The following is a 57671-nucleotide window of genomic DNA, read 5'->3' on the forward strand; positions in this document are numbered from 1 at the left end:
GTGTCTGAGGGACAGGTCAACCTCGCAGTGGTGTGGTCGAGCGTGCTGGACAGCCTCGACAACAACAGCCTGCCTCCCCAGCAGCGGGCATGGCTGCCGCAGACCAGGCCGCTGGGTCTGATCGAGGACACCGCACTGCTGGCTGCCCCCAACGAATTCGCCAAAGAGATTCTGGAGACCCGACTCCGCCAGGCCATCAGTCAGGCGCTCTCCGCGCAGCTGGGCAGGGAGATCCGGGTTGCCGTCACCGTCAACCCGACAGCGGTCCAACCCCCGCCTCCCCCCGGTGCACTGCCGCTGCCCCCGACGCCCTCGACCTACAACTCCGCAGCCTCCGATCAGGCCGGTCGTCCCCGCGAGGAGCAACAGCCGGAGTGGGATTCCCCTGCCGAGCAGCCTTTTCGGGGGTTCGGCCACGACACTGCGCAGGCCGGGGCCTGGCAGCAGCAACCGATGCTGCTGCCCGACGCCCCGTCCCCCGGCCAGACCTCCTCCCCCGCGATGGAACCGCCCCAGGAGCAGTCCGGCCAGGGGTACCAGCAACGCGACCGGGAGTACGTGAACCCTTCTCCCCGCCCCCCTCACGGGCAGGACCTGCTCGCCGACGGCTGGAACGCGGAGCCCCAGAGCCGGGGGCGCTTCGCTCCCTCTTCTCCGAGCCGCGGGGCCGATCCCGGACCGGAGTCCCGCTATCGGAGCTGGGACGACTCTCCCCGTTGGGATTCCCCCAACCGATGGGAGACCGCTTCCTGGGATACTCCCCAGACCGGGGGAGCGCCACGTCCCACCGAACAGCCCGGTCCTCCCGAGCAGGGCGAGAAGGCCGGGCAGGCACCGCCCGGCGGGCCGGAACAGGCGGACGGCGACCAGTCCCCCAAGCCCGTAGGCCCCGGACGGCTGAACCCGAAGTACACCTTCGACACCTTTGTCATCGGTTCGAGCAACCGTTTCGCCCACGCTGCCGCGGTGGCCGTCGCCGAAGCCCCGGCCAAGGCGTACAACCCCCTGTTCATCTATGGGGGCTCCGGTCTGGGCAAGACGCACCTTCTGCACGCGATCGGCCACTACACCCAGCGGCTCTACGACGGCGCCCGGGTGCGCTACGTCAGCTCCGAGGAGTTCACGAACGAGTTCATCAACTCGATCCGGGACGGCAAGGCCGACGGGTTCCGGCGCCGCTACCGCGACATCGACGTGCTCCTGGTGGACGACATCCAGTTCCTGGAGAACAAGGAGCAGACGCAGGAGGAGTTCTTCCACACCTTCAATACCCTGCACAACTCCAACAAACAGATCGTGATCTCCTCGGACCGACCGCCCAAACAGCTGGTCACGCTGGAGGACCGGCTGCGCAACCGCTTCGAATGGGGTCTGATCACCGACGTCCAGCCGCCCGAGCTGGAGACGCGGATCGCCATTCTGCGCAAGAAGGCCGCTCAGGAAGGGTTGGCCGCGCCGCCCGAGGTTCTGGAGTTCATCGCCAGCAAGATCTCCACCAACATCCGGGAGTTGGAGGGGGCCCTGATCAGGGTCACCGCATTCGCCAGTCTGAACCGGCAGTCGGTGGACCTGCACCTGACCGGCATCGTGCTGCGGGACTTGATCCCCAGCGACGAACTGCCGGAGATCACCGCCTCGGCGATCATGGCCCAGACCGCGTCCTATTTCGGCCTGACCGCCGACGACCTGTGCGGAACCTCGCGATCACGGGTCCTGGTCACCGCGCGCCAGATCGCGATGTACCTGTGCCGGGAGCTGACCGAACTCTCCCTTCCCAAGATCGGTCAGCAGTTCGGAGGACGTGACCACACCACGGTCATGCATGCCGACCGCAAGATCCGGTCGCTGATGGCTGAACGACGGTCGATCTACAACCAGGTCACCGAGCTCACCAACCGGATCAAACAGCAGTCGCACAACATCTGACGACGAGCGAAGGGCCTTCCCCCGGGGGAAGGCCCTTCGCTCGTCTCCAGGGAGGAGCCGGCCCGTGCCGGATTTTCCTTTCGGGGCTTTACCACACACATCCCTGTGGATAACCCGTGGACAACCCTGGGGACAACCTGCTGATTCCTGTGGACGGGCTGTGGACTTCCTGTGCGTAACAGAGTTGGACAGCCCATCATCCGATCATCGGAACTGTGGGTAAAGCGGTGGATAACCTGTGGATGGGGTGTGGATTACCTGTGGAGCACCTCTGGGCGTCCACAGGACGCCGAGTTTTCCCCACCCGCCATCCACAAGTCCTGTGGATGAAAATTCGCGGGGTGAGCTGCGAAAACAGTGGTTATCCACATTATCCACAGCCCCTACTACTACTACGCCACCTATAGAGAGTTGATGGCTTCGAAAACAGGCTCGCCCATTTTCTGTGGACAACTTTGCCGGACAGAGGTTCCGCCTTCGAAGGCGCCTGGAACAGACTTGGCAGCGAGGTGCTCAGGGGCATGCCGCTTCGCAGGTCTGGTGGACGCCATCCTGTGGCACCCTTTGTCGCAATCACATCCCGGGGGCAGCGGAGCGCTCCGAATCCAGGTACCGTTGGGTCCCACCCCCTGAAGAAGACTCCCGGACGCCGAGCGCGCGCAGCTCTCGACGGTGCGTGGCACACAGCCGTTCCGGGAAATATCCGGGACCACCGTGTCCAGGGCCGGGGCCAGGGCTTTTCGAGGAAAGAGAGACCGATAGTGAAGTTCCGGGTCGAACGCGACGTGCTCGCGGACGCCGTCGCCTGGACCGCTCGCACGCTGCCGGTCCGGCCGTCGGTCCCCGTTCTGGCGGGGATGCTGCTGGACGCCGGTGAGCACGAGGGGCAGCAGCGGCTGAAGCTGTCCAGCTTCGACTACGAGGTCTCCGCGCAGGTCTCGGTGGAGAGCGATGTTGACGAGCCGGGCAAGACCCTCGTCTCCGGTCGTCTCCTCGCCGAGATCGTGCGCAACCTTCCTCCACAGACTGTGGAGATCAGCACCGAAGGCGCCAAGGTCGTGGTGTCCTGTGGAAGCGCGAAGTTCACCCTCCTGACCCTGCCGGTCGAGGACTACCCCACCCTCCCGGAGATGCCGCAGCTGACCGGTTCCGTGCTCAGCGACGCCTTCGCGGCAGCGGTCAGCCAGGTCGCGGTTGCGGCCGGGCGCGACGACACCCTGCCCATGCTCACCGGCGTGCGGATCGAGATCGAGGGCGAGACCGTGACCCTCGCCTCCACCGACCGCTATCGCCTTGCCGTGCGCGAGCTCACCTGGACCCCGGAGAACCCCGAACTGTCCGCGGTCGCCCTCGTGCCCGCAAAGACGCTCGCCGACACCGCCAAGTCGCTGACCGGTGGTGCCCAGGTCTCCATCGCGCTGTCGGCCACGGGCAAGGGCGAAGGCATGATCGGGTTCGAGGGCGGCGGCCGCCGCACCACCACCCGGCTGCTCGACGGCGACTTCCCCAAGTACCGCGCACTGCTCCCCGAGACCTTCAACTCGGTCGCCGAGGTGCAGAAATCGGAGTTCATCGAGGCGGTCAAGCGCGTTTCCCTGGTCGCCGAGCGCAACACCCCGTTGCGCCTGGCCTTCAGCGAGGGGCGTCTGGTGCTGGAGGCCGGGACCGGTGACGAGGCCCAGGCCGTCGAGGTGCTGGACGCCTCGCTGGAGGGCGACGAAGTCCAGATCGCCTTCAACTCGACCTTCCTGGTCAACGGCCTCAACGCCATCGAGTCCGACATCGCGCGGTTGCAGTTCACCACCTCGACCAAACCCGCGATCATTACGGGCAAGCCAGCCGCCGAGGACGGTGCCTCGGACTACCGTTACCTGATCATGCCCGTTCGGCTGTCGAGCTGACCTGCCCCAGCCGCATCGGCGGGCCCGCCGGCTCGTCCACATATCCACGGCCTGACATCCTTGGCGACGAATAAGGGGATTACGAGCATGCAGATCGGGCTCATCGGCCTCGGCAAGATGGGCGGCAACATGGCCGCCCGGCTCCGCGAGAAGGGGCACGAAGTCGTCGGTTTCGACTTCGACCCCGATGTCCGCGACGTGGCCACGGTCGCCGAACTCGTGGACCGCCTCGCGGCGCCTCGTATCGTGTGGCTGATGGTCCCCGCCGGCGAGGCCACCGGCAACAGCATCAACGAGCTCGGTGAGCTCCTGGAGCCGGGCGACCTCATCATCGAGGGCGGCAACTCCCACTACGTGGACGACCGCAAGCGTGCCGACCAGCTCAAGGAACGCGGCATCAATTACGTGGACGCCGGGGTGAGCGGCGGTGTCTGGGGCCGTCAAAACGGCTACGGAATCATGGTCGGCGGTTCCGCGGAGAACGTCGAGCAGGCAAAACCCATCTTCGACTCCTTGACTCCCGACGGTGGCGGCGGCTACGTGCATGCTGGAGGGGTCGGCGCCGGCCATTTCGTCAAAATGGTCCACAACGGCATCGAGTACGGGATGATGCAGGCCTTCGCCGAAGGCTACGAGCTCATGACGGCCGCCGACATCGTCAACGACGTCCCCGGAACCTTCGACAGCTGGCGTGAGGGCACCGTCGTGCGCTCCTGGCTCCTGGACCTGCTGGTCCGTTCCCTGGACGAGGACCCGCACCTGGACGGACTCCGCGGTTACGCCCAGGACTCAGGGGAAGGCCGCTGGACCGTCCAGGCGGCAGTGGACCATGCCGTCCCCGCCCCGGTCATCACCGCGGCGCTCTTCGCCCGGTTCGCCTCCCGTCAGGAGGACAGCCCGGCGATGAAGGTAGTCGCCGCGCTGCGTAACCAGTTCGGCGGACACGCGGTCACCAAGGCCACCGACGACCCCGCGCAGACCCCGCGGAGCTAGACCCGCATCACGCCGTCCGCCACGTTGACCACGTGGACGGCACAGCTGATTCGCACCCCCCGGACCCGAGGCGCCTGCGCCCGGGTCCGGTCCGCGTATAGGAGCAGCCAGATGTACGTATCCCACCTGCAACTGGCCGACTACCGGTCCTATGAGTCGGCTCATCTGGAGCTCGAACCAGGGATCAGTACCTTTGTCGGCTCCAACGGCCAGGGCAAGACCAACCTGGTCGAGGCGATCGGGTACGTGGCCACACACGGCAGTCACCGCGTCGCCACCGACGCCCCGCTGGTGCGCAAAGGGGCTGAGCGGGCCATCGTGCGCGTTGCCGTCGTCAAGGGCGAGCGTCGCGCCGTCATCGAACTGGAGATCAACCCCGGCAAGGCCAACCGGGCCCGGCTGAACCGTTCAGCGGGGACCCGTCCTCGCGACGTCCTCGGCATCCTGCGCACGGTCTTGTTCGCACCTGAGGACCTCGCGCTGGTCAAGGGCGACCCAGGCGAACGGCGCCGTTTCCTGGACGACCTGCTGATCGCACGCACCCCCCGTTTCGCAGGGGTGCGCTCCGACTACGAACGGGTGCTCAAACAACGCAACGCGCTGCTCAAGTCGGCCTCCGCCCGTTACTTCAAACAGCGGACCGAACCCGACCTGTCCACCCTTGAGGTATGGAACGAGCATCTGGCGACCGCCGGTGCCGAACTACTGGCCGCCCGCCTGGCGTTGGTGGCCGAGCTCCAGCCGCTGGTGGCCAAGGCATACGGCGAGCTCACTTCCGCGGGAGGTCCGCCGAGCCTGCACTACCGGAGTTCCGCCGTCGCAGATGACGCTCCCCTGCCGGCCGGCAGGGGTCAACTCGCGGACGTCCTGCGCGGGGCCCTTGAACAGTCCCGGCAGCAGGAACTCCAGCGTGGGGTCAGCCTCGTCGGCCCGCATCGCGACGATCTCCAGCTCCGGCTGGACGATCTTCCGGCCAAGGGCTACGCCAGCCAGGGGGAGGCATGGTCCTATGCCTTGTCGTTGCGACTGTCGGGGTTCGAGCTCCTGCGCGCGGACGGGGACGATCCGGTACTCATTCTCGACGACGTGTTCGCCGAGCTTGACGCAGAGCGTCGCCGCAAGCTCGCAGAGCATGTTCGCACGGCTGAGCAGGTGCTGGTCAGCGCTGCTGTTCCCGACGACATTCCGGAAGAGTTGATGGGCGCCCGTTTCCTGGTCCGCGCAGGGATGGTCGAACGTGAGCAGTGACACTCCCCGTCCACAGCCTGTGGACGGAGGGGGCGAGGATCCCCCCGCGAACGGTCCCAGCGGTGTCGAACTGGCTCGCCAGGCACTGGCAAAGGCGCGGGCCGAGGCGAAGGAGCGCGGCGGGTCCACCGCTGCCGCTCCACGACGGGTACGACGGCGTTCGCCGGGGGCCCGTGGTGAACCCCAACTCTTCGGGGAGGCGGTGCGTTCCTGGTTGATCGAGCACGGCTGGCAGGAGCAGGTCGCCATCGGCGGCGTCTTCGGCCGGTGGTCGCAGATCGTCGGAGAGCGGCTCGCCCAACACGTGCGCCCCGAGACCTACGCCGAGGGTGAACTCGTCGTCACGGCGGACTCCGCGGCCTGGGCGACCCAGGTTCGCGCACTCACCCCGCAGCTGATGCGCAGACTCAACGAGGAGCTCGGGCACGGCAGCGTGCGCTCCATCAAGGTCCGCGGGCCCAGCAGCGGCCGCAACACCCGAGGTCAGTGGCGGGTTCGGTGACCGTTTCGCGCGTATTGCACGCAGAGTCGGGTGCGGTCTGGATGATCCTGTCGCGTTGATTCTGCGCCGCGAGCACTGAATGGCGCGCGGCGTTGCTTCCAGGGTGGGGCGCGTGGGGAGCCTCACCTCCCCATCTGTTCGTTCGTTGTAGGCCGCCACAGCGCCGCGAATGCCACTTTCCCGTCTCGCGCGCGGTATCATGAATATGGTTCTTCGGACGCCTCCACCGGCAAAGCCCGCACCAAGAGCGGCCTACCGGAAAACGGGGTAGCAGCAGTGCTTTGGGCGGAGGCGCTATGGCGCGTTTGTCCTGGGCCCGCGCCTGCTCGCCGGTTGTCTCGCGGCTGGATGGCGTCCCCAGAGGAGGGTGTTTCCACTTGGCCTACGACGCGCGATCAATCACGATTCTTGAGGGCCTTGAAGCAGTACGCAAACGCCCCGGGATGTACATCGGCTCCACCGGTGAACGGGGTCTGCACCACCTGGTCTACGAGATCGTCAACAACTCCGTGGACGAGGCCCTGGCCGGCCATGCCACTGCGATCGAAGTGACCATGCTGGCCGACGGCGGCGTTCGGGTGGCCGACAACGGGCGCGGTATCCCGGTCAACATGCACCCGGTCGAGAACCGTCCGGCAGTCGAACTGATCCTCACCACGCTGCACGCGGGTGGAAAGTTCGACGGCGAGTCCTACGCGGTCTCCGGCGGCCTGCACGGCGTCGGCGCCTCGGTGGTCAACGCGCTCTCCACGCGAATGGACGTGGAGATCCGGCGCGACGGGTACCTGTGGACCCAGACCTACGAGATGACCAGACCCACGGAGCTGGTGCGGGGCGAGCCCACCGACAAGACCGGTACCCAGATCACCTTCTGGGCCGACGATTCCATCTTTGAAACAACCACCTACAACTTCGAGACGCTCACGCGGCGGCTCCAGGAGATGGCCTTCCTCAACAAGGGGTTGTCCATCACCATCAGCGACGAGCGGCCCGAGTACGTCAACGACTCCCCTGTCGTCCACACCTACCACTACGAGGGCGGCCTCTCCGACTTCGTCCGCCACCTCAACGCCACCAAGGAGCCCGTGCACAGCACGGTCGTCGGGTTCGAGGAGGAGGGCACCGGCATCGCGGTCGAGGTCGCGATGCAGTGGAACCAGTCCTACACCTCTTCGGTGCACACCTTCGCCAACACCATCAACACGGCTGAGGGCGGCACCCACGAAGAGGGCTTCCGGGCGGCGCTGACCTCGATCGTCAACCGCTACGCCCGCGACCAGAAGCTGCTGCGGGAGAAGGACGACAACCTCACCGGTGATGACGTCCGAGAGGGCCTGACCGCGATCATCTCGGTCAAGCTCGCCGATCCCCAGTTCGAGGGGCAGACCAAGACCAAGCTCGGCAACACCGAGGCCAAGTCCTTCGTGCAGCGGGTGTGCAACGAGCACCTGCGCGACTGGTTCGACCGCAATCCCGGCGAGGCCAAGGACATCATCACCAAGGCGAGCCAGGCCGCGCGCGCCCGGGTCGCCGCTCGCCAGGCGCGCGACCTGACCCGGCGGAAGACGCTGCTGGAGTCCACCTCCCTGCCGGGCAAGCTGTCCGACTGCCAGTCGGCCGAGCCGGAGAAGTGCGAGGTCTACATCGTCGAGGGCGACTCGGCGGGCGGCTCGGCCAAGGGTGGCCGCGACCCCGAGTACCAGGCGATCCTCCCGATCCGGGGCAAGATCCTCAACGTCGAGAAGTCGCGGATCGACCGCATCCTCAAGAACAACGAGGTCCAGGCGATCATCACCGCACTGGGCACCGGCGTGCACGAGGACTTCGACGTCGAGAAGCTCCGCTATCACAAGATCATCCTGATGGCCGACGCCGACGTGGACGGGCAGCACATCCGGACCCTGTTGCTGACGTTGCTGTTCCGCTTCATGAAGCCGTTGATCGAGGCCGGATACGTCTACCTCGCCCAGCCTCCGCTGTACAAGATCAAGTGGGACACGCGCGGCAGCGACGCCGACTACGTCTACTCCGACCGCGAGCGTGACGCGATCATCAACGCCGGTATCGCGGCGGGCAAGCGTGACCCGCGACCCCGTGACTTCGTGCAGCGCTTCAAGGGTCTGGGCGAGATGAACGCCGCCGAACTGTGGGACACCACCATGGACCCGGACCGCCGGGTGCTGCTCCAGGTCACCCTCGACGACGCGGCCCAGGCCGACGAGATGTTCAGCGTCCTCATGGGCGAGGACGTCGAGTCGCGCCGCTCCTTCATCCAGCGCAACGCGCGCGACGTTCGTTTCCTGGACGTCTAGCACCAACGGAAGAAGGGGGACGCGCGCCCCACCCCGGGCGCCGCGACAGCCGCGAACGACTGACGAGAAAAGGATCGACATCCAGTGACGGATGGGAACACTACTCCCGAGGGCCCCGCCCTTGAGGAAATCGCGCACCTCGGCGGGCGGGTAGAACCGGTTGACATCCAGGTCGAGATGCAGCGCAGCTACCTCGACTACGCGATGTCGGTCATCGTCGGCCGTGCGCTGCCCGACGCCCGGGACGGGCTCAAGCCCGTTCACCGGCGCATCCTCTACGCCATGTACGACGGCGGCTACCGCCCCGACCGCGGCTACTTCAAATGCGCCCGTGTCGTCGGCGACGTCATGGGCCAGTACCACCCGCACGGCGACGCCTCCATCTACGACGCGCTGGTTCGCCTCGCGCAGCGTTGGTCCCTGCGGATGCCGCTGATCGACGGCAACGGCAACTTCGGCTCTCCGGGCAACGACCCGGCCGCTGCCATGCGCTACACCGAGTGCAAGCTCGAAAACCTGGCGATGGAGATGGTGCGGGACATCGACAAGGAGACAGTCGATTTCTCGCCCAACTACGACGGCAAGACCGCCGAGCCCGACGTGCTGCCCGCCAGGTTCCCCAACCTGTTGGTCAACGGATCCAACGGCATCGCGGTTGGTATGGCCACCAACATCCCGCCGCACAACCTGCGCGAGGTCGCCGCCGGGGTCATCTGGTACCTGGAGAACCCCGAGGCGTCCGACGAGGAACTCCTCGAGGCGCTCATCGAGCGGATCAAGGGCCCGGACTTCCCCACCAACGGCCTTATCGTCGGCCGCCGCGGTATCGAGGAGGCGTACCGTACCGGGCGCGGCTCGATCACTATGCGCGCGGTCGTCGAGGTGGAGGAGGACGCCCGGGGACGTCAGTGCCTGGTTGTCACTGAGCTCCCCTACCAGGTCAACCCGGACAACCTAGCGCTGAAGATCGCCGAGCTGGTCAAGGACGGCAAGATCACCGGCATCGCCGACGTCCGGGACGAGACCAGTGGTCGCACCGGCATCAGGCTGGTCCTCGTGCTCAAGCGCGACGCGGTCGCCAAGGTCGTGCTGAACAACCTCTACAAGCACACCCAGCTTCAGGAGACGTTCGGCGCCAACATGCTGGCCCTGGTCAACGGTGTGCCGCGCACGCTGCGCCTGGACCAGTTCGTGCGCACCTGGGTCGCCCACCAGGTCGAGGTCATCGTCCGGCGCACCCGCTACCTGCTGCGCAAGGCCGAGGAGCGCGCCCACATCCTGCGCGCGCTCCTCAAGGCGATCGATCGTATCGACGAGGTGATCGCGCTCATCCGCGCCAGTGCGTCGGCGGACCAGGCCAAGAGCGGCCTCATGGATCTGCTGGTCATCGACGACGTTCAGGCGCGTGCGATCCTCGACATGCAGCTGCGCAAGCTCGCAGCGCTGGAGCGCCAGCAGCTCACCGCTGAGTACGACGAGCTCATGGCACTCATCTCGGACTACAACGACATCCTCTCCTCGCCGGAGCGTCAGCTCAGCATCGTGCACGAGGAGCTCGCCGAGATCGTCGAGAAGTTCGGCGACGAGCGCCGTACGCACATCATCCCGTTCGAGGGTGACATGCGTATGGAGGACTTCATCGCCGAAGAGGACATCGTCGTCACCATCACCCGTGGCGGCTATGCCAAGCGCACCCGGATCGACAGCTACCGGGCACAGAAGCGCGGTGGCAAGGGAGTGCGCGGTGCGCAGCTCAAGCAGGACGACATCGTCCAGCACTTCTTCGTGACGACCACGCACAACTGGATCCTGTTCTTCACGAACAAGGGCCGGGTGTATCGCACGAAGGCGTACGAGCTGCCGGAACTTGCCCGTGACGCCCGAGGGCAGCATGTGGCCAACCTGGTGCCCTTCCTCCCCGACGAGGAGATCGCCCAGGTCATGGCGCTTCGTGACTACGAGGCCGCTCCGTACCTGGTCCTGGCCACCCGGTCCGGCCTGGTCAAGAAGACCAAGCTGGAGGACTTCGACTCCGCGCGCGCGGCCGGCATCATCGCCATCAACCTGCGCGAGGACGACGAACTCATCGCCGCTCGCCTGGTCTTCTCCACCGATGACCTTCTGCTGATCAGCAGCGACGCCCAAGCCATCCGGTTCCCGGCCTCGGACGAGTCGTTGCGCCCCATGGGGCGGGCGACCAGCGGCGTGATCGGTATGCGGTTCCTGGAGGGTGACTACTTGCTCAGCATGGACGTCATCCGTGAGGGCGAAGGCGCCACCGACGTCTTCGTCGCCACCGACGGTGGCTATGCCAAGCGCACGCCGGCTGACCAGTACCCGGCGCAGAAGCGCGGCGGCAAGGGTGTTTTGACCGCTAAGGTCGTCGAGGCGCGCGGCAAGCTCGTGGGCGCGTTGATGGTCAACCCGGAGGAAGACGAGATTCTCGCCATCACCTCCAGTGGCGGTGTCATCCGGACCAACTGCGCCGAGATCAAGCGTTCGGGCCGCGCCACCATGGGTGTGCGGTTGATGAACCTCAGCAAGGGCAACCATGTGGTCGCCATCGCTCGTAACGCGGAGGGCATGGAAGAAGAGGTCGAGGAGGTCGCTGCGGCCGCCGAGACCCAGGCTGACAATGCCGAAGGTATCTCCGCAATCGCAAGCGAAGGCGACGCCGAGTAAGTTCTGCCTGTCTCAGCCCCTGCCGGTTCTCGTGAGGTTTCACGTGAAACCGGCAGGGGCAGTCAGTCGCCAGCTCCGAGAAGAGCCCGTTCCTCCCCGCTCGCGCGCTGCGCTGGCTGCTACCCGCCCAGCTCAATAGAGTTGGTTCTCGTCATAAGCGACATTCGTCCTGTGGAGTTCGGTTCTCCTCCCCCGGCTCTCCCGGATTCCACCCGCAACAGGAAAGTCCACCGGTACCGTGGCTATGTCTGACAACGCGCAACGGCAGTCCGCCGAACTGGAGTCGGCTGAAGCCGAGAAGGAACAGGTCGTCGAGCAGGAGAAGAGCAAGGACGTGGCCGAAGAGCCCACTTCCACGGCTCTCACCACTGACGACGAGGCCGAGTCGCCGTCACCGGACTCGGACGCCGCCTCCACCGCCGCGCAGGAGGAAGGGACCATGGAACCATCGACCCAGCAGCGGCCGTCCGGCCCGCAGACTCCCACCGGGAAGCCTGCGAAGTCGGTTCGCAAGGCACACCTGTCACTGAGCCGGGTCGAGCCGTGGTCGGTGATGAAGTTCAGCTTCGTCATCTCCCTGGTCTGCTTCATCATCCTGTTCGTGGCGATCGCGGTCATCTACACGATCATGTCCACACTCGGTGTCTTCGACGCCGTCACCGAGTTGATCAATGCACTCACCAGCGGGGCGGACGACGCGGACGCGCTTCCCCTCAACCCGGAGAGCTGGTTCTCCCCCACTCGGGTGCTGGGTTACACCGGCCTGGTCGGCGCGCTGAACATCATCTTGATCACCGCACTGTCCACCGTCGGAGCGATGCTCTACAACCTCTCCGCCGACCTCGTGGGCGGGATCGACGTGACCCTCAGCGAGTCCGAGTAACCTGATGGCCCCTCGGTCCCCCGCGCCGTCGGCGCGGGGGACCGAGGACGTCCTGAGTACGGGTAAACTCGATGCTCGGAGGGCGACCTGGATCAGGTGTCCTTCGCACTGTCCACCAGGGTTTTGTCGGTTCGCCGCACTCTCCCTGATGCGATAGAGTTCCACACGAACGAGGGCGTATAGCTCAGTCGGTTAGAGCGCGTCCCTGATAAGGACGAGGCCCCAGGTTCAAGTCCTGGTACGCCCACCCAGTTCGAAGGCCACTTCCCTTTTCGGGAGGTGGCCTTTTTCGTGTCCGGTCCCAACGCATACGGTGTGCAGCCGGTCGAGGGGCCCAGAGACTCCGCGAAGCGCTCGGCGCTCCGGTGAAGGAGAAGGGAGCGCAGCTCCCCGGCGCTGTCGTGGAGTTCCGGAGGGCGCCTCCCCCGCGGCCTCGAACCCCTGACCGGCCCCTGCGGCCCCCACGGCGATCGCGAGGAAAGCCAGCATGGCTCGTCGCCCCCGGTTGCCTCGATACGGTCGGCCGCACGGTAGGGACGCAGAAGGGTGTTTCTGCGCGACGGGCGGTCCATCCGCGATCGGGTCGTCCTTCGCACGAGTCGGTTCCCCGACATGTCAACACGTCGCCCGGCGGACTGCGGGGCCGCCAGAGTCAACAGTGCATACCGCTGGTCAACCGTAGGCGGCAGACACACAGTGCTTGAACGGCCAGCCGCTCCCGGTTGTGTCAACTTCCCGACACGCAGCCTTGTCGCCAACCGGTTGTCAACGGGCTGCGCCGCCCGGCTCATTCCTCGATGAGCTCTTGGGCCAGGTACCGGCCCTCCCCTGCGGCGGGGGGCACCGCGAACAGTGCGCTCCCCTCGTGTCGGACGAACCGGTTGAGAGCGTCGCCTTTCTCGTCCAGCGTGCGTTGGACCGGGGTGAACCCGGTCGCCGGATCACTCTGCCAGGCGAGGAACAGCAACCCCGACTCGCGGGAGCCGTCGGGCCGCCATCCTTCGTCGTAGCTATAGCCGCGCCGGAACATCCGAGCGCCGAGATTGTTCTGCGGACTCGACAGTCGTACATGTGCGTTCGCGGCGATGACCGGTTCCCCCGAAGCGTCCCGAGCCGACAGCGGAACCGTGTCGGTAACAAGATCCTTGCCCAGAGGTGCTCCGGTGGAGAGCCTGCGGCCGATCACGCGTTCACGTCCGGCGACGTCGGTCTCCGCCCACTCCGCCAACAACATGCGGATACGACGCACCACCAGGTAGCTTCCGCCCGACATCCAGACGTGCCCGGGCGTCTGATCCGAACGCGCAACCACTGTTCGCTCGAACAGGGCGTGGTCGCGTGGCGGATTGGCCGTGCCGTCGATCTGCCCCATCAGGTTGCGCGGTGTCCCAGCCGGGTCCTCGGCCGCCGCCGCGGTGCGCTGGAAACCGCGAACCGACCAGCGGACTCTGGCCGTCGAAGCCGTCGCGTCCACCAGTTCGTTGACGGCCGCCGCCACGACCAACGGATCCTCCGCCCCCACCTGGAGGAGCAGGTCGCCGTCGGACCACTCCGCGCGCAGCACATCGGTGCCGAAAGCCGGAAGGTCGGCGAAGGCGGCCGGACGCCGGCCACCCGCACCGATCACGTCCAGCAGGGACGCGCCCAGCCCCACGGTGACCATGAGTGAACTGGGGCGCAGGCCGGCTGCGACCGGCCCGCTCGGCCCCTGCTCGTGGAGCCGGGCGGCCATGTCGGTCCAGGCCCGCAGGATGCCGGCCGCGGCGGCCCTGGCCTGCCCGCCACCCGCACGGAGACCAGGAACCAGGTCCAGGGCGATGACGTGGATGAAGGCGGGTGCGGCACCCGCGATACCCGGCTGCAGGGACGCGTGGGTCTCGCCCCGGGCGTCGGCCGGGTGCAGTCGTGCGGCGTCGCGACTTCCGGTGCGTTCGGGGACCAGGGGACGGAGTATCTCCGCCGCGCCCATGCCGATGCCGACGCCGCTCAGTCCGGCGGCACCCATCCCCGTGAGGAATCCGCGCCGGGAAGACGTCCCCCCTGGCGTCTGTTCGTTCTTCGCCATCAGCGGGCTCAGTTTCCTGAACAGGGGGTGCCGTCGTCGGGTGCGGAGCTCCCGGCCCCGGCGAGGACGGGGACCACGAGGCCGAGTGCCGTGCCGAGGGCGATGGTCGGTGCAACGGTGGGAAGGGGGAGGCTGAATCCGGCGGCGGGATGTACGGCGGGGCGGGCCATCATAGCCACTCGTCGATCAGTCGGGGCAGGGTGCCGCTCATCTGCGCACCACTGGTGCCCTCGTCGAAGAAGCCGACGGCGTCACCACCGGGCCGCAGAACAGCTACGCGCCCGCCATGGGTGACCAGGTAGTCTCCGCCCTCTGTGGCGGGGGCCTCGACCGGGATACCGTAGGCGAGGGCTGCCGCCACCACATCGTTGACCGGTCCCCGCACCCCGTCGAACCCCGGGTCGAAACCGCGCAGCCACGTGCCCAGCTGCTCGTCGGTGTCGCGTTCGGGGTCGGTGCTGACCATGACCACGTCCACCTGGTCGGCCTTCCCGCCGATACGGGTGAGCGCGTCGGAGATGTCGGCCATCGTCGTGGGGCACACATCCGGACAGCTGGTGTATCCGAAGTACAGCAGGGTGATCCTGTCCTCGGTTGCCCCGGTGAACGACCAAGGGGCGCCTTCGGTGGTGGTGAATTCGTACTCCGGTGCCGCCATCGGTGAGCCCGGCACCGCGAGGTAGGGGGCCTCACCGGCTTCGGTCCCTTGGTCGGTGGGGGTGCATCCGCTCAGCAGTACACCGGCTGCCATGGCGCCGGCGGTGAACAGGCCGGGGCCCTTGGGCCAGCGACGGGGGTCCGTCACCGGTTCGGTCATCGTGGTCCTCCCTCGTGTGCCGTGCTCTCGGGGAACTAGTCGGTGCGGGCGCCCGCGTAGTTCCCGGGCAGGGAGGCCAATTTCGGCCCGTGCGGGAGGCACACGATTTTTCTCGCCGCAGGAAGCCGCCTCGCGATTCATGACCTGCATGCCGGCCGGGTCGGGCGTTTCACAGCAGGACGCGCCAGGGGCCCGGTTCGCGGAAACCGTACCGATATCGGCGATGATGGAGGAGTGAGTTGTCTCGACTGCCGCACCGCGCTGTCCGCCGAACTCGACGGAGAAGAACCGGGTCATTCGCCCCACGCGGTCCGCGTGCACCTGCACACCTGTGAGCACTGCGGTACCTGGCTGTCCGCGGCGCGCGGGTTGCAGCGTCTCGTCGGTGAGCTGATGGGCGCCCGCTACCAGGACGGTGAGAACCGTATGCCGGACCGGATCGGCCAAGGGGCACGTGGTTAGTGACCCGCTGTTCCTCTGAAACGGCCGTGCCGCGCGGGCCGGGGCGCATCTTTGGGCAGCCCGGCCCGCGCGGATAGGAGGGGTTCCCCGCTGTCCCGTATCTGTGGCGGCGCGGGCCCGGACCGAGTGGCACACCGTGGTGTCCTGGCAGCACTGCTGTGGCGCGTGGTCGATTTTTAGATCGCTTTGTTGACAAATCGGCAAGTGGTTCGATCGCTATATGGCGATCTATAGCTTTTTTGAGTACAGATCGATGGATCGATATAACTTTTCGTCTATCGAGACGATCGCTTGGTCGGCGCGGCGATTGCAGACCGCCGTTCGTTCGGCTGTCGGACGCGGATGCCTCCCGTTGACGGTCGCCTTCTCGAAGGAGAACGCGGGCCGAGGGTTCTGCCCGCAGGCCCTGCCCCGGCAGGCGTGATGTCAACAGGTCGTTTCATCACCGGATCGCACCGATCAGTCAACCTGATGACCTGTCAACACATGGCTTCCTCGACCCACGCCCTTCGTCAACCGGACCATCAAGGCGATCAGGTCGTAATGGGAGGAGGAGTCGAGGCCGCCGGTCAGTTCGAGGACGACCTCGACCCCACTCGCGGCCCACATGATCGACCGCTCCCCGGCTTCCCCGTGTCTGCTCGGTCCGGCTCACCCAACTCCGAACAGAGGAGTCCTGCTCGCCTGGCGGAGGCCCCGGTTCCCGGTGCCAGCCGCGGGGGCTGTCGTCCTTCCCGCCGGGGAAGTGCGGTGCGGCTGCCCCGCCCCTCCCCTCCAGAAGGAAGCGGTTTCACCCCAGCCCTCTTGTACCAGGGACTCTTCGATCGCCTCGCCCGCCACAGGCCCTCTGCCGGTTTTACGACCGCGTTCACCTCTGCGGCTCCGACCGGAAGAATTTTCAGCACCATGGGGGCTCGGCGCGGCACCCCCGTGGTGCTGTCAACAAACCGCGGTGACGTGTCGGACAGGGGATATGCCGACTTGTCTGCCCGGTCGCTCAGCCGTTGGCCGTACGGAATGCGCGCCATCCGCCGAACGCGGTGATGTCGCGGGCGTTCTCCAGCGCCACCGGTTCGCACAGGAACCCCACGTGGTGCGTGCCGTCCGCCAGTCGTACCCGACCCAGCGCCATCGGAGTGGGCAGGCCGGCCAAGAGTGTTGCCAGGCCCGCCCCCGGGAGGGCCCACAGTTCCGCGGCCACCGCGGCGCCACCCTCGCCGACCCGAACCAGCCCCGGTTTGGCGGGTTCCGTCTGAAGAGCGAAGAGCCGGTACTCGGCGGCGGTGCGCACCTGCCCCAGCAGCCGGGCTCCCAGAGCGGTCAGCTGGCCGTTCAACGGTTGCCCCGACAGGTGGGCGCCCACCACCACCAGGGGTACCGCCGAGTCCGGGAGCCGAATCGGTTCCGATTGCTCCATGGTGAACCGTTCCGCGATGTCGGCGATCACGTGGTCGGCGAACGCCGGTGCCGCCAGCGTCACCCCGAACCGTGCACCGTCGTCGGTCTCCCCCGCAGGAAAGGCGATCGCCGCCATGTCGAACAAGTTGCAGAAGTTCGTGTATCGGCCCAACCGGGCATTCGCCCCGATCGGATCGGCTTCCACCTCCGCGAGCGTCGGATGCTCGCCGACAGTCGGTAGCAGGATCGCGTCGAGTCCGTGGGTCGCTTTTCGTGCTGCTGCGCGAAGCCGGCCCAGCTGTTCCTGATCGCTGACCAGTCGATGGGCCGCGATTCCCGCGGCCCCGCCGATGATTGTCGCCACGGACGGGTCAAGCCCTTCGGCCGATGCCTCGTCGGTGACGAATGCTCCGACCGCCGCGTACCGCTCCGCCACGAACGCGCCGTCATAGAGCAACTGTCCAGCATCCACAAAGGGTTTCACGTGAAACGGAACCAGTTCCACGCCGGTCTCCGCCAACCGTTTGGCCGCTGCCTCGAACGCCGCTACCCACCCCGGTGCCAGCCCCACCAGTTCGCTCGATTCCGGTACCCCGACACGGGGTGCGGGGGGAGCCGCCAGCGGTGCGTCCACCGGCCAGTCCCGGGAGAGGGGGTCCGTGGCGTCCGGCCCGGTAAGCACCCCGGCCACCCGGCGGGCGGTAGCCACGTTCGGGGCGAACACCGTCACACAGTCCAGACTTCGACAGGCGGGGACCACTCCGGTGACGGGTACCAACCCGATGGTGGGTTTGAGCCCGACCGTCGCACCGAAAGCGGCCGGAACCCGCCCCGACCCCGCGGTGTCGGTGCCCAGCGCGAAGTCCACGATGCCCAGTGCAGTGGCCACCCCCGAGCCCGAACTCGATCCGCCCGACACCCGATCCGGTCGGTGCGCGTCGCGAACCCGTCCGTAAGGGCTGCGCGACCCCACCAGTCCGGTGGCGAACTGGTCCAGATTCGTCTTTCCCAGCACCACCGCACCCGCGGCCAACAATCGCGCTGCCGCGGTGGCCGTACGCTCCGGTTCGTAGGCGAATCCCGGATGCGCAGCAGTCGTCGGGAAGCCCACGACGTCGATGTTGTCCTTCACCGCGCAGACCGTGCCGGCCAAGGGAAGGTCCTCGCCCGCAGCCACCCGCTCGTCCACCCGCCGAGCAGCCGCAATCGCGGTTTCCTCGCCCAGCAGACTGATCCACACCTCAGGACGGTCCACCTCGGCGATCCGCGCATAGGCCGCGGCCACCCGCGTCACCGCGGAGCCGGCCGGCCCTTTCGGCTCTCCAGTCGTCCCGACCGTGCTCATGCGGCCTCCCGCCCGGCGAGAACCACCAGGGCGGTCCCCGCACTCACCTGTTGACCGGGGGCGACAAGCACTTCGACCACCTCGCCGTCGGAGGGCGCCGTCACCATGGTCTCCAGTTTCATTGCTTCAAGCGACATCAGCGACTCCCCCGCGCTGATCCGCTGCCCCGGACGCACGTCCACCCGCCACACCCCCGCGGCCAGCGGTGCGGCCACCACGCTGCCCCCCGGTGGTGCGACGACCGGCGCCGCTACCGCGATCTCTGGCTCGGGCCTGTCGTCGAATTCCCCCGCTGCCGCCCAGGCATCCCGCTCACCGGTGAAAGCCCTCGCCTGCCGGGCCCGGAACGCCGCAATCGAGTCGGCGTTGTCGGCCAGGAAACGTTCGTGTTCGGCCAGCGTGAACGTGCCGGGGCGGATGTCCAGATCACTGCGTCCGGCCGCGAAGTCCGCCCGCACGTCCAACAGTTCCGCGGCTGAAACCGGATGCCAGATGATCCGGTCGAAGAAACGCAGCAGCCACGGCGCACCCGGCTCGAACGGCCCGCGTTGGCGCAACCCGCTCCAGATCGGGACGGTGCGTCCGATCAGCTGGTAGCCCCCGGGGCTGTCCATACCGTAGATACACAGGTAGGACCCGCCGATGCCGACCGTCCCCTCCGCCGTCCAGGTACGCGCCGGGTTGTACTTGGTGGTCACCAGACGGTGGCGCGGGTCCAGAGGAGTCGCTGCGGGAGCACCCAGGTACACGTCGCCCAGCCCCAGCACCAAGTATTCGGCTGCAAAGACCGTGTCGCGTACCTCCGTCACGCTGCCCAGGCCGTTGATCCTGCGCATGAACTCGATGTTGCTGGGGTTCCACGGCGCGTCGTCGCGTACTCCCGCTGTGTACCGCGCAATGGCCTCTTCCACAGTCGGGTCGTCCCACGACATCGGCAGATGCACCTCACGGCTGGGCACCACCAGGTCAGAGGTGGCGGGCAGCGTCTGTTCCGCCTCCTGGAGAACACCCAGCAGCGTCCGGACCGGGAGCAGGTCCGGATCCACGTGCAGGTGCAGCGAACGGATGCCGGGGGTCGCATCCACCAGTCCGCCCAACCCCTGTTCCGCAAGCCGCTGCATCAGGGCGTGCACCCGCATCCGCAGCCCCAGGTCCAGCGTCATCGGCCCGTACTCGACGAGTATGTTGTCGTCGCCGCCACGCCGATAGGTCACCGATGGCGCGTCCTCGGCCGCCGAACGGTGCGCCAGGACGCCGTCGTCGGCATCGGTGCCGGAGAGGAACCCTCCGGACACCGGGATTCGCCCCGCGCGCAACTTGTCCGATGCCGCCTCGCTCACCGCAACGAACACGATCGAGTCGCCCGGCCGCAACTGCCCGATCTTCCACCGCTCGGTGCTCAGCACCGTCACCGGGCAGACGAAACCGCCCAGGCTCGGGCCGTCCGGACCGAGCAGAATGGGGGTGTCCCCGGTGAAGTTGACCGCCCCCACCGAGTAGGCGTTGTCGTGCAGATTCGACGGGTGCAGCCCGGCCTCGCCACCATCGCTGCGCGCCCACTGCGGCTTCGGTCCGCTGAGGCGCACCCCGGTCCGCGCCGAGTGGTGGTGCACTTTCCAGGTGGTCGAATAGAACCGTTCCAACGACTCACGGGTCAGGAATTCCGGTGCGGGTTGCGGGCCCTCCGCGACCGCGATCTGCCACACCTCGCTCATGGCGGGGCGTGACTCCGGAGGAACCGGAAGGGGCAGCGGCGCCCGCGGATCCGGTTCTCCCGGACGCAGCACGTCGCCCACCGCAAGCGCCCGGCCGCCGTGCCCGCCGAAACGCCCCTGGGTGAAGGTGGCCGCACTGCCCAGGTAGCGCGGCACGTCCAGGCCCCCGCGCACCAGGACATAGGTACGCAGTCCCGGCCCCTGTGCCTGTCCCACGTCCAGCACCGAACCCGCCGCGACCTCGATCGGCTCCCATTGAGGCACTGCTTCTCCGTCGAGAGTGACCTCCACCGCCGCGCCCGTCACACACACCGTCGTCGCCGTCGAGAACACCAGCGCCGGACCGTCCAGTGTGCACTCCAGACCGGGCGTCCCCTCGGGGTTGCCCAGTGCCGTGTTGCCGGCTCGGAAGGAGACGTCGTCCATCGGCCCGCTCGGCGGGATGCCCACCTCCCAGTACCCGACCCGCCCCGGCCAGTCCTGCACGGTCGTCAGCGTCCCCGGCCGCAGGACATCGATCCGCGGTTCCCGCACCACCACGTCGGCCAGTGAAGACGTAGTGTGCTCGGCGGCCCTGACGTTGACGTCCACGCATGCCGCGCGCAACAGCCCGAGGTTCGTGGCGACCCCGTCGATCCGCGTCCGTTCCAGTGCGTCGGCCATTGCGGCCAGTGCCGACATGCGGTCCTCCCCCGTGGTGACGACCTTGGCCAGCAGGGGGTCGTAGGCGGTGGACACTTCATCCCCTGCCTCCACCCAGGTGTCCACCCGTGTGTCGTCGGGAAACTCCACCCGCGTCAACAGACCGGCGCTGGGCCGATAGTCGTGGGCCGGATCTTCCGCGTAGACCCGAGTCTCCACCGCGTGGCCGCGTGGCGCGGGGCCGGTGTCGGCCACCGCGTCCAGCACCGTCTCCCCCCGCGCCTGCCGCAGCATCCACTCCACCAGATCCACACCGGTCACCGCCTCGGTCACCGGGTGTTCCACCTGTAGGCGCGCGTTGACCTCAAGGAACGACGCCGTGCCGTGCCCCGCGTCGTAGACGAACTCCACCGTCCCCGCTGAGCGGTAGGCCACTGACGCACACAGCGCGCGTGCACCGGTGTGCAGGCGGTCGCGTACTTCGTCGGGAAGATTGGGTGCCGGCGCCTCCTCGACCACCTTCTGGTTGCGTCGTTGCAGGGAGCAGTCCCGGTCGCCCAGGCTCACGACCCGACCGGCTCCGTCCCCGAACACCTGCACTTCGACGTGCCGCGCGCGTTGGACGAACCGTTCCAGGAAAACACCTTCGGAACCGAAGTTCGCCTCCGCGGCCCGGGCCGCACGGGGCAGCACCGAAGCAAGCTCGTCAGGACCTGCGCACACGTGCATGCCGATTCCGCCACCACCCCCGGTCGCCTTGACGATCACCGGGTAGCCGATCTCCTCGGCGGCGGCCAACGCAGCCTCGGGACTCTCGAGCAGCCCGCTTCCCGCCACCAGAGGGACGCCCGCCCGTTCCGCTGCGGCCCGGGCGGTGTGCTTGGCGCCGAACATGGTCAACTGCTCGGGTGTGGGCCCGACGAACACCAGCCCCGCTGTCTGGGCGGCTGCTGCGAAGCCGGCGTTCTCGGAAAGGAAACCGTAACCGGGGTGGATCGCTCCTGCGCGGGTCTGCTCTGCCGCAGCCAGGATCCGCTCGACGACCAGATAGCTCTGCGCCGCGGGCTCAGGTCCCAGCCGGACTGCCTCGTCGGCCATCCGCACGTGTGCGGCGGCCCGGTCGGCGTCGGAGAACACCGCCACCGTGCGCAGTCCCAGATCCCGGGCGGTGCGGATGATCCTGCAGGCGATCTCGCCCCGATTGGCGATGAGAAGGGTGTCGAACATGAGGACTCCTTTTATGCCGTGGTGTCCGTCGATGGCAGGCGGCGGTCGCGGCACGCAAGGCGTCCGAGGACCGGAGAAAGAGTCAGGCGGTCCCGGCGTTCAGGGTCATCTGGGTGAGGGCGTCCCGCGCCCGTTCCATGACGACCTCCAGCGATTCACCGACATGGGCGTGCAGGGCCCGGTACCCCCGGTCGAGCTCCCCGTCGCGCACGAACTCCATGATCTGGATGTGTTCGTCGATGGTGGTCTGGATCCGGTCGGCGGTGAGGAAGTCGTACATGCGAACCCGCCGGATCTTCTGGTTGACGCCCACGAGCGCGTCGGTGACGGCCGGGTTGCCCGACGCGCGCGACAACGCGTGGTGAAACTCCTCGTCACGCACCACGAACTGCGGGTCGGGGGCGGGTGGAGCGTCGCGGAACACGTACCAGCGCCGGAGTTCGGCCTCCAGGACGGCCCGGTCGTGGGTGACCGCGGGGGCCTCGATGGCGCGAGCCACCCCGCGCAGTTCCAACACCACCCGAAGCTCGTAGAGATCGCGGAGCTCGGCCAGGTTGGGCACCGTCACCACGAAGCTGCCGTCACGCCGCTCGACCAGCCCCTCGACCTCCAACCGGGTCAGTGCCTCGCGCACCGGGGTCCTGGACACCCCCAGCCGACGCGCCATGCGTTCCTCGGCCAGTCGGGTCCAGGGAGGGAAGTGACCGCTCATCACCTGGTGGCGAAGTCGTCCGTAGACCGCCTCCCGGCGTGAGCGTGTGCGGCCGCCGGCGAGGGTCGGAGAATGTGGCCCGCTCTCCTCCAGACCGCCGGAGTCTTCAGCGGTATACAGCCCGGTATTCATACTGCGACGGTAGGAAGAACGTATTTCGCAGCTTTTTTGAAGGAGTTAACTCTGTGTATCGTCCTGCTCCCGGACGAGGGCGGGGCCAGGGCGCACGTGCGCCCACAGTGTCGAGAGCATCGGCCCGATCGGTGCCGTCGCCCCGACCGTCAGATCCGTCAACGGAGTGGTCCGTCCGTCCAGAAAGTCCAGGAGTCGCGGTAACGGATTGCCACGAAAAAGCGACGCGAAGAAATCCGCGCCGTCGATTCGGCCCTCCGCCAATCCGCGGAGCAGGACCGCGTCCATGAACAGGTGCCGCCGTGAATGCGCGGCCGATCCCCCCGGCCGTTGACCCGCAGCCAACGCCGCCGCGATCTGCTCCGTCTGGCGCTGCACGCCGGCGAACGTGTAACCCGTCGAAGGTCGCGTCGCACCCCCGGCCGTACCGATCCGGAACACGCGCCGGCCAACGGGCACCCGCAGCGGTGCGGTCGTCATGGGAATGGCCCCCTGCTCGGTCCCCGTTACCGAGAACTCCCCCAGATCCAGCACGCGATCGGTGTAGTCGTGCAGCGCCGCTTCATAACCGGCGCGGTCCAAGACGCCATGGGAGAACTCGGTGTACTCCACCAGTGCCTCGTGCGCGGAGAAGGGCAGCACGTAGCCGAAGGACACGCCGCGGTCGGGCTGGGGCGTGCGCAGGTCCATCAACACCGCCGCCCCCGTGTCGAAGCGCGGCTCCGCCGTGCGTACGAACCACCCCCGGAAGTGCTGCCGCAACGTCACCGCACTCGGGGGGAACGCCGCGGGAGGCCGAGAGTCGAACACTACGTCGGCGGCCAGTTCCGCCGGCCGACCGACGGCGTCGCGCATGCGCAGTAGCGCGCCCCCGGCACCGTTGACCACGTCCAGTACGGTCGCCTCGATCGGACGTACGTCCGCCAGATCACCGCGTACCAGCGACTCGAAGTCCGGTGAGCGGATCATCTTGTACACCAACGGTGCCGCGGAAGAGCACCACTGCGTGCCGTCCGGGCCGAACACCGAAAGCGCCGGCCAGCGACCGCTCACCGCCCCGTCCCACTCCCCCCGTGCCGTTTCCCAGAAGCACCAGGTGCGAACCGGTGGACGCAGCGCGGACTCCGCCGTCTCCACCAGTGCGATCGAACGCCCGTCGAGTCTCTTCGTCAACCGGTGGGCCAGGGACAGTCCGGCCGCTCCCGCTCCCACGATCGCCACGTTCACGCGGTCCATGTGATCACCTTCCCAGAAGGTGTGGCGTGAACGAGGTCAACGCCACACCCCCGGGTAACGTCTGCCGAAACCGGACCGGAACCGGGGACACCAACATGGGACGAATGTGACATACACACCGCAGGGCGCACAGTCTGGCCAGGTCACCGACGAGTTCAACCATTCGGCGCCGTCCTACGACCGGCTGGTCGCGGTCAATCCCGGCTACCGCGCGCACCTGAGGCGCTCGGCCCAGCGCCTCAGGCTGCCCGAAGGAGGGGCCGGCCTGCGTCTGCTCGACCTCGGCTGCGGCACCGGAGCCTCCACCGCGGCACTGCTCAGCGTCGCCCCGCACGCCGAGATCGTCGCCGTGGACGCCTCGACCGGCATGCTGGACGCCGCCCGTGCCAAGTCCTGGCCCGACAACGTCCGGTTCGTGCACGCGCGTGCCGAGAACCTCGCCGAAGCCGGCATCACCGGCCCTTTCGACGCCATCCTCGCCGCCTATCTCGTGCGCAACTGTTCCGACCGCGACGCGGTCCTGGTCGCCATGCACGACCTGTTGCGCCCGGGCGGCCGTATCGCCGTACACGAGTACTCCGTGGCCGACTCCACCACGGCGCGAGCAGTATGGACCACGATCTGCTGGTCGGTGATCATCCCGCTCGGCCGGGTCGTCTCCGGTCGGTCCGACCTCTACCGGTACCTGTGGCGCAGCGTTCTGGAGTTCGACGGTGCCCGACGCCTCGCAGGACGTATGCGCTCAGCCGGACTGCGCCAGGTCAAGGTCCTGCCCATGACCGGATGGCAGGCCGGTATCGTGCACACCTTCCTCGGTTTCCGCGCACTCTCCGGCGAGACCGCACAGTGACCCCGCAGCCTGTTCCCGGCCGTGACCCGAGGGCCCAACTCCACGAGCCCCGGCCCCCCGAAGGCACCGCACCGGCACGGCAGCCACGGGTCGCGGTCGTGGGTGGCGGCATCGCCGGGGTTGCCGCCGCAACGGCGCTTGTCGAACGCGACGTCGCGGTCACGCTCCTGGAGCGCGACCCGCAACTGGGCGGTCGCCTCTCCGGATGGCAGACCACGCTGGCCGACGGAACCACCGCCACCATGAGCCGCGGTTTCCACGCCTTCTTCCGCCAGTACTACAACCTGCGCGCGCTGATGCGCCGGATCGACCCTGCGCTGGCAATGCTGACGCCCCTGCCCGACTATCCCCTCGTGCATGCGAGCGGGGCACGCGACGGCTTCACTGGCCTGCCCGCCACGCCTCCCTGGAACGCGTTCGCGTTCGTGGCCGGAAGCCCGAGCTTCCGCTGGCGCGATCTCGCCGACGTCAACATCGTCGCCGCTCTCAGCCTGCTCGACGTCGCCGTTCCCGACGTCTACCGCAGGTTCGACCACGTTGACGCGCTCGACTTCCTCGACCGGCTGCACTTCCCCGCCTCCGCGCGCCACCTCGCCCTCGAGGTCTTCTCCCGCAGCTTCTTCGCCGACCCACGGTCGATGTCCGCTGCCGAACTGCTGACGATGTTCCACATCTACTTCCTCGGCTCCAGTGAGGGCCTCATCTTCGACGTGCCCAACGCACCGTTCCCGCAGGCGCTGTGGAACCCTCTCGCCCGCCGGCTGCGTTTCCTCGGAGCAGACGTGCGCACCTCGTGCCCCGTCGAAGAGATCAGTGGCGGGCAGGATCGCCGCTACGCCGTTCGCACACCCGACGAAACAGCCGAGTACGACGCCGTTGTCGTCGCCACCGACGTCAGCGGCCTGCGCGGCCTCGTGGCCTCCTCCCCCGCGCTCGCCGACCGGCAGTGGCGGGAGCACGCCCTGAACAGGCCGGGCGCACCGCCGTTCCTCGTCTCCCGCCTATGGCTGGACCGACCCGTACGATCGGAGCGTCCCGGGTTCCTCGGCACCAGCGGCTACCCCACCCTCGACAACATCAGCGTCCTGGAACGCTACGAGGGCGAGGCCGCCGACTGGGCGCGTGCCACCGGCGGATCGGTCGTGGAACTGCACGCCTACGCGTTGCCGGAGCACCTCGATCCCGTCACCGAGCAGAAGCGCCTCATCGGCCAGTTGCACCGTGTCTATCCCGAGACCGCCGACGGGCGCATCATCGACGAACGCCACGAACTGCGCGCCGACTGTCCGCTCTTCCCTCCGGGGGGTTTCACCGACCGGCCCGCCATCACCACACCCGACCCGTTTCTGGTGCTGGCCGGTGACCACGTTCGCGTCAACCTGCCGGTCGCGCTCATGGAACGCGCGGCCACCAGCGGTTTCCTCGCCGCGAACGCGCTTCTTCGCCGCTGGGGCCGCCACGGACACCCCGTGTGGACGGTGCCCAACCGGGGCCGCCTCCCCTGGGCGCGGCGCCCGGCCGGGCAACGGTCCGGTTCCTTTGCTCAGGCGGGCCAGCGGCCGGACGAACGCAAGGTGTAGCGCCGCTCCGCGTAGGCGATGTCGTCGCGCCACAACCGGCGGGCAGTGAACCGCATCGCCGGGCGGACCAACCGCGCGAACCGCTTCGCCACGGCGAAACCGGTACGGTCCGACGCCGCGATCGTCGCCTCGATCACGGCGGTGCGGGGCACCCCCTGCCGGTCCACCCCCAGCGGGGTGGCGTGTGTCTCCACAACACTTCCCGTGCCTTCGCCCTCGACGATGTGCATGACGACCGTGCGCGGTTCCGGGCAGGTGAACGCGGCCCGGACCGGGACCCCGAACCGGCCCGCGACTCGGAACGCCACCTCCACCACGAAACGGTCGTCGGCATCAGCCGATTCCGGTCCTGTCGGTGCTCCGGTCACCTTCAGCCCCACGAACGAGTACGGGTGAAACCACGATCCGTGCCACGGGTCCAGCCGGTTGGCGATCACGTCCTCGGGTTCGCACCTCCCGGCAAGCGTCTCCACCGCCACCAGGCGGTTCTCGGGCGTCGGGCGCACCGGCAGCACCGGCGCCTCCAACGGTTGCTCGCCACCCACCGAGTCCAACCGGACCCACACCAGCACACCGTCGTCGTGCACCGGAAACGGCGACCAACCGGGAAAACCCTCTTCGCCCAGTGCCAGACCGTGCCATCGGCACACGAGACGATCATTGCTCACCGCCCCCCGACACAATGGAGCGCCCATGTGCGGACACGCTCCGGGCCCGGCGTGCGGTGCGCCGTCGGCCGTACGCCAGGCCACCACCTCGGTTCCCGAGACCAGCCTGCCGAACGGCCGATCCGCTCGTACCTGCGTGCTCGCCGCCAGGACGAACCAGTTGCCGGCGGGCCGGGCCAGCGCCCGTTTCAACGCGCCCTCGATCACGCCGGGCTTTGCGTCGCGCCACGACGGGGGCTGCCGCTCCCACGCTGTCGCAGGCATCCGACGCAGCGGAAGGCGCCGGGGACTGAAATCCTCTGTCATCAGGGTTTCTCCATCGCGCTCATGCGTCGTTCTCAGCTGGGCGGGGAGCGGGGATCCGCTGCCTCGCCTCCGTCATCCTTGCCAGTACGGCGCGTCCAAAAGCCGGTAGCGCCACCCGTGCGCGCCGGCTGCTCGGTACCGAGTGGCGGCGGCCCCACACGTCGAAGTCGGCCGCCTGTATCTCGTCCAGAATTCCCTGGTAGAGGGTGAAAGCCGTGGCGACACACGGTCGCGAAACCGGATCGAGCATGGTGATGCCCGGTCGCGCCTCCTCGTATCCCGCCCGGTTCACCGCCACCAGGTGTTCAATCGCGTCACGGACCCGGGGGTCGCTGCGCTGCCCGGCTCGGCACCACCCGAGCAGTTCGCGGTCCACCCCGTGCCCTGCCAGGACGTCGGCGGGCAGGTAGACGCGGCCGCGGTCCAGGTCCTCGGCGACGTCGCGAAGGAAATTCGTCAATTGGAAGGCCTCCCCCAGGGCCGCCGCGTGTGGTGCGGCGCGTTCGCGGGTGGTCACCGTTCCCAAGACCGGCAGTACCTGAAGGCCGATCACCGCGGCCGATCCGTACATGTAGGTCCGAAGACTCTCGAACGTCGGATAGTCGGTCACGGAAAGGTCCATCCGCATCGACTCCATGAAGGCCGAGAACAGTTCGGCCTCGATCCCGTGCCGTCGAGCGGTGTCCGCGACGGCACGGATCACCGGTTCTTCGACGGCCCATCCCGCGAGCGCCGCTGAGAGGTCTGCGTCCAGCGTGGTGATGACAGCGGTCCGCTGCGCCGTGTCGGCCTCGTCCCCGATGTCGTCCACCACGTCGTCCACCCAACGTGCGAATCCGTAAAGGGCGTGGATCGCCGGACGTCGTGCCGGAGGAAGAGCAAGTGTCGCCAGGTAGTAGGTGCGCCCGTGACGGGAGTGGAGTTCTCTGCATCGGGCGTAGTCGCCCCGCAGTCCGGGGTCGGTGATTCCCGCGGCCTTCAGTTCCCGGTTCATCGCGTCACCCCCGCGCGGCGTCCGATCCCACCGGTGATCCGTGCCGCCGCGAGTTTTCCCGACACCAGCACCGTCGGCAGGCCCACCCCCGGAGTCGTCCCACAGCCCGCGAGCACCGCGTTCCCCACGCCCGAGACGAGATTTCCCGGACGAAACGGCCCGGTCTGAGCGAACGTGTGCGCGGTCGCGAACGGTGTGCCGAACGCGTGCCCTTGCCGAGACCAGTCCTTTGGTGTCACCAGTCGCTCGACCCGGATGGAGTCGTCCAAGCCGGTCATTCCTCGGGTCTCCAGTACGCGCACCATCTCGTCGCGGTATCGGGGGCCGAACTCCGCCCAGTCGATCCGTCCCGTACGCAGATTCGGGCAGGGAGCCAGCGCGTAGAACAGGTGCCGGCCCTTGGGAGCCAAGTCGGGGTCGGTTACCGTCGGCTGGGTTACCAGCAATGACGGGTCGCGCATCGGCACACCCTCGGCGGTGATCTCGGAGAAGGTCGTACGCCACGCCTCGCCGAACAGGATGTTGTGATGATCCAGGTGCGGCCAGGTGCGGTCGGTGCCCGCGTGCAACACCACCGCGGAAGGAGCGAATCGCAGCGGTACCACCCGCCATGGAGTACGGCCCAGCAGCCGGTACGCCATCGGCAGATCGGGGGTGAGGACAACGGCGTCGCAGGCGATCCGTTCCCCGTCGTCGAGCACCACCGCGGTCACCCGATCGCCGCGCTGCTCCAGTCGGCTCACCGAACTGCCGAAACGCAGCTCCGCACCCGCGTCCGCGGCTGCTCCGGCCAGTGCTGTACCCAGGGCGCGCATTCCGCCTCGCGGAAAGTACACCCCGGCGATGGTGTCCATGTAGGCGATCACCGCGTAGGCCGCCAAAGCCCGTTGCGGGGGGACTCCGGCGTACAGCGCCTGAAAGGAGAAGATCCTGCGCAGTCGTTCGTCTCTGACGAACCGCCCGATCGCCGGAGCCAGCCTGCCGAATCCCCCGAGCACAGCCAACCGTGCGAGCTCCGGTGAGACCAGACTGAAAGGGGAATCGAAATTGGTATCGATGAACCGGCCCATCTCCAACCGGTAGAGCTCACTCAGCCATGCGCGCAGCCTGCGATAACCCGCTGCTTCGCGTGTCCCGCACGTCTGTCGGACTTCCTCTTCCATCGCGTCGGCGTCGGTGTGCACGTTGATGACCGAACCGTCCGCGAAGCGCGCCCGGTACGCGGGAGCCAACTGAAGGAGGTCCAGCCGATCGGCCACGGAGTCGCCCACCGCGGCCAGCGCTTCGTCCAGAAGCTCCGGCATCGTCAGGACGGTCGGTCCGGTGTCGATGCGAAAACCGTTCAGGTCCAGTTGCCCGGCGCGGCCTCCCGGATGGTCCTCGCGTTCGATCACCGTGACACGTCGTCCGGCACCCAGTAGGTGGAGTGTGGCGGCAAGGCCGGACAGTCCGGCGCCAACCACCACCACATGATCGGTCGGGCCGGTCACGGTACGCACGAAGTTCTCCTGTCGGGTCGTGGAAGCTGCTGCCGCAGGGATGGGCAGTCGGCTAAGTGCGTGCTCTCAACCAGATCAGGTAATCATTCAATTACTGCTTGTGCTGGGATGGTGTATCTGTTGTGCGTGGCGGGGCCGGTCATGTCCGGCATCGGGATCCTTTGCCGGGGTGATCGTCGGTCAGCGGTCCCGCGCGGTCGCGTGGATCGCGAGCTCGTTCAGGGAAGCGTGCGCGATGGGGTCGATGACCACTTCGCCCAGACGCGCCGTTCCCCGCTCCGCCAGGTGATGGATCCGCTTCTCCACGGCCCCCCGCGCTCCGAGGTCGTCGAGTACCTCGCGCACCGCCTGGACCTTCGTCGCTCCGATGTCGGGATCGCCCAGCACCTCCTCGATCACCCGCAGGGCTGCATCATCGCCACGTTCCCGTGCCAGACGCGCGCCCATCGCCATGAGGAAGGTGCGCTTCCCCTCGCGGAGGTCGTCACCGATCGGCTTGCCGGTGCTCTCAGGTTCCCCGTAGATGCCGAGAAGGTCGTCGCGCAGTTGGAACGCGACTCCGATGTCGCAGCCGTATCCCCGCAGCGCCGCAACCGTTGACTCCCCCGCTCCTGCCAGTGCCGCCCCGATGTGGAGTGGGCGTTCCACGCTGTAGGCGGCGGTCTTGAGACGCGCGGTGTTGAGCGCTGATGACTCGGAGTCGTCCCTGCGGGCCTGGCCGTACAGGTCGAGGAACTGTCCCGCCATCATCTCGGTGCGCATCATCTGCCAGGGGCCGCGGACCCTCGCCAATTGCCCCCGCGAAAGCCCCGCTTGCATCAGCATGTCGTCGGCCCAGATCAGCGCGATGTCACCGACCAGAATCGCCACCGACTCCCCGAAGTCCTCCGCGGACCCCGACCACTGCTGGACGTTGTGCTCCGCGGCCAGCGCCGCGTGCACGGAAGGGGCGCCGCGCCGGGTCCGGGAACCGTCCATGATGTCGTCGTGCACCAGCGCACACGCCTGGATGAGTTCCAGGGCGCTTACGGCCCGCAACACGGGGTTGACAGCCGGGCCGATGCTGTTTCCTCCGCCGGCCCGCCATCCCCACCAGGCAAACAGTGGTCTCAGCCGTTTCCCGCCGCGGGTCACGAACTCGGTCAGGCGCGCGGTCACGACCTCGGTGAAGTCCGGGTCGATTCCGTCGCAGCCCGTTCGTTTGTCCCGCAGGAACGCCTCCAGGTGCAGCTCCACGGAACGGACAACCGTCCTGTCGTCGGTCGCCTCGGCTGACTCCCGTTGGACGGGAAGCGATCTGGCAGGGGATTTCCGCATGACGACTCTCCTCTTGCCCGGTGGGGCCGTCCAGGTGAGACCGCTGCGTGGGGCCCTGAACGGTGGACTCGTTCGACAAGCTCTTTATGTCCGTGCGGTGAGGTGCTGGAACATCAACTTCCCCGTGTGTCCCATGGAGGCTTGTCGTTGCTTGGGCCGGTGACGTGGTCTCATGACGGAGTCTGACGGATGCCGGGGACCAGGCCCACGACCCGAACCGTAAAATTTGTGACCCGGGTTACTAGAGATTTGGTTGTCGGAGCGGTCGGTAGGAGCTAAGCTCGGTCGAGTCGCCTTGAAGTCCCTGAGGTTCTTCCTCGGACTTGGCGGCCTTCTTCGGGCGATCCGGACACCATCTGGTGGACGTGCCCGGCACTCACTGGTCTTGGCCGCGAATTTGTTCTGGCATAATCATTGTGCCGCGAAGAAATTGGCGGAAAAAGCAGTGCATGTGCTTGATGGAGTTTCTCGAAACGCCGGTTTGGCGGAGCGAAAAACACCTGATAAAGTAAAGGCACAACGGAGCGGAAATGCACGGGAAACCGGGCAGGGAAACTCCACTCCCAGCTTCATCAAGGGTTTGCGAAAAGCGCGGATTTGCGCCGGAACAAACACCCTGATAAAGTCGGGAACACAACAAAGCGGAAACAACGCCGCACCGATACGAAGAGCGTGACACGCGGGCCTGGCCCGCTGGGAATGCTTGTAGACGGTTAAGCGGTTGCTTTTTGAGAACTCAACAGCGCGTGTTTATTTACTTACAGCCAAGTTTGTTTTGGCTCCCGACCATCACATTGTGATGGTGAGGGATTCCTTTGATTGAATGTCAGTTTGATGTTCAGTCAGGGTTGACGCCATCTAGGTTTCCACGGTCTTCGGGTCGTGGTGGTAGACCTTAATGGAGAGTTTGATCCTGGCTCAGGACGAACGCTGGCGGCGTGCTTAACACATGCAAGTCGAGCGGTAAGGCCCTTCGGGGTACACGAGCGGCGAACGGGTGAGTAACACGTGAGTAACCTGCCCCCAACTCTGGGATAAGCCGAGGAAACTCGGTCTAATACCGGATATGACACGCTCCTGCATGGGAGGGTGTGGAAAGTTTTTTCGGTTGGGGATGGACTCGCGGCCTATCAGCTTGTTGGTGAGGTAATGGCTCACCAAGGCGATAACGGGTAGCCGGCCTGAGAGGGCGACCGGCCACACTGGGACTGAGACACGGCCCAGACTCCTGCGGGAGGCAGCAGTGGGGAATATTGCGCAATGGGCGAAAGCCTGACGCAGCGACGCCGCGTGGGGGATGACGGCCTTCGGGTTGTAAACCTCTTTTACCACTCACGCAGGCTCCCAGTTTTCTGGGGGTTGACGGTAGGTGGGGAATAAGGACCGGCTAACTACGTGCCAGCAGCCGCGGTAATACGTAGGGTCCGAGCGTTGTCCGGAATTATTGGGCGTAAAGAGCTCGTAGGCGGCTAGTCGCGTCTGCTGTGAAAGACCGGGGCTTAACTCCGGTTCTGCAGTGGATACGGGCTGGCTAGAGGTAGGTAGGGGAGACTGGAATTCCTGGTGTAGCGGTGAAATGCGCAGATATCAGGAGGAACACCGGTGGCGAAGGCGGGTCTCTGGGCCTTACCTGACGCTGAGGAGCGAAAGCATGGGGAGCGAACAGGATTAGATACCCTGGTAGTCCATGCCGTAAACGTTGGGCGCTAGGTGTGGGGACTTTCCACGGTCTCCGTGCCGTAGCTAACGCATTAAGCGCCCCGCCTGGGGAGTACGGCCGCAAGGCTAAAACTCAAAGGAATTGACGGGGGCCCGCACAAGCGGCGGAGCATGTTGCTTAATTCGACGCAACGCGAAGAACCTTACCAAGGTTTGACATCACCCATGGACTCGTGGAGACACGGGGTCATTTAGTTGGTGGGTGACAGGTGGTGCATGGCTGTCGTCAGCTCGTGTCGTGAGATGTTGGGTTAAGTCCCGCAACGAGCGCAACCCTTGTTCCATGTTGCCAGCACGTAATGGTGGGGACTCATGGGAGACTGCCGGGGTCAACTCGGAGGAAGGTGGGGATGACGTCAAGTCATCATGCCCCTTATGTCTTGGGCTGCAAACATGCTACAATGGCCGGTACAGAGGGCGTGCGATGTCGTAAGGCGGAGCGAATCCCTAAAAGCCGGTCTCAGTTCGGATTGGGGTCTGCAACTCGACCCCATGAAGGTGGAGTCGCTAGTAATCGCGGATCAGCAACGCCGCGGTGAATACGTTCCCGGGCCTTGTACACACCGCCCGTCACGTCACGAAAGTCGGCAACACCCGAAACTTGCGGCCCAACCCTTCGGGGAGGGAGTGAGTGAAGGTGGGGCTGGCGATTGGGACGAAGTCGTAACAAGGTAGCCGTACCGGAAGGTGCGGCTGGATCACCTCCTTTCTAAGGAGTCATTGAAGCCGACTGTTTTTCCTATCATGGTCGGTTGACTCGAGAGTGGAACCGATGCTGGTTGCTGATGCTGGTGCCTTCGATGGGTGCTGGTGGGTGGCTGGAGTGTTCGGTCTTGGTTGTTGAGTGGATGAACTTTGCCCCTGGTTTCCTAGAGCTGGGGGGCGCGCTGTTGGGTATCTGAGGAAGCAACCGATACCGGCTTTCTTCATCGTTAAGGGTTTGGTCGTGCGAGTGTGCCGGCTGGGCTTGGTGGGGAGGGTTGGTGGTTGTTTTCTGGTGCCGCCTCAAAGAACTCTTGGTGAGGATTTTTTCTCGTTGAGTGGTGTTTGGGTTTGCGGGTGGTGTTTTGATTTGTGAATAGTGTGCGCGAGCATCTTGTATCTGTGGTGGCCAAGTGATAGTGGCACACGGTGGATGCCTTGGCATCAGGCGCCGATGAAGGACGTGGGAGGCCGCGATAGGCCACGGGGAGCTGTCAACCGAGCTTTGATCCGTGGGTGTCCGAATGGGGAAACCTAGCCCGAGTTGTGTCGGGTTGCCGCTACCTGAATGTATAGGGTAGTTGGTGGTGACGCGGGGAAGTGAAACATCTCAGTACCCGCAGGAAGAGAAAACAATAGTGATTCCCTGAGTAGTGGTGAGCGAAAGGGGATGTGGCTAAACCGTGCGCGTGTGATACCCGGCAGGGGTTGCGTGTGCGGGGTTGTGGGATGTGCTGTGTTCAGTCTGCCGGCTGGGCGCGATGATGGTCTGATTAGCCGAAACTGGTGGTAAACGGTACCGGAGTGGGTGAGAGTCCCGTAGGTGAAGATCAGGTCTAGTCGTTGGTGTATTCCCGAGTAGCGCGGAGCCCGTGAAATTCCGTGTGAATCTGGCAGGACCACCTGCTAAGCCTAAATACGTCCTGATGACCGATAGTGCACTAGTACCGTGAGGGAAAGGTGAAAAGTGCCCCGGTGAGGGGTCGTGAAATAGTACCTGAAACCGTGTGCTGTCAAGCCGTCAGAGCCTGGACTCCTTGTGGGTGGTGGGTGATGGCGTGCCTTTTGAAGAATGAGCCTGCGAGTCATGGTGTGTGGCGAGGTTAACCCGGGTGGGGTAGCCGTAGCGAAAGCGAGTCTGAATAGGGCGTTTGAGTCGCATGCTGTGGACCCGAAGCGGAGTGATCTACCCATGTCCAGGGTGAAGCGGAGGTAAGACTTCGTGGAGGCCCGAACCCACCAGGGTTGAAAACCTGGGGGATGAGGTGTGGGTAGGGGTGAAAGGCCAATCAAACTCCGTGATAGCTGGTTCTCCCCGAAATGCATTTAGGTGCAGCGTTTCGTGTTGCTTGCCGGAGGTAGAGCTACTGGTTGGCTGATGGGCCCTACAAGGTTACTGACGTCAGCTAAACTCCGAATGCCGGTTTAAGTTAGCGAGGCAGTGAGACTGCGGGGGATAAGCTTCGTAGTCGAGAGGGAAACAGCCCAGATCATCAGCTAAGGCCCCTAAGCGTGTGCTAAGTGGGAAAGGTTGTGGAGTTGCTGAGACAACCAGGAGGTTGGCTTAGAAGCAGCCATCCTTTAAAGAGTGCGTAATAGCTCACTGGTCAAGTGATTCTGCGCCGATAATGTAACGGGGCTTAAGTACACCGCCGAAGCTGTGGACTCAACACTTTTGTGTTGTTTGGTAGGGGAGCGTCCTGCACGAGGTGAAGCTGCGAAGTGATTCTGTGGTGGATTGTGTGGGAGTGAGAATGCAGGCATGAGTAGCGAAACCAGTGTGAGAAACACTGGCGCCGATTGACTAAGGGTTCCTGGGGCAGGTTAATCCGCCCAGGGTGAGTCGGGGCCTAAGGCGAGGCCGACAGGCGTAGTCGATGGATAACGGGTTGATATTCCCGTACCCGTTCATACGCGTCCAATACTGAATCCTTTGATGCTAACCACCACTGAAGCTCATTTTCGCCTTCGGGTGTTTGTGGGTGGAGGCGTGGGATCCGATTGGGTAGTAGGTAAGTGATGGGGTGACGCAGAGGGGTAGCTCTACCGGGCGATGGTTGTTCCCGGGTCAAGCGTGTAGCCTGGAGCATAGGTAAATCCGTGTTCTGTGAAGGGTGAGGCGTGACGTCGAGGCGTTGAGCTGAAGTGAGTGATCCCGTACTGTCGAGAAAAGCCTCTAGCGAGTGTGTGGGCGGCCCGTACCCTAAACCGACGCAGGTGGTCAGGTCGAGTAGACCGAGGCGATCGGGTGAACCATGGTTAAGGAACTCGGCAAACTGTCCCCGTAACTTTGGGAGAAGGGGAGCCCTGTCTGGTGATCGAGTTTTCCTCGTGAGCTGGGTGGGGTCGCAGATACCGGGGGGAAGCGACTGTTTATTAAAAACACAGGTCCGTGCGAAGTCGTAAGACGCTGTATACGGACTGACGCCTGCCCGGTGCCGGAACGTTAAGAGGACTGGTTAGATACTTTTGTGTCGAGGCTGGGAATCTAAGCGCCGGTAAACGGCGGTGGTAACTATAACCATCCTAAGGTAGCGAAATTCCTTGTCGGGTAAGTTCCGACCTGCACGAATGGCGTAACGACTTCCCCGCTGTCTCAACCATGGGCCCGGTGAAATTGCACTACGAGTAAAGATGCTCGTTTCGCGCAGCAGGACGGAAAGACCCCGGGACCTTCACTATAGCTTGACATTGGTGTTTGGGATGGTTTGTGTAGGATAGGTGGGAGCCGGTGAAGCTGTCACGCTAGTGATGGTGGAGGCGTTGGTGAAATACCACTCTGACTGTTTCGGGCATCTAACCTGGGACCGTGATCCGGTTCGGGGACAGTGTCTGGTGGGTAGTTTAACTGGGGCGGTTGCCTCCTAAAGAGTAACGGAGGCGCCCAAAGGTTCCCTCAGCCTGGTTGGCAATCAGGTGTTGAGTGTAAGTGCACAAGGGAGCTTGACTGTGAGACGGACGTGTCGAGCAGGTGCGAAAGCAGGGACTAGTGATCCGGCACCGGCGTGTGGAAGCGGTGTCGCTCAACGGCTAAAAGGTACCCCGGGGATAACAGGCTGATCTTCCCCAAGAGTCCATATCGACGGGATGGTTTGGCACCTCGATGTCGGCTCGTCGCATCCTGGGGCTGGAGTTGGTCCCAAGGGTTGGGCTGTTCGCCCATTAAAGCGGCACGCGAGCTGGGTTTAGAACGTCGTGAGACAGTTCGGTCCCTATCCGCTGCGCGCGTTGGAGACTTGAGAAGGGCTGTCCCTAGTACGAGAGGACCGGGATGGACGAACCTCTGGTGTGCCAGTTGTCCTGCCAAGGGCATGGCTGGTTGGCTACGTTCGGGAAAGATAACCGCTGAAAGCATCTAAGCGGGAAGCTTGCTTCAAGATGAGGTCTCCCACCACTTCGAGTGGGTAAGGCCCCCTAGAGACGATGGGGTTGATAGGCCGGATGTGGAAGCCTTGTGAGGGGTGGAGCTGACCGGTACTAATCGGCCGAGGGCTTGTCCATCGCAGATGACTGGATGCTCGCGCACACTATTCGTTTTTGGCTGGCTGCCTTTTTGGTGGTTGGTTTTCCGTGGGTTTCCCGCGCTCGCCTGGTGTTTGGGGTGGGTGGTTGGGTGGAGGTTTACGGTGGTCATAGCGGGAAGGAAACACCCGGTCCCATTCCGAACCCGGAAGTTAAGCTTTCCAGCGCCGATGGTACTGCCTCCTTGCTGGGGTGGGAGAGTAGGACGCCGCCGTAATTGATGTTGGTTGGGCTCGTTTGGTTGCCTCTTGTGGGGGTGGCTGGGCGAGCCCTTCCGCATTTTCAGGGGTGTTTGTGTGTTGGGGGGCGCTGCCCCCCCTTTTTTTATGAACGGGGTGGCTTCCTGCCCTCGCAACGTCCAGGCCGGCGTGCGGCACCGGCTGTCAGATTTTCCAGAAGAGCCGTCCGTACGACTCGGGCCCGGCTCTCCTGGTGAAAACGAGTGGTTCTCACGGAGGGGCGGTATGCGAAGCGAGCTGATCCTTTGTGGTTGCGGGTCTTCAGAGACTCCGGCTGCTTCCACTGCTTCCCCAGAAGCGAGAAGCGGGGGGAGAACTTCCCGCCAGACGCGCCCAGTGGCTGACGTCGCTGGTCCCTCCTCGGGGCCCTCAGTAGCTAATCGCGCGGGTCTCCTGGACCCGCTTCTGCGCCTGCCTCCGCCCGAACACACGGGTGATGGAGGAGTTTAGGGCGTGAACTTTCCCCGCGAGAGGGAAGCCAAAATATCGACAAAGAGACACGTCGATAACTAGATATCATGCCTGTCCGAAATTCGACCGCCACTCGTCCGTCACCAGGCCGAACGGGCGCACGGCGAAAGGGAGAGGTGCGCGTGCAAAAGTGTGCCCGGGGACGCGTCGAACCGCGGGCAGCAGACCGCCTCGGCGGGGGCCGACCGCTCCCCACCGAGGAAAGGGATCGGGTTACTCCTCTTCGGAATCGACTCCAGAAGGGGTCTCCGCTACCTGGCGTACAAGTGCCATAAACTCTTCGTCGCTCATGGCCGCCCAGTCAACACGTTCGTTCATGGTGACCGGTGTCCCCCGGTTCAAGATCAATAAGCGCGGAACTCGGCCAATTGCCGGAGGAGTTTAGGTAAAGTTCGGGTTTCGTGCTCTTTTCGAACCCGACTGTGCCTTTGACGTGGGGATTCTCGAACCGTCCAGGTCAGATCTTGCGTTGGAGTGCGCTTCGGCACTCTGGGCAGCGGCAGCGCTTGTTGTAGCCGGTGAGCGTTCCGTGCGGCAGCGAGGGGTCGCGCTCGGCGGTCAGTGTCGTGTCGAGCTGTTCCCCGAACGCGCCGAGAATTCGGGCTGCTGCGAACACCTGTTGAGGACTTACCCCAAGGTCGCGGGAGGCCTCATCGATATGGGCCCCCATTCTGAGTTTGGCGATCAGCCGGGACCGCGTGGCAGGCGGCAACTCCTCCTCCGCGTTCGCGATCAACTGGTTGGTGTCGTCAATGGGGTAGCTCATCGGTTTCCTTGTTAAGGCGCGTGAGGGAGGCACCCTCCGCAATCCAACCTGAATCGTACGCCGTGTGCGGACAGGCTGTGACGAACCACTGCTCAGAGGTGTGATTCCTGCCTCCGCGGTCGTGTCACGGGGCACTGGTCGCCATTTGTGAATAGGTCAGGCCACGTGGTCTGGCCCCGGACACGGCGAGCCGTACCCGGTCACGACAAGACGGCGTCGTGGCTCTTCGACGTGGGGCAGGACCGAGTGCGGCGTGGATCTTTCTGATCATCTCAGGTTTCCTCGAGGCGGCCCGAGCCCACACCGTTGGGGTGTCCAAGGGCTTCACCCGACTGCCACCCCCGTGGTGGCGCTGGTTATGGGCATGGGTGCTTGGATCCTGCGCACGATTGCGACGAGAACGGGTTATGCCGTCCGGGGCGGCGTCGGTGCGGTGGGCACCGCGGTCGTGGGTGCGGCGCGGCCGGGAGGGCCGGCCGGTTCCGCCAGGCTTCTATGTCTGTTGTTGATCGCGCCTGGGGCATGGACCTGAAGCTTCTGCACCGATCCGAGCGTGCCGCACGCGTGGTTCTGGTGAGTTTGATACCAGAGTGAATAAGGATGCCGATCGGACCGGTTCACTGAACCGGTCCGATCCTCTGTTACCACTTCTGCATCCGCAAAAGCAGTGGATAACTGCCGTTGAATCCATTGGAAAGCAGCCCGCCCCCAACCGCGTGCCGCCTAAGAACAGTGTTTCGGGCAGTGAAAATTCGGCATTCGTCAACTAATTTCTACGAATGCATTGCTAGCTGCTAGTGGTAGTGCTTCTCTGGTTTGCACGACCACCACTCCCCCGGCAGGTACGGATACGAGGTAATGACCAGCCCCATCGTTCGCCGTCGTCGCCTCTCAGTGGAACTCCGCCGCCAGCGTGTGCAAGCGGGGATGACCCTCAGCGACGTCGCAGAGGAACTCGAATGGTCACCGGCGAAACTCGGTCACATCGAGACGGGCATCCGCAAGTGGCCCTCGGTGATCGAGGTTTCGGCCCTGCTCAGTCTGTACGGAGTGCGAGGCGGGCAACGCGACGCCATTCTCACCCTGGTGCGTGAGTCGCGGTTGCGGCCCTGGTGGACCGAGTACGAGGACGTCGTCCCATCCGCCTACATCGGGAACGAGGCAGGAGCCGTTGCGATCGACTCCTACGCCGGCATGCTTGTCCCCGACCTTCTCCAAGCCCCCGAGTACACCGCTGAACTCGCCCGGGCCAGAGGGCGTGACGGTGCAGCCGTCGAGCGTACGGTCGCCGCCTATCTCAAACGCCAGGAGATTCTGGACCGGGACAATCTGGGGCGTTACCACGCTCTGATCGAGGAGGACGCGCTTCAACGTGTCGCCTCCCGGTCGGAGGCACTGCACGCCCAGCTGCGCAGGCTCATCGAACTCGCCGAGGGCGACAGTCGGGTCACCGTTCAGTTGTTGCCGACCTCGGTCGGGCTGCATGCCGGAGCCGCCGGCCCCTTCACGGTCCTCGAGTTCGACGAAGGCGAGAGTTCCCTGGCCTACGTGGAAGCGACCCAGGGGGGAGCGATCGTCGAGGACGAGGCAGCGGTCGAGCGCTGCCAGGAGGTGTGGCGGCGACTTGTCAACGTAGCGGTTGACCCCCTGGCGACCATCGTCACGTTGAAACGCCTCGACCTGCTGACCTGAGCATCCCGTCATCGGTCACCTCTGGAAGGTGACACAACCGGCAGTCTTCCGTTCTTCAGGAGTTCGGCGGCCAACACCGCGGTTGCCCACCGTGCTATTGGCCGATTCGGGCCAGCAGCCGTCATGGAGCCCGGTGGTCGCTCCACGGCACATGGGAGTCGCAGTACCTTTTTGAGCTTGGTGGACGTCTTTGCCCGGGGTGTCGCAGGCCGGAACCAGGCCGCTCTCTGGCAGGATCGAATCCGTTTCCCGGTCCGGCGACGCCCGGGGCGAGTGCGAAGGTTCGTCATGCCTACCAGGCACAGTCTCGTTCTGGCGTCCGGCGTGTGGAACAGGCCCCAGCGGGGGTTGCTAGGCTACTTGTGGACAAACCCATAAAGTGCTCTACCGACGCCATCCGGCTCGGCCGGACATGATTACCGGCCGCTTTTCGCCGCGGCCGGGCCGTGCGTCGAGACTTGTTCCAAATCCGTGTAAGGAAGTTAAGGGGTCCTCGCCGTGAAGAAGATCATCGTCCTGGTGCTGGTGGCCCTCGGGGCGTTCGCCGTCTACCGCAAGATCCAGGCCGACCGCGCCGAGCTGGACCTGTGGACCGAGGCCACGGCCGCTAGCGACAACTAGCCCCGACGGCGTCCGCCACGGTGCACCCGAGGGTGCCCCGGCGGTCGCCGGGGGACAAGAGCGAGCCGAGAGCGCCGGACGGCGCCTTTCGGTTCACTTCCCGGCATGCAGCCGCCGTTGACCCGACTCGCTCGGGAAGCGGTATGCTCTTCAATCGTTGGCGTTCGCCCGTGTCCCACGGGGATGCGACAATGGATCGGACGAGGGGCCATAGCTCAGCTGGCAGAGCGCCGGTTTTGCATACCGGAGGTCAGGGGTTCGACTCCCCTTGGCTCCACAATCGAATAAGCAGGACAGCAACACGCACGGGGGCCGTCCACTCGACAGAGTGGACGGCCCCAGTGTCATTGCGGCCGGCACGAGCGGTGCACACGGCCTTCGTGATCCGGAAGCGGGCGGCGCGGCGTTTCGGACGCCGGCACCGCACCACACACCGGCTTCGGGAGCGGCAGAATCACCGCTGCGAGCGTCGCAGGCGCACCACGCAGGGTTTTCCCTGTTCCGGCGCGGAGCGGGCTCCTGAGTGCACCAGGGCCCCGTCGTCGTCAACCAGTCGGCCCCGAGGCGGAAATCAGGGGCGATCTCAGGGTTGTTTCATTGGCCTTGCCAGGGGGCGATCACCGATCATGGACAAGTAAACCGGACAGCAGCCCTGTGCAACAGGAACTCGACGCCATCGTGCGGCAAGGAGTGAACGTGGCCGTGTACAACCCAGCACCTCCTCCCGCCCCCTACAGCGGTGGTCGTGGTCCCGGCCCGTCGTTGCGGCTCACCCATGCCGACCGGGACCAGGTGGCCGAGCTGCTCCGGACGGCCTACGCCGACGGCCGGCTCGACGAGGAGGAGTTCGACGACCGTTTGGGAAAGGCGATGACGGCAAAGGTCCAGGGCGACCTCGAACCGTTGTTGGTGGACCTCGCGGTCGCCCCCGCCCAGGCTCCAGGGATGCCGGCAAATTCTGCCGAGCCCACCCGGGAAGAGCGACTGTGGGCGATGGGCGGTCACCTCTCCGGCTATTTCACGCTGGCGATCGGGCCGCTCGTGGTGTTGCTCGCCAAGGGCGGCACCTCCCACTACGTGCGCCGCCAAGCCTTCGAGGCGATCAACTACCAGCTGAACTTCCTCATCGCGTGCGTGCTCCTTCCGGTGCTGGCCATCCTGGTCCTGCCGATCATCGCGTTCGTGTTCATGTTCTTCGGCTGGCTCGTCCTTCCGCTCGTCGCAGGTCTGGCCACGGCGCTGGGAGCCAACTGGCGCTACCCGTTGACTTACAGGCTGATCAAGGACCCGAAGGCGCCCAAGACCGCCCGCCCCGGTGCTTGCCGTCAGTGACTGCACCGGATCCGGAACAACGCGTGAAAACACACCGACACACCAGTGGCCCCGCGATCGCTCGCGGGGCCACTGGTCGTCGGGTGGAGCAGTCGGCTAGTTCTTCACCCGGCCGTTGAGCTCCCGTGCCGCGTCCTTGGCACCCTCGGACGCGGTGTCGGCGGCCTCCTGCGTCTTCGCCGCGGCACCCTCCGCCCCGCCCTTCAGCCGGTCCTTGGCTTCCTTGGCCTTGGTGGCGAGCTGGTCCTTGGTCTCGCGCACCTGCTCCCGGGCGTTGTCGAGGTTTTCCTGCCACTCGGCGTCCTGGGACGCCTGGCGCAGTTTGAGCACCCCGTACAGGGCCGCTGCACCGAGTGCACCAACGCCGATGACCACGAACGAGCGCGAGAGCCGACGGCGACGCCGGACGGCAACCGGCTCGACCCGGTGAGCGGCTGCGTTCAGCAGTTCTGCCACCCGCGGCGCTACGGTGTCCTCCACCCGCTGGGCCGCCGTTTCGAGGCGAGGCGCGGTCCAGCCGCGAGCCTGGTGGATGCGCAGAGCCGCGCTCTCCTTGGCCTGGTCCGCGTAGGGCCCGAAGCGTTCGGCCTGGTCGCGAGCCAGTCCCTGGAGGCGGTTCAGTGCCTCTTCGGTCTCCCATTTGGCCTTACGACGCTTCAAGGTGATGGACACGTCGTCCTCCTTCGCACTAGTGGCTGCTGAGTAGTCCCCTGCCCGATCTACCGTCGGCTATGCGCTGACGGTTGCTCCCGAAGCCCGCGATCGGCCTGTTATGGGGGTGTTACCTCAACATACGTGGTCGATGTGGATCGGATCACGCTAGAACCGCCGTGTCCCGGACCTCTCCTGGCGGAGTGCGCATTCACCGCGGCGGACTGAAGCGGACGGTAACGTGTGGGGTGGTAAGCACACACAACGGAAAGGCACCCAGGTGTCTGAGGCTAACGGCCAGCTTTTCGCACGGCTGAACACCAACAAGGGCGACATCGTCGTCAAGCTCTTCCCGGCCGAGGCGCCGAAGACGGTTGAGAACTTCGTCGGCCTCGCCGAGGGCACGAAGCAGTGGGTGGACCCGCGCACCGGTCAGTCCACCAGCAGCAAGCTTTACGACGGCACCGTTTTCCACCGCGTCATCAAGGGCTTCATGCTCCAGGGCGGCGACCCCCTGGGCAACGGCCGCGGTGGTCCCGGGTACCGCTTCGAGGACGAGATCCACCCGTCCCTGAAGTTCAACCGTCCCTACCTGCTGGCGATGGCCAACGCGGGCCCCGGCACTAACGGTTCGCAGTTCTTCATCACGGTGGGGGCCACCGACTGGCTCACCGGCAAGCACACCATCTTCGGTGAGGTCGTCGAGGGCAAGAACGTCGTGGACGAGATCGCCACGATCGCCACCGACCAGATGGACAAGCCGCTGGACGACGTCGTGATCCAGTCCGTCACGGTCGAGCGCAGGTAGGCTCCGCCTGATATGAGCGCCTCCCAGCCGCCCACGCCCCAGGTCGTTCCCACCTGTTTCCGGCATCCCGACCGCGAGACCTACGTCAGCTGCAGGCGGTGCGGTCGGTCGATCTGCCCCGACTGCATGCGTGAGGCAGCCGTCGGCTTCCAGTGCGTCGAGTGCGTGGCCGAGGGCAACAAGGGCGTGCGGGAGGCGCGCACCACCTTCGGCGGAAAGGTGGTGGCGCGGCCCTACGTGACCTGGACGCTTCTCGGACTCATCGGCGCGGGTTTCCTGCTCCAACAGGTCAACCCGCAGATGACCGGCCAGTTCTCCATGTGGGGAGCTGGCATCGTTCTCGGTGACCAGTGGTATCGGCTGATCACAGCGGCTTTCCTGCACGGCGGTATCACCCACCTGCTGTTCAACGGCTTTGCCCTGTACGTATTGGGTCCGCAGTTGGAGAACTGGCTCGGGCACGTGCGCTACCTGGCACTGTGGCTGGTCAGTGCGATCGGCGGATCGGTGCTCAGCTATCTGGTCGATCCCGCTCAAGCCTCGGTGGGAGCGTCAGGGGCGATCTTCGGGCTCTTCGGTGCGATCTTCGTGATCGGTCGTCGGCTCAAGCTCGACACCCGCTTCATCGTCGGGCTGCTGGCGGTCAACCTGTTGATCACTTTCGTCGTCCCGGGGATCTCCTGGACGGCGCACATCGGCGGTCTCGTCACGGGGGCGCTCCTCGGGCTGGTCTACGCCTACCTGCCTCGTTCGGGAAACCGGGCGGGACGGAGCCGCGACCTCACCCACGGGGCGCTCACCGCAGCCATCACCCTTGTCCTCGTCGCCGCTGCGGTGGCCTGGACACTGTTCCTGCGGGGCTGAGGCAAAGAACGCGTCAGGGCCCGGTACCGATTACGGTGCCGGGCCCTTTGCGTAGCTTGAGGAGCAGCACCGGGGTGCTGCTTGGGACAGCCATGCCCACAAGGGACTTTTCCCCTGTGGATAACTCTGTGGACAACTGGTTGGTCAGCTGTGGATAAACCCTGTGGAAATCCTACGGAGCAGGGACAACAGGGCCGGTTTCGTCTTGTGGACAGCTAGCGCCAGCGTGTGGAAAGAATCATCGCGATAACAAGGCCGCTGAAGCCGATCGCGAGGTTCCAGTTGCCGAGGTCTCGCATGAACGGGATGAGGCCCCCGGCGATGTAGTAGACACCGATCCACAGGATGCCCAGGAGGCCGAACGTCACCATGGCCGGGGCCAGCCACCGCGGACTGATCTTCGGCTTGGCGGCGGTCGGCGGCGGAGTGTAGACCGCCTTCTTCTTTCGATCGCTGCGGGACTTGGGCACGGTCACTGCTCCAAAGACGAATCGGGCCGGGCTTATCCAGACTGAAGGTTCAGTGTACGACCCAGACCACTCTCTTGGGGACGTCGAGGGGGATCTCTTCGCCGGCGGAGAAAACAGCAGGCAACGACGCGGGCGCCGCCCGGACCACGGTCCAGACGACGCCCGAGACACCTCTCGGTCAGTTGTCCCTGCCATCCTCCCAGGGGAACCAGGAGGGGAAACCGTCCTCGGGACTTCCCTCGCCCCCGTCCGGCGGCGGATCCGACTCGGGCGGATCCGACTCGGGCGACTCGCTGGGCTGTTGCGGTTCGATCGCGAAGACGACCGTGACCTCACTGCCCGGGTCAACCATGGCGTCGGCCCCCGGATCCTGGCGGATGGCGGTCCCCGGAGTCGTTCCGGCGGCCTCCTCCTGCTGGGGGTTCAGGCCCAACCCGAGTTCTTCCAGCCGGGAGCGCGCCTGGTCCTCGTTCAACCCGCTCAGGTTGGGTACCTTCACCTGGCTCACAGCCTTGGCCAGGACCACGTTCACGCTGGTCCCTGTCTCCACGGTGGAGTCGATGGCGGGATCGCTCTCCAGGACGGTGCCTTCCGGTGCGGAGCCGTCCTCGCGTTCCGATGTGCTGCCCAGTTTCAACCCGGCGTTGTTCAGCGCGGACTCGGCCTGGTCCTTGGTCATCCCCTGGATGTTGGGGACGTCGGTCTGGCCGGTGCCGCTGGAGACCACGATGGTGATGGAGGTCCCCTCGCTGATGGACTGCCCGCTCGGCGGATCGGTCCCTACGACGAGTCCCTCCTCCACGTCTTCGCTGGCCTGCTCCTTGGTGTCCTGGGCCACGTTGGTGAAACCGGCGTCGGTCAGTTCGGTCCGCGCTTGTTCGACGGTCTCACCGGACAGGTCGGGGACGGTGATCGCCTCCGCCCCACCGCGCAGGAACAGCCACCCGATGAAGACGAACGAGCCCAGGACAGCCAGGGCCAACAACGCCAACAGCGCCTTTTTCCTGGTGTCGCCGCGGCGGTCGTCCTCGTCGTCGTACTCGTAGTCGTCGTCGTACTCGTCACGCCGGTTCTGGGTCGGCGGCAGCATCGTCGTCGAGCCCGCGGCCCCCATGGCCATCGTGCCGGCCTCGGTGGGCATCCCCTGCATGCCGCGCTGGATGTCGGCCCGCATCTCGGCGGCCGACTGGTAGCGCTCCTCCCGATCCTTGGTCATCGCCCGGAAAACGATCTCCTCGATCCACTCGGGGATCTCGGGGTCGAGTTCGGACGGGGGGACCGGGTGCTCGCGAACGTGCTGGTAGGCGATGGAAACCGGAGAGTCGCCGGTGAACGGGGGGCGACCGGTGAGCAGTTCGTAGAGCACGCAGCCGGTGGAGTAGATATCGCTGCGCGCATCCACGCGCTCACCCCGTGCCTGTTCGGGCGAGAGGTACTGCGCGGTGCCGATGACCTGTGAAGTCTGGGTCATCGTGGCCTGGGAGTCGTTCATCGCCCGGGCGATACCGAAGTCCATCACCTTGACCTCGGCCTGCTTGGTCAGCATGATGTTCGCCGGTTTGATGTCACGGTGCACGATGCCGTTGCGGTGACTGTAGTCCAGCGCACGCAGGATGCCGTCAACCAGTTCCACGGTGCGCTCGGGCAGCAACCGCCGGTCGTCGTCGAGCAACTCCTTGAGAGTCCGCCCGTCCACGTACTCCATGATGATGTAGGGGATGGAGACCCCGTCGATCATGTCCTCGCCGGTGTCGTACACGGCGATGATCGAGGGATGGTTCAAGGAGGCGGCCGACTGCGCCTCGCGGCGGAACCGCTCCTGGAAGATGTGGTCCCGGGCGAGGTCCGAGCGGAGCGTCTTGACGGCCACCAAGCGGTCAAGTCTGAGGTCGCGAGCGCGGTAGACCTCGGCCATGCCACCCCGCCCGATCACCTGGTCGAGCTCGTAGCGACCACCGAGTAGCCGTGGCTGAGACATGTCGTGAACTGTTCCTCGTGATGGGTGAACGACCCTGTGCGGTCGCTATCGGGTCATCGGTAGCGTGAAGCCTCTGGAGTTTCCTCCCTGGTTGACGCCATCCCCACTGTTGCCGGCGTCCCCGCCGCCCCCAGGATTGCCGCCGCCTTCTTCGCCGTTGTCGCCCCCGCCGTCGGGAGCCTCCGGTTCGGTCTCAGTCTCCTCGACCGGGGGTTCCGGAGGAGTCTCGGGCTGGGACTCGGGAAGCTCAGTGTCCGGAGTGCTGGGCTGCGGCGCGGGAACGTAGGGCTCGTTCGGTACCGGGGCTTCCCCGCCACCGGGCGCAGGAACCTCTCCGCTGGGGTCAGGGTCCTCTTCGGGGCTCGGAGACACTGACGGAGAAGTATCGGACACGGGGGAATTGCTGCCTGTCATCTCGCCATTTGGCTCATTCCCCCTCCACAGCGCCGATACCAGTACCACGCCGAGTGCGACCACCGCGACGGTGGCGACCAACGCGAAGACGACGGACCGGCTCGGGCGGCCGCTCGGTGCGGATTCCTCGGCAACCCTATCCGAGGCGTCCACGGCCGCCGGTGACCATTCCTGCTCCGAGGCGATTCGTCCGGTCTGAGAGCCGGACGAGGCGGTAGTCGGGGAGGTGATGGGACCGCTCACAGCTCCGGCCAGGACCGTCGGAGCGGAACCGCTCAGGTTCAGCGCCTCGGTGGCCGCGGTGGAGTCGATTCCCGCGCGTAACCGTTGTGCGTGTTGTGCGACATCGGCAGCGGAGCCGGGACGGGCGTCAGGATCCTTCTCCAGCAGCCACTCCACCAGTTCGCGCACCGAGGTGGGAACGGATTCGGGCAGCGGCGGCGGCGCCTCGCGGGTGTGCATCAATGCCAGGGCCAACGGGGTGTCCGCGGTGAACGGAGGGCGCCCGGCGAGGCACTCATAGGCCACGACCCCCAGGGCGTAGATGTCGGAGGCCTGGGTGGCCGGCCTGCCCGAGACCTGCTCGGGCGAGATGTACTGAGCTGTGCCCATGACCATGCCGGTCTGGGTCAGCGTCACCGACTCGTTGCCCCGGGCGATGCCGAAGTCGGTCAGCTTGACCGAGCCTTCTTCGGTCACCAGAAGGTTGCCGGGTTTGATGTCGCGGTGCACGATTCCGCGGGCGTGCGCGGCCGCGAGCGCCTGAGCCGCCTGGCACAGGACATCCAGGGCGGTGTCCGCGTCGAAACCGGGGTTGCGCTTGATGATCGTCGACAGCGACTCGCCCGGGACGAGTTCCATGACCAGGAACGCGGTGTCGTCCTGCTCGCCGTAGTCGTAGACCTGTGCGATTCCGGCATGGGACAGTGCCGCGGTGATCTGGGCCTCGGTCCGGAAGCGCTGTCGGGAGATGGGTTCGCCCATCTGCGCCGTGTGCAGCATCTTGACGGCCACGGGACGGCTGAGCAGTGTGTCGGTCGCCCGCCACACCTCGCCCATGCCACCCGCGCCGATCTGCTCCTCAAGGCGGTATCGGTTGCTCAGGAGGGAGCCGGCCCGGGTGAGGGGCCGGCCACCGGAGGCGTCGTTTCCGCTCACTCGTTGATCACTGCCTCCATGATCGCCTTGGCGACGGGAGCGGCGAGGGTGCCACCGCTGCCGCCACCGTTCTCGATCACGACGGCCACCGCGACCTGGGGGTCGTCGGCGGGAGCGAAAGAAATGAACCAGTTGTGGGTCTGTGCCCCGGACACCTCCGCGGTTCCGGTCTTGCCGGCCACCTGGATGCCCGGGATCTGCCCACCGGTACCGCTGCCCTCGGCACCCTCGGTCACCAGGATCATCGCCTCGGTCAGCTGGTTGGCGGTGCTGGAACTGACCGCCTGGCTGTAGACCTCGGGGCTGGTGGAGGCGATTTCCGCGGCATCGGGGCCCAAGACCTCGCTGACCATGTAGGGCTTCATGACCTGGCCGCCGTTGGCGATACCGCCTGCGACCATGGCCATCTGCAGCGGCGTGGCCTGCACGCTGCCCTGGCCGATCCCCGAGCGGGCCAGGTCGTTGTCGTCGGTGGGCGGCGGGTAGTGGCTGTCCTCGACCGGGACGGGGACACCGGGGAGTCCGCTGTCGAAGCCGAACGCCTGTGCCTGCTCGGTCATCGCGGTGCCGCCCAGTTTGAGCGCCCAATTGGCCATCGAGGTGTTGCAGGAGCGTTCCAGCGAGTGCGCGATGGAATCGGGGGCCCCGCCGTTGCAGGCGCTGCCGAACGCGTTGGGCAGCGCCGGGCCGCCGTTGGGCATCTCCAGAGTCTCGGGTGCGTCGATCGTGCTGTCGATCGTCTCGCCGTTCTCCAGGGCCGCGGCCGCGGTCACCACCTTGAAGGTGGAGCCGGGGGGGTACAGCTCGTTGAACGCGCGGTTCAGCAGCGGCTTGTTCTCGTTGCTGTTGAGAGAGTCCCAGGTCTCGACGGACTTGGTGGTGTCGCTCATGTCGGAGACGGCGGCCGGGTCGTAGTTCGGAATCGACACCGCGGCCAGGATCGCACCGGTCGAGGGGTCCAGCGCCACGGCCGCGCCCTTGCCGCTGGGGCTGTTGTTCTTGATCGCCTCCAACCCCGCCTGCTGGGCGTCGGGGTTGAGGGTGAGGGCGACGGTGGCCCCCTTCTGCTCGCTTCCCGTCAAGGTGTCCAGGAAGTTGCGCACCAGCAGGCGGTTGTCGGAACCGTCCAGGAAGGAGTTCTCCGCCCGCTCGACCCCGTAGGGGCCGAAGGGGTTGAACACGCCGACCGGGTGCGAATAGAGATCGCCGGCCGGGTAGAACCGCTGGTACTGGGTGCTGCCTTCGATCAGCTCGGAGTAGGCGATCTGTTCGTTGGCGACGAGGATCGGGCCTCGGGGGACCCGGAACTGTTCGGCTGCACCCCGGCGGTTGAACTCGTGGTCCTGGAGCCACTGGGCCTGGACCGCCTGGATCCAGGTGACGTTGAGCAGCAGGACGCCGAACAGTGCAAGGGAGAACAGAGCGAGTCTGCGGATGGGTTTGTTCATCGGGAGATCACCTGGGTCGCGCCCTCGTCCTGGATGGCCACGGGGGCCGGCTTGCGGGCGTTGTTGCTCATCCGGACCAGGAGGGCGAGCATGATCCAGCTCGACAGGAGGGCCGATCCGCCCTTGGCCACGAATGGGATGGTCGCACCCGTCATCGGGATGACGCGGGTGACTCCGCCGATGACGACGAAGGTCTGGAAGGCGATGAGGAAGGAGATGCCGGAGGCGAACATCTTGACGAACAGCTCACGCGAGGCCAGCGCGATGCGCATTCCGCGCTGAGCGAGCAGGGCCAGGGCCATCAGCATCACCATGACACCGGTCAGGCCCAGTTCTTCGCCGAACGCGGTGAAGATGAAGTCGTTCTGCACCTCGATGATGCCGCGGACCTCTCCGCCGCCGAGTCCTGCGCCCAGGATGCCGCCCTCGCCCATCGCGAACAGTCCGCCGACAAGCTGCTGGCTGGTCCCCGAGACCTTGCAGAACGCCTCGTCAGCCGAGGCCATCACCGCGTCGGAGCAGTACACATCGGGGTTGAAGGCGTCCAGCCAGGTGATCATCCGGACCCGGAAGTGCGGCACGAAGGGGTACAGCAGGGCGCAGGCGCCGAAGAACGCGGTCAGACCCAGGATGATCCAGGAGGACCGTTGCGTGGCGACGTAGATCATCGCCAGGAAGGTGCCGAACAGCAGGAGCGAGGTGCCGAGGTCGTTCATCAGGATGACCAGGACGATGATGCAGAAGCCCCACATGGCGGCCATCGGCGCCATGTCGCGCATCCGCGGCAGCTCCAGGACCTTGATCGGCCCGATCTTGATCGGCTTGCTGACCAGGGCGAGCACGTCGCGCTTGGTGACCATGTAGCCGGCCAGGAAGATCACCAGGGCGATCTTGGCGAACTCCGAGGGCTGAAGGCTGGTGAACCCCAGGTTGATCCATTGCCGGGCGCCGTTGACCGAGAACCCGAGGCCCGGCAGGAGCGGCAGGAGCAGCAGGACGACCGCGGCGAGCCCGATCAGGTAGGGATAGCGCTGGAGCGTGCGCGGTTCCTTCAGGAAGAAGACGATCCCCGCGAACACCACCATGCTGCCCGCGGTCAGCATCAACTGGGTCATGGAGCTTTCGGTCGCGCCCTCCGACGCGAACTCGGGCACCAACTGGGGAGCGTCGAGGATGCGCCACAGCATCGCGATTCCCAGCCCGTTGAGCAGCGTCGCCAGCGGCAGCAGCAGCGGGTCGGCGTAGGGGGCGAAGAAGCGGATGAACACGTGCGCCAGCAGCGCCATACCCGCGAAGGGAACCGCGTACATGAAGAGGCTGGGCGGCAGCTCACCGGTGTAGGCGAGGCCGGCCGAGATCATCGCGAACATCGTGATGCCGATTGCGAGGAGCAGCATCACGAGCTCGGCGTTGCGCCGCTTGACCGGGGGAAGGGCGGTCGTCAGTCCTTCGCTCATGGCGTGCCCTCCGTATCCGGGGCCGGTGCGGAGGGAAAGGCGGCGTCCGGTGTCGCCTCCGTGGTGGCCGCCGCGCCGCTGCCGTCGGCGACGTCGAGGCCGCAGGAGTCGGGGTCGGCCTGGCAGCCCTCGAACACCTCGCGCATTTCCGCCACGCGGGTCTCGGCCTCTGCGCGGCTCTCCACCGGAATGGTCCGTTGCACGGCGTCGCGCTGGGTCTCGGGCAGCATGGCCAAGGGGATGCCGGTGCGCTCGGCCTCCTCGGCCAGGCTGTAGCCGGCGACGTCGGTGTTGATGCCCTGGTAGATCGAGACCTCGTCGCCGTCCTGGCTGGGGCCGACGAAGTACTGATTGCTCAGGAACTGGTTGCCGAAATAGAAACCGGCGCCGGCCACGATTGCGACCAGCACCAGGAATGTCAGGACCATCGGCCACCAGCGCCTGGTGCGCGGGCGTGGCTCGGAGCTGTCATCGGATTCGTAGGCGGGGATCCGGTCCATCTCGGCGGTGTCGCTGGCCCCGCCGGCGGCCGTGTTCCGGGTGAGCCCCTGTGCCCGTCCCGCCGGTGTGTCGGGGGTCATCGGCGGTTCGCGGCGTTGGTCGGCGGCGCCCACGGTCGTGGCGTCGGTGGTCGGCCCGTGCGGGTCGGTCGCGGTGTCGATGACATCGGCGATGACCGCCGTGATGTTGTCCGGCCCGCCGCCGCGGTTGGCGAGGTCGATCAGACGTCGGGCGGCGCGTTCGGGCGTGGCCTCGGTGGCAAGGGTCTCGTGGATGGTCTCCTTGCTGACCACGCCGGAGAGACCGTCGGAGCACAGCAGGTAGCGGTCGCCGACCTGCGCCTCGCGCACGGACACGTCCGGGTTGACGTGGCCCTGGCCCTGGATGGCGCGCAACAGCAGCGAGCGCTGCGGGTGCGTGGCCACCTCGTCCTCGGTGATCTTGCCTTCGTTGACCAGGGTCTGGACCAGGGTGTGATCGTGCGTGATCTGGTGGAACTCGTTGCCGCGCAGAAGGTAGGCGCGGGAGTCGCCGACGTGGATCAGTGCGACCCGCGCACCCGACCACAGCATGGCGGTCAGCGTGGTCCCCATGTTCTCCAGCCGGGGCTCCTCGCGGACCTTTTGGGCGAGTGCGTCGTTGGCGTTGTCCACGGCGGCTTCCAGCGACTGCACCATCTCGCTGCCTGGGACGTCGTCGTCCAGCGGGATGAGCGAGGAGACCGCGAGTGCGCTGGCGATCTCGCCGCCGGCGTGGCCGCCCATCCCGTCGGCGACCACGAGCAGGTAGGGGCCCGCGTAGCCGGAGTCTTCGTTTCCTTCGCGAAGGCAGCCGACATCTGAGTACGCCGCGTAGCGGAGTGCGATTGTCATTTGCGTAGTTCCAGAACGGTCTTGCCGATGCGGATGGGCTGTCCGACGGTGATGGGCTGGGGGCGGGTCAGGCGGTTCTGACCGAGGTAGGTCCCGTTCGTCGAGCCGAGGTCTTCGACGATCCAGCGGCCGTTGTCGGAGAAGATCCGGGCGTGGCGACCGGAGGCGTAGTCATCACTGATGACCAGTGTCGCGTCCTTGGCACGGCCGATCGTGATCGGCTGGGAGGAGAGGTCGAGTGTGGTCCCGGCGAGCGGGCCCTTCGTTACGACCAGGGAACGGGGCTCGTTGCGGCGGCCTCGGGGTGCGGGCTTGGCGCGCCGTGGCTCGGGCCGGGCGCTACCGCCGCTGCGTTTCGCTTTGCTGGTGGCGGGACCGAACAGGTCGGTACGGATCACTCCGACCGCCATGATCACGAAGAGCCACAGCACCGCGAGGAACGCGAGCTTGATCAGCATGAGGGTCAAGTCGGACATTGAAGTGCTCTTCAGCCCCTGTCGTGCTCCGGCTGGGTCAGCGGTGGTGGCTCCGCCAGCGCGTCGTGTTCGCGTGAACCGTGCCTACCGCCTCGAGGAAGCCGAGTGAACCCATTGGACCCGGTAATTGTGCCCGATTGGTCAAGCATTTGGGATAAATTCCCGGTTGGGCTGGGGATGTCGGCACTTGAGTCGATCGATACGGCGATGGGCGAAACCCGCAGACCCACGGGTTTCGTGGTCGCGGGCCTCGCCCCTGTTGATGCTTGTTCTACTGCGTTTGTTCTCAGTCCCGGCGGAACGTCATTGTCGTCCTGCCGAGGCTGATCCGGGTCCCGTCCGACAGGCGCGTGCGTTTGACCTGCTGGCCATTGACGAACGTTCCGTTGGTGGAACCCAAGTCCACGAGGACTGCCTCATCGTCCTCGACTCGGATCTCAGCGTGGTGTCGAGAGACTCCGTTGTCCACCAGGCGAAGATCGCAGTCGGTCCCCCGGCCGAGCAGCGTCACCTGAGCGTTGAGCTCATATGCCTGCTCCGCGCCGTGGGAGGCGAGGTTGCCCTCGACGGTTGCGCCGCCCGGTGACAGCAGCAACCGCGGGTGGCCGCGCATGGCGTCGTCGTGCCGCGGGTGGTCGCTGACCGGTTGACGGATTCCGCCGCCGACCGGGTCCACCGTCGTGCCGCGGATGACTCCCGAGCGGATCCGGAATCTTCCGGTTTGCAGGTCGTCGGCGGCGTCGAAACGGACGCGCACCGGTCCCACGAACGAGTACCCCTGCTCTGTGGCGTACTCACGCGCCAGCTTGGACAGCTCCTGTCCGAGGCTGTCCGAGTAGACCTCAAGTCGTTCCTTGTCCGAGCCGGCCAGTTCCACGACGAAGTCGTTGGGCACCAGGGTGCGGCCCTGCGCCACGATGGCCGCGCGCTCGTCCATCTCCCGTTGGACCGCGCTGGCGACCTCGACGGGCTGGAGTTCCGACTTGAAGGCCCGCGCGAAGGTGCCTTCGATCATCCCTTCGAGCCTGCGCTCGAAGCGCTGGAGCACTCCCACGAGCTACCTCCCTTACTCCACGTCCCGATGTAGACGATCGTATCCGGGCAAGCGTGTCCTTTGCTTCACCGCCGCCCTTGGGGGCCTGCGCGGAGGCACTTCGGCCGTGCACGACCAGGGTTGCGATCGTGCTAACCTTTAACTCGTCGCCAGGGAGCAGCTCGAAGGAGCGGCCGGACCAGGCGACAGTATAAGTGAATGTCACTCGGGCGGGTGGCGGAACGGTAGACGCGCACGGTTCAGGTCCGTGTGTCCGAAAGGATGTGAGGGTTCAAATCCCTCCTCGCCCACAAGTTGTTTCTTCGCCGTGAGGCCCCGACCCGGAAAAGGGTCGGGGCCTCACGCGTTGTTGGTTCCTTTTCTCAGGTCGTGGCCGGAGTCAGCACTGGTGCCAGCGATTCCCAGCGGTCGATCTCGCAACCGTCGGCCCTGCTGAATTCGGAGTCCACCTCGGTGTCGCCCACATGGCCGACAACGGTGGCTGTCTCCGGGCCACCGTAGATAAAGGTGCATACCTGGCCATCGGGTACGGGCTGGAACGCCTCTGTGCCTGCGGAGGCCAGCGCCGCGCACGCGGCGGCCGGATCGGGGTGGTCGCCTCCATCCGGGGCGCAGGTCAGGGTCCAGGTACCAGGGGTGAAGCCGTCGAGGCCGGGTTCGTCGCCGGCATCGGGATCGGTGGACAGGGTGATGGTCAGTTCGGTTTCGGCGCGGTCCGCGCCGGCGCCCGCAGAGGGGGAGCCGGACGGCTGGTCGTCTACGTTGACCTCGGTGACCCCTTCACCGCAGCCCGTGACGAGGAAACCCACAGTCGCGAGCAGTGCGATCGGAGTCAGCTGGGTCGTCGGGATGTGCTTGCGCATAACCTGTTGGACGTCCCTCGGAGCCCCGTGGTTCCCGTTGGTGACCCGTATACGACGGATGGTGACGAAGGAGTGTGGCGGTGTTCGGTTCAAGCGTTCCGGTGGTCGGGGTCAACGCGGTCCCCGATGGGAGCTATCTCCTCGACGTCCGGGAGCAGGACGAGTGGCGCGCGGGCCACGCGCCGGAGGCGGTGCACATTCCCCTGAACGAGCTGTCCCAGCGGGCAGCCGAGGTTCCCCGCGACGTCCAGGTGTACGTCATCTGCCGGGTCGGAGGCCGCTCCGCCCAGGCCGTGCAGGCGCTCAACGACGCCGGGTGGCGGACCGCCAACGTGGCCGGCGGTATGAGTGCCTGGGCGCTCTCCGGGCGCCCCATGGTCAGTGAGACGGGTGCGGAGCCCGCGGTCGTCTAGAACGCCGGGGTCTTGGGACTGCGCCGTTCCCGTTCCAGACGCAGCAGGTACTGCTTGGCAGCGGTACCACCGGTGTAGGGGCCGCATTCCCCGGGGTAGTCCGGCGGTACGACCCGATGGCAGGGCAGGAACAGGCAGAGCGGATTGGTGGCCAGCGTGTTGGCCACGGCCCTGGTAGCGCTTGCCCGTCCGATCCTGGCTGCCAGGTCGGTGTGGAAGGTCGTCGATCCGTAGGGCACGTCCAGGAGGGACCGAAGGACCACCCGACCGAAGTCGCTGGTGAGTCGGAGGTCCAGCGGAACGGTGAACGCCGTCAGCCGGCCTTCGAAATAGGCGTTGAGTTCCTGGCGCACCGGTTCCAGCCAGGCGTCGTGCGGCCCGATCCGGGGTGACACCGCGCGTGCCAGCCGGGGGAGGACTGTGTCCTCGGAGTCGAATGAGCACGAGACGAGGCCGCGCGGGGTCAGCGCCAACGAAAGGAAGCCCACCGGTGTTTCGGCGGTCCCCGACACGACATCGAACGGAATCTCTCTCGGGGCCACTTGTGGCCGTCGCACCATTCCCGGGGGTACCGCGGAGACCGCGTTGATCAGAGCGTCGATGTCACGATCCACGGCATCTGCGTCCTCGGTCGCGGCGATCCGGTCGTTCCAGCCTTCTCGCCAGGTCCGCATCACGTTCGTCCCGCCTTCCGCCGGTCCCGCCCGACACAGCACAGGATGACACGGCAGGGCTGGTTCGCCGCTCCGACGCGGCGGTGCGGTGACGACGTTGATGTGTCGCGGCCACCTAATTGCCCCGACCTTCGGCGTTCACCTGCCCCAGACGAGGCCCGAAATGGCACTATGACGTGGTGAGCTTCGAGCCGGCAGCCTTCAACGCAGAGGCCGTGTTGGCCTCAGTGGCCGACGCGGTCGTGGTCCTGGACGACAAGATGCGGGTCGTGCAGTGGAATCCGGGCGCGCAGCGCATGTTCGGCTGGACCCTCGCCGATGTGCTGGGGCGTCAGGCCCCGATCGTGCCCGACGAGCGCATGGCCGAGTACCACGCGGTGCTGGAACGCGTTCGCCTGGGCACGCCGATGTCCCTCACCACCGTTCGGGTCACCCGCAGCGGGGAACACCTCGACGTACGGTCCAGCTACAACCGGCTCAACGGTGACGACGGGCGGATGGTCGGCTGGGTGTGCGTCCTCCACCAGCACACGGTCACCGCTTCCGAGATCGAGCTCGAACAACTGCACATGACCGAGCGCGCGCAGCTGGTGCGTCGCCTCACCGACGTCATGGGCGACATCAACGCCGATCTTCACGTTGACGACATCCTCGACCGCATCGTTCACTGCCTCACCGAGCTGACCGGCGCCGACGCAGGTGGATTCGCGCTGATCCAGGGCAACAGCCTGCGCCTCGTGAGTATTACCGGCCTCTCCGCCCACCTGCGCGGATTCGAGGCTTCGCTGCGGGCGAGCCTGTTCGGGGAACTGCTCGCGAGTGGAAAGACGGTGCTCCTGGCCACCGACGACACCAGGACGTTGAGCGACCTCATCTGGTCGGACCTGGAAGGGCTGCACACGATCGCCCTGGGCGTGTCCAACGTGCAGAGTCGTCCCTACGGTGCGCTGTACGCGCTCTACAGCAGGCGCAAGGTCGGACACATCGAGTTGGAGTTGCTGGAGTTGATGGCCGCGCACGCCGGTGTGGCGCTGGGCAACGCCATGGCCTACCAGGAGATGGTCCGCCAGCGTGCCCACGAACAGGCGATCGTG

General features: G+C 66.1%; 41 protein-coding genes, 3 tRNA genes, 3 rRNA genes and 1 riboswitch (1 of these 48 running past the window's edge). Of the genes, 24 read left to right on the plus strand and 23 right to left on the minus strand.

The window, feature by feature from the left end; translation table 11 throughout:
• The 9 genes from dnaA (at position 1) to AC0VYP_RS00045 (ending at position 12694) form a co-directional block, all read left to right on the plus strand.
• Positions 1–1926, plus strand: coding sequence for a chromosomal replication initiator protein DnaA (dnaA, locus tag AC0VYP_RS00005; protein WP_475471994.1), 1926 nt, complete (start codon positions 1–3; stop codon positions 1924–1926).
• A 761-nt stretch (positions 1927–2687) separates the two neighbouring features.
• Complete coding sequence (dnaN, locus tag AC0VYP_RS00010) at positions 2688–3827, plus strand: DNA polymerase III subunit beta (protein ID WP_475471995.1); 1140 nt, start codon at positions 2688–2690, stop codon at positions 3825–3827.
• 78 nt (positions 3828–3905) lie between these two features.
• On the plus strand, positions 3906–4820 hold the full coding sequence (gene gnd / locus AC0VYP_RS00015) for a phosphogluconate dehydrogenase (NAD(+)-dependent, decarboxylating) (RefSeq protein ID WP_475474363.1): 915 nt from the start codon (positions 3906–3908) through the stop codon (positions 4818–4820).
• 111 nt (positions 4821–4931) lie between these two features.
• Entirely contained in the window at positions 4932–6068 is a 1137-nt protein-coding gene (gene recF, locus AC0VYP_RS00020; protein WP_285757970.1) for a DNA replication/repair protein RecF, read from the plus strand.
• Entirely contained in the window at positions 6058–6570 is a 513-nt protein-coding gene (locus AC0VYP_RS00025; protein WP_475471996.1) for a DciA family protein, read from the plus strand. The genes recF and AC0VYP_RS00025 overlap by 11 nt, the downstream gene beginning before the upstream one ends.
• A 377-nt stretch (positions 6571–6947) precedes the next feature.
• The gene (gene gyrB / locus AC0VYP_RS00030) at positions 6948–8882 is read left to right on the plus strand and encodes a DNA topoisomerase (ATP-hydrolyzing) subunit B (protein ID WP_475471997.1); all 1935 of its coding nucleotides are present in this window, start codon (positions 6948–6950) and stop codon (positions 8880–8882) included.
• Between the two features lie 84 nt (positions 8883–8966).
• Positions 8967–11564, plus strand: a complete 2598-nt coding sequence (gyrA, locus tag AC0VYP_RS00035; RefSeq protein WP_475471998.1) for a DNA gyrase subunit A — start codon at positions 8967–8969, stop codon at positions 11562–11564.
• Positions 11565–11808: 244 nt separating this feature from the next.
• Entirely contained in the window at positions 11809–12447 is a 639-nt protein-coding gene (locus tag AC0VYP_RS00040) for a DUF3566 domain-containing protein (RefSeq protein WP_285757968.1), read from the plus strand.
• Positions 12448–12620: 173 nt separating this feature from the next.
• Positions 12621–12694: transfer RNA gene (locus AC0VYP_RS00045), tRNA-Ile, on the plus strand.
• Between the two features lie 540 nt (positions 12695–13234).
• Here AC0VYP_RS00045 and AC0VYP_RS00050 read toward each other — a convergent pair.
• Positions 13235–14512: a Dyp-type peroxidase gene (locus AC0VYP_RS00050; RefSeq protein ID WP_475471999.1), complete on the minus strand. Its 1278-nt coding sequence runs from the start codon at positions 14510–14512 to the stop codon at positions 13235–13237.
• 169 nt (positions 14513–14681) lie between these two features.
• Positions 14682–15329 carry an SCO family protein gene (locus AC0VYP_RS00055; RefSeq protein WP_475472000.1) on the minus strand — a complete coding sequence of 216 codons (648 nt, stop codon included), beginning with the start codon at positions 15327–15329 and terminating at the stop codon, positions 14682–14684.
• 234 nt (positions 15330–15563) lie between these two features.
• Here AC0VYP_RS00055 and AC0VYP_RS00060 point away from each other — a divergent pair, with 234 nt between their 5' ends.
• Complete coding sequence (locus tag AC0VYP_RS00060; protein ID WP_285757965.1) at positions 15564–15791, plus strand: zf-HC2 domain-containing protein; 228 nt, start codon at positions 15564–15566, stop codon at positions 15789–15791.
• Positions 15792–16250: 459 nt separating this feature from the next.
• Here AC0VYP_RS00060 and AC0VYP_RS00065 read toward each other — a convergent pair whose 3' ends face one another.
• From AC0VYP_RS00065 to AC0VYP_RS00085, 5 genes are all read right to left on the minus strand, one after another.
• The gene (locus AC0VYP_RS00065) at positions 16251–16400 is read right to left on the minus strand and encodes a hypothetical protein (RefSeq protein WP_475472001.1); all 150 of its coding nucleotides are present in this window, start codon (positions 16398–16400) and stop codon (positions 16251–16253) included.
• 388 nt (positions 16401–16788) lie between these two features.
• Positions 16789–18534 carry an allophanate hydrolase gene (atzF, locus tag AC0VYP_RS00070; protein WP_475472002.1) on the minus strand — a complete coding sequence of 582 codons (1746 nt, stop codon included), beginning with the start codon at positions 18532–18534 and terminating at the stop codon, positions 16789–16791.
• The gene (gene uca / locus AC0VYP_RS00075) at positions 18531–22118 is read right to left on the minus strand and encodes an urea carboxylase (RefSeq protein WP_475472003.1); all 3588 of its coding nucleotides are present in this window, start codon (positions 22116–22118) and stop codon (positions 18531–18533) included. The genes atzF and uca overlap by 4 nt, the downstream gene beginning before the upstream one ends.
• An 82-nt stretch (positions 22119–22200) precedes the next feature.
• Positions 22201–22962 (minus strand): GntR family transcriptional regulator, encoded by a 762-nt coding sequence (locus AC0VYP_RS00080; protein ID WP_285757961.1) that lies wholly within the window; start codon positions 22960–22962, stop codon positions 22201–22203.
• Between the two features lie 45 nt (positions 22963–23007).
• Positions 23008–24198: a lycopene cyclase family protein gene (locus AC0VYP_RS00085; protein WP_475472004.1), complete on the minus strand. Its 1191-nt coding sequence runs from the start codon at positions 24196–24198 to the stop codon at positions 23008–23010.
• A gap of 106 nt (positions 24199–24304) precedes the next feature.
• Here AC0VYP_RS00085 and AC0VYP_RS00090 point away from each other — a divergent pair, with 106 nt between their 5' ends.
• Together AC0VYP_RS00090 and AC0VYP_RS00095 are read left to right on the plus strand one after the other, a co-directional pair.
• Positions 24305–25048: a class I SAM-dependent methyltransferase gene (locus AC0VYP_RS00090; RefSeq protein ID WP_285757957.1), complete on the plus strand. Its 744-nt coding sequence runs from the start codon at positions 24305–24307 to the stop codon at positions 25046–25048.
• Entirely contained in the window at positions 25045–26628 is a 1584-nt protein-coding gene (locus AC0VYP_RS00095) for an FAD-dependent oxidoreductase (RefSeq protein WP_475472005.1), read from the plus strand. Before AC0VYP_RS00090 ends, AC0VYP_RS00095 begins: the two co-directional genes overlap by 4 nt.
• Here AC0VYP_RS00095 and AC0VYP_RS00100 read toward each other — a convergent pair.
• The 4 genes from AC0VYP_RS00100 to AC0VYP_RS00115 all read right to left on the minus strand — a co-directional run bounded on the left by AC0VYP_RS00100 (position 26592) and on the right by AC0VYP_RS00115 (position 31412).
• Entirely contained in the window at positions 26592–27602 is a 1011-nt protein-coding gene (locus tag AC0VYP_RS00100) for a DUF5914 domain-containing protein (RefSeq protein ID WP_475472006.1), read from the minus strand. The genes AC0VYP_RS00095 and AC0VYP_RS00100 overlap by 37 nt on opposite strands.
• Positions 27603–27621: 19 nt before the next feature.
• Positions 27622–28596, minus strand: coding sequence for a phytoene/squalene synthase family protein (locus AC0VYP_RS00105; protein WP_475472007.1), 975 nt, complete (start codon positions 28594–28596; stop codon positions 27622–27624).
• A complete protein-coding gene (crtI, locus tag AC0VYP_RS00110) occupies positions 28593–30095 on the minus strand; it encodes a phytoene desaturase family protein (protein ID WP_475472008.1) in 1503 nt (500 codons plus the stop codon). The genes AC0VYP_RS00105 and crtI overlap by 4 nt, the downstream gene beginning before the upstream one ends.
• A gap of 180 nt (positions 30096–30275) precedes the next feature.
• A complete protein-coding gene (locus AC0VYP_RS00115) occupies positions 30276–31412 on the minus strand; it encodes a polyprenyl synthetase family protein (protein ID WP_475472009.1) in 1137 nt (378 codons plus the stop codon).
• A gap of 895 nt (positions 31413–32307) precedes the next feature.
• Between AC0VYP_RS00115 and AC0VYP_RS00120 the strand changes: the two genes are divergently transcribed.
• The 3 genes from AC0VYP_RS00120 to rrf all read left to right on the plus strand — a co-directional run bounded on the left by AC0VYP_RS00120 (position 32308) and on the right by rrf (position 37572).
• Positions 32308–33840, plus strand: a 16S ribosomal RNA gene (locus tag AC0VYP_RS00120).
• Positions 33841–34239: 399 nt separating this feature from the next.
• Positions 34240–37335: ribosomal RNA gene (locus AC0VYP_RS00125) — 23S ribosomal RNA — on the plus strand.
• A 120-nt stretch (positions 37336–37455) separates the two neighbouring features.
• A 5S ribosomal RNA gene (gene rrf, locus AC0VYP_RS00130) occupies positions 37456–37572 on the plus strand.
• The 16S, 23S and 5S rRNA genes sit together here, the layout of an rRNA operon.
• A gap of 950 nt (positions 37573–38522) precedes the next feature.
• On the opposite strand, the gene AC0VYP_RS00135 is transcribed toward rrf, so the two are convergent.
• A complete protein-coding gene (locus AC0VYP_RS00135) occupies positions 38523–38831 on the minus strand; it encodes a hypothetical protein (protein WP_285761420.1) in 309 nt (102 codons plus the stop codon).
• A 155-nt stretch (positions 38832–38986) separates the two neighbouring features.
• A riboswitch (guanidine-III (ykkC-III) riboswitch) is annotated at positions 38987–39051 on the plus strand.
• Between the two features lie 638 nt (positions 39052–39689).
• Here AC0VYP_RS00135 and AC0VYP_RS00140 point away from each other — a divergent pair.
• The 4 genes from AC0VYP_RS00140 (at position 39690) to AC0VYP_RS00155 (ending at position 42476) form a co-directional block, all read left to right on the plus strand.
• Positions 39690–40523, plus strand: a complete 834-nt coding sequence (locus AC0VYP_RS00140; RefSeq protein ID WP_475472010.1) for a helix-turn-helix domain-containing protein — start codon at positions 39690–39692, stop codon at positions 40521–40523.
• Between the two features lie 498 nt (positions 40524–41021).
• Positions 41022–41144, plus strand: a complete 123-nt coding sequence (locus AC0VYP_RS00145; protein WP_285761418.1) for a DLW-39 family protein — start codon at positions 41022–41024, stop codon at positions 41142–41144.
• A 204-nt stretch (positions 41145–41348) separates the two neighbouring features.
• Positions 41349–41421: transfer RNA gene (locus tag AC0VYP_RS00150), tRNA-Ala, on the plus strand.
• 419 nt (positions 41422–41840) lie between these two features.
• Positions 41841–42476, plus strand: coding sequence for a DUF1707 and DUF4870 domain-containing protein (locus AC0VYP_RS00155; protein ID WP_285761417.1), 636 nt, complete (start codon positions 41841–41843; stop codon positions 42474–42476).
• 96 nt (positions 42477–42572) lie between these two features.
• On the opposite strand, the gene AC0VYP_RS00160 is transcribed toward AC0VYP_RS00155, so the two are convergent.
• Positions 42573–43148: a hypothetical protein gene (locus AC0VYP_RS00160; RefSeq protein ID WP_285761416.1), complete on the minus strand. Its 576-nt coding sequence runs from the start codon at positions 43146–43148 to the stop codon at positions 42573–42575.
• 259 nt (positions 43149–43407) lie between these two features.
• Here AC0VYP_RS00160 and AC0VYP_RS00165 point away from each other — a divergent pair, with 259 nt between their 5' ends.
• Together AC0VYP_RS00165 and AC0VYP_RS00170 are read left to right on the plus strand one after the other, a co-directional pair.
• The gene (locus tag AC0VYP_RS00165) at positions 43408–43935 is read left to right on the plus strand and encodes a peptidylprolyl isomerase (RefSeq protein ID WP_285761415.1); all 528 of its coding nucleotides are present in this window, start codon (positions 43408–43410) and stop codon (positions 43933–43935) included.
• 12 nt (positions 43936–43947) lie between these two features.
• A complete protein-coding gene (locus AC0VYP_RS00170; protein ID WP_285761414.1) occupies positions 43948–44799 on the plus strand; it encodes a rhomboid family intramembrane serine protease in 852 nt (283 codons plus the stop codon).
• A gap of 215 nt (positions 44800–45014) precedes the next feature.
• Here the strand turns inward: AC0VYP_RS00170 and AC0VYP_RS00175 are convergent, their stop codons facing one another.
• From AC0VYP_RS00175 to AC0VYP_RS00210, 8 genes are all read right to left on the minus strand, one after another.
• Positions 45015–45269: a cell division protein CrgA gene (locus AC0VYP_RS00175; RefSeq protein WP_285761413.1), complete on the minus strand. Its 255-nt coding sequence runs from the start codon at positions 45267–45269 to the stop codon at positions 45015–45017.
• Between the two features lie 178 nt (positions 45270–45447).
• A complete protein-coding gene (pknB, locus tag AC0VYP_RS00180) occupies positions 45448–47247 on the minus strand; it encodes a Stk1 family PASTA domain-containing Ser/Thr kinase (RefSeq protein WP_285761412.1) in 1800 nt (599 codons plus the stop codon).
• 45 nt (positions 47248–47292) lie between these two features.
• The gene (locus AC0VYP_RS00185) at positions 47293–48819 is read right to left on the minus strand and encodes a serine/threonine-protein kinase (RefSeq protein WP_285761411.1); all 1527 of its coding nucleotides are present in this window, start codon (positions 48817–48819) and stop codon (positions 47293–47295) included.
• Positions 48816–50267: a peptidoglycan D,D-transpeptidase FtsI family protein gene (locus AC0VYP_RS00190; RefSeq protein WP_285761410.1), complete on the minus strand. Its 1452-nt coding sequence runs from the start codon at positions 50265–50267 to the stop codon at positions 48816–48818. The genes AC0VYP_RS00185 and AC0VYP_RS00190 overlap by 4 nt, the downstream gene beginning before the upstream one ends.
• A complete protein-coding gene (locus tag AC0VYP_RS00195) occupies positions 50264–51724 on the minus strand; it encodes an FtsW/RodA/SpoVE family cell cycle protein (protein ID WP_285761409.1) in 1461 nt (486 codons plus the stop codon). Before AC0VYP_RS00195 ends, AC0VYP_RS00190 begins: the two co-directional genes overlap by 4 nt.
• On the minus strand, positions 51721–53097 hold the full coding sequence (locus tag AC0VYP_RS00200) for a Stp1/IreP family PP2C-type Ser/Thr phosphatase (protein ID WP_475472011.1): 1377 nt from the start codon (positions 53095–53097) through the stop codon (positions 51721–51723). Before AC0VYP_RS00200 ends, AC0VYP_RS00195 begins: the two co-directional genes overlap by 4 nt.
• The gene (locus AC0VYP_RS00205) at positions 53094–53573 is read right to left on the minus strand and encodes an FHA domain-containing protein FhaB/FipA (RefSeq protein WP_285761407.1); all 480 of its coding nucleotides are present in this window, start codon (positions 53571–53573) and stop codon (positions 53094–53096) included. The genes AC0VYP_RS00200 and AC0VYP_RS00205 overlap by 4 nt, the downstream gene beginning before the upstream one ends.
• Before the next feature lie 286 nt (positions 53574–53859).
• Positions 53860–54627, minus strand: a complete 768-nt coding sequence (locus AC0VYP_RS00210; protein WP_285761406.1) for an FhaA domain-containing protein — start codon at positions 54625–54627, stop codon at positions 53860–53862.
• A gap of 207 nt (positions 54628–54834) precedes the next feature.
• Between AC0VYP_RS00210 and AC0VYP_RS00215 the strand changes: the two genes are divergently transcribed.
• Positions 54835–54917: transfer RNA gene (locus AC0VYP_RS00215), tRNA-Leu, on the plus strand.
• A gap of 72 nt (positions 54918–54989) precedes the next feature.
• Here the strand turns inward: AC0VYP_RS00215 and AC0VYP_RS00220 are convergent.
• Positions 54990–55490 (minus strand): SSI family serine proteinase inhibitor, encoded by a 501-nt coding sequence (locus AC0VYP_RS00220; RefSeq protein WP_475472012.1) that lies wholly within the window; start codon positions 55488–55490, stop codon positions 54990–54992.
• An 80-nt stretch (positions 55491–55570) separates the two neighbouring features.
• Between AC0VYP_RS00220 and AC0VYP_RS00225 the strand changes: the two genes are divergently transcribed.
• A complete protein-coding gene (locus AC0VYP_RS00225; protein WP_475472013.1) occupies positions 55571–55903 on the plus strand; it encodes a rhodanese-like domain-containing protein in 333 nt (110 codons plus the stop codon).
• Here the strand turns inward: AC0VYP_RS00225 and AC0VYP_RS00230 are convergent.
• Positions 55900–56577, minus strand: coding sequence for a methylated-DNA--[protein]-cysteine S-methyltransferase (locus AC0VYP_RS00230; protein WP_285761403.1), 678 nt, complete (start codon positions 56575–56577; stop codon positions 55900–55902). The two genes, AC0VYP_RS00225 and AC0VYP_RS00230, sit on opposite strands and share 4 nt — an antisense overlap.
• A gap of 176 nt (positions 56578–56753) precedes the next feature.
• On the opposite strand from AC0VYP_RS00230, the gene AC0VYP_RS00235 reads away from it, so the two are divergent.
• Positions 56754–57671: the 5' portion of an ATP-binding protein gene (locus AC0VYP_RS00235; protein WP_475472014.1), read on the plus strand. Its footprint extends 945 nt past the window's final position; the window shows 918 of its 1863 coding nt (coding positions 1–918); it begins with the start codon at positions 56754–56756; its stop codon lies off the right edge, out of view.

This window comes from Nocardiopsis sp. iso_186, assembly GCF_056173365.1.

Excerpts from the sequence above, each read along its gene's own strand:
- recF (WP_285757970.1), top strand. The coding sequence starts at position 4,932 with ATGTACGTATCCCACCTGCAACTGGCCGACTACCGGTCCTATGAGTCG.
- AC0VYP_RS00040 (WP_285757968.1), top strand. The coding sequence starts at position 11,809 with ATGTCTGACAACGCGCAACGGCAGTCCGCCGAACTGGAGTCGGCTGAA.
- AC0VYP_RS00050 (WP_475471999.1), bottom strand. The coding sequence starts at position 14,512 with ATGGCGAAGAACGAACAGACGCCAGGGGGGACGTCTTCCCGGCGCGGA.
- AC0VYP_RS00055 (WP_475472000.1), bottom strand. The coding sequence starts at position 15,329 with ATGACCGAACCGGTGACGGACCCCCGTCGCTGGCCCAAGGGCCCCGGC.
- AC0VYP_RS00065 (WP_475472001.1), bottom strand. The coding sequence starts at position 16,400 with ATGTGGGCCGCGAGTGGGGTCGAGGTCGTCCTCGAACTGACCGGCGGC.
- atzF (WP_475472002.1), bottom strand. The coding sequence starts at position 18,534 with ATGAGCACGGTCGGGACGACTGGAGAGCCGAAAGGGCCGGCCGGCTCC.
- uca (WP_475472003.1), bottom strand. The coding sequence starts at position 22,118 with ATGTTCGACACCCTTCTCATCGCCAATCGGGGCGAGATCGCCTGCAGG.
- AC0VYP_RS00080 (WP_285757961.1), bottom strand. The coding sequence starts at position 22,962 with ATGAATACCGGGCTGTATACCGCTGAAGACTCCGGCGGTCTGGAGGAG.
- AC0VYP_RS00085 (WP_475472004.1), bottom strand. The coding sequence starts at position 24,198 with ATGGACCGCGTGAACGTGGCGATCGTGGGAGCGGGAGCGGCCGGACTG.
- AC0VYP_RS00100 (WP_475472006.1), bottom strand. The coding sequence starts at position 27,602 with ATGACAGAGGATTTCAGTCCCCGGCGCCTTCCGCTGCGTCGGATGCCT.
- AC0VYP_RS00105 (WP_475472007.1), bottom strand. The coding sequence starts at position 28,596 with ATGAACCGGGAACTGAAGGCCGCGGGAATCACCGACCCCGGACTGCGG.
- AC0VYP_RS00115 (WP_475472009.1), bottom strand. The coding sequence starts at position 31,412 with ATGCGGAAATCCCCTGCCAGATCGCTTCCCGTCCAACGGGAGTCAGCC.
- AC0VYP_RS00135 (WP_285761420.1), bottom strand. The coding sequence starts at position 38,831 with ATGAGCTACCCCATTGACGACACCAACCAGTTGATCGCGAACGCGGAG.
- AC0VYP_RS00140 (WP_475472010.1), top strand. The coding sequence starts at position 39,690 with ATGACCAGCCCCATCGTTCGCCGTCGTCGCCTCTCAGTGGAACTCCGC.
- AC0VYP_RS00170 (WP_285761414.1), top strand. The coding sequence starts at position 43,948 with ATGAGCGCCTCCCAGCCGCCCACGCCCCAGGTCGTTCCCACCTGTTTC.
- pknB (WP_285761412.1), bottom strand. The coding sequence starts at position 47,247 with ATGTCTCAGCCACGGCTACTCGGTGGTCGCTACGAGCTCGACCAGGTG.
- AC0VYP_RS00190 (WP_285761410.1), bottom strand. The coding sequence starts at position 50,267 with ATGAACAAACCCATCCGCAGACTCGCTCTGTTCTCCCTTGCACTGTTC.
- AC0VYP_RS00195 (WP_285761409.1), bottom strand. The coding sequence starts at position 51,724 with ATGAGCGAAGGACTGACGACCGCCCTTCCCCCGGTCAAGCGGCGCAAC.
- AC0VYP_RS00200 (WP_475472011.1), bottom strand. The coding sequence starts at position 53,097 with ATGACAATCGCACTCCGCTACGCGGCGTACTCAGATGTCGGCTGCCTT.
- AC0VYP_RS00205 (WP_285761407.1), bottom strand. The coding sequence starts at position 53,573 with ATGTCCGACTTGACCCTCATGCTGATCAAGCTCGCGTTCCTCGCGGTG.
- AC0VYP_RS00220 (WP_475472012.1), bottom strand. The coding sequence starts at position 55,490 with ATGCGCAAGCACATCCCGACGACCCAGCTGACTCCGATCGCACTGCTC.
- AC0VYP_RS00230 (WP_285761403.1), bottom strand. The coding sequence starts at position 56,577 with ATGCGGACCTGGCGAGAAGGCTGGAACGACCGGATCGCCGCGACCGAG.